Source organism: Kitasatospora sp. NPDC048545, assembly GCF_040651155.1.
Taxonomy (GTDB): Bacteria; Actinomycetota; Actinomycetes; order Streptomycetales; family Streptomycetaceae; genus Kitasatospora.
On sequence record NZ_JBEZIQ010000029.1, the window covers coordinates 1 to 53,960 of the forward strand.

A 53,960-nucleotide genomic window follows, 5' to 3' on the forward strand; every position below is an offset into this window, starting at 1 on the left:
GACTTCGCCGGGGACTCCGACACCGCGATCGCGATCCGGACGGCGGTGCTGCGCGAGGGCACGGCGGCGCCGCGCGGGGCCCGCGGCGCCGTGCCGCCGTGGTGCGGCGGGTGTGCCGCCGGCCGTCGCACCGGTCCGTCAGGTTCCCGGTCATGAGCGGCGGAAATCGAGGGGATCGACGACGAACCGCACGAGGGGCGCGTACCCTCGGGCTCCCGCCATGGTGCAGGGTGGGGTCATGCTTGCTGATCATCACGAGTACGACGTGGTCGTCACCGCCGTGACCCCGACGGGGATCACCGTCCACGCGGACGGGAACGACGGCTTCCTCGACCGGACGAAGCACCCCTCATGGTGGTCGGACACTCCCCCCGCCGCGGTCGGCGACCGGATGCGCGCGGTGGTCCTGGACGCCGGCAGGACGCCGCCGCGGTTCAGCGCCCTCCCGACCGACATCCGGACGGCCCGGAGCCTGCGCCACACCGAACCGCTGGAACGCCTCTGCCCGCCGCCCGCCTGCGGCCGCGGCGACGTGGAGTGGGCCACCGTGGAGGAGGCGCTGGGCACCGCCCTGCCCGCCGACTACAAGCGGCTCGTCCGGACGTACGGCGGCGGCCTCTTCGGGGGGACGCTCTGGCTGTTGGAACCGGACTGCCCGGAGGCGATGTACGACCTGGTCGCGCAGACCGCGGAACGCGCGGAGATCCTCGCCGAACTCTGGGAAGCGGGCGAGGAGGAGCCGTCGGAACTCGGTGAGGGCGACGTCAGGCTGGTGCCCTGGGGGTACGTGGAAGGCGCGGGACACGTCCTGTACTGGCTGGTCCGGCCCGGTGTCGAGCCGGAGGAATGGACCGTCATCCTCAACGAGGGCCGCGGCCCCTTCTGGGAGGCCCACCCGGTCTCGTGCAGCCGGTTCCTCCTCGACGTGGTGGCCGGCACGTCGACGTCGTTCTACTTCACCGACCTCGACGACATCGTCGACCCGGAGGACAGGACGCGCTTCACACCCACCGCGCGGGTCCTCGGCACGTAGCAACCGGCCGCGGCGGCGTCCGACGGCACCCGGACGCCTCCCGGAAGGGCCCTGCGCGGATCCGCGGCGCACCGACCACGGAAGTTGGGCCGTCTCCACATTGCGGCTCGGCCGTGACGTGCGTCCAGCTCGCGCTCAACCACTGGAACTCCAACCGCGGCCCCGGCCTGCCCCACCCTGAGATGGCCCTGGACGTGGACGGGCAGTTCGGTGGCGAGACCCTGCGGGTGCTGAAGGCCTACCAGAGCGCCCAGAACCTCGACGCCGACGGCGTCGTCGGTCCCCAGACCGGCGACCTGCTCTACTGGGCCCACCTCCACCAGAGCGACCCGTACTGCCACTCGGTCCTCCCGACCAAGTCCTGACCCGGTCCCGGACCGGGACCTGACCCGGACCGGGAACCGCACCGACCACCGGCGGGCGGCCGGCGTCGACGACCCGGGCGGATGCGATCCGACGGCGCCGCACCTCACGGGACTTCGCGGCGCTGCGGATGACGTCCGGGTGCCGGCCGCGCCCGTCGGCATCCGGTGCCGCAGCGGGGCGTTCAGGTCCGGACGTGGTGTTCGATGTCCTCGTTGAAGCTGGTCAGGGCCTGCGCGGTGAGGGTGGGGCGGGTGCCGGAGATCGCCGCGAGGAAGTCGTCGGTGCCGGCGGGGACCCCGGCACGGTGGGTGATCTCGTTCTCGAAGGCCTGCTGGGAGCCCTTGCGGGCGGCGTACTCGATGTCGGCGGGGGTGAACATCTCACTGGCGGTGACCAGCCTGCCGATGTCGACGTGCTGCGCGGCGGGACCGAGGTAGCGGCGCCAGATCGCCTCGCGCGCGACGGCGTCGGGCGGACCGACGGGGATTACGTAGTCGAAGCGGCCCGGGCGCAGGAAAGCCGAGTCGAGGGTGCGCAGCGAGTTGGTGGCGCAGATGAGCAGCCGGTCGTCGTGATCGCGGAACGCCGGGATGAGCTTGAGGAGTTCGTTGGTGACGCCGTGGCCCGGGTCGACCGCAGTGCCGGAGCGGGCGGCGGCGATCTCCTCGACCTCGTCGATGAACAGCAGCACGCTGTCGAGCTCGGCCAGGTCGGCGAAGGCCTCGCGCAGCGAGGCGGCGAGCGCCCCGTCGGCGTCGGCGGCCAGGCGCGAGGGGAAGAGTTCCACGAACGGCCAGCCCAGTCGGGAGGCGACCGCCTTGGCGAAGGTGGTCTTCCCGGTGCCGGGCGGACCGAAGAGGATCACCGCTTTCGGCTGGCGGACTCCGTAGCGTTCGGCCAACTCCGGTTCGGCGAGGGGGAGTACGACCCGCTTCTCGATGGTGTCCTTGGCCGCGTGCATGCCCGCAAGCTGTTCCCACAGGCCGTGCGGCATGACCCGGCCGCCGAGTTGGGCGAGCAGCCCCGCGTCGCCCGCGCCCCGGTGTTCCAGCTTCTCGTAGTAGACCAGGCCCTCCACGTGGCGGTAGCCGGAGTTCTCCAGAGCGCCCGTCCCGGTCGAGCCGGGGGTGAGGACCGCGCTGATCCGCCGCACCCCCTTGGCCCGCAGACGCTGTTCGATCTGCGTGATCAGCGCGCTGCCCAGGCCGCGGTTGCGCCACGCGCCGGACAGGGCCACGATCATGATCCAGCCGCGTTCGCCCTCGGCCCGCGCCACTGCCATGCCGACCAGCTCGTCCCCGACCCGGGCGACCACCGCCGGCTGGCCCCCGCGGGCCGCGGCGACGACGTCGGAGACCGGGAACACCGGAAGGGACAGGTCGGCTTGCCGGCCCTGGTCCCACAGCTGGATCGCCTGGTCCAGGTCGTCGTCGTGGAAGTCCCGTAGGTGCCACACCGGCACGGCTGCCTCCTTGACCGTTCCTGGGCCCATTGTCCGCGCGGCCGTCACGGCGGGCGAGTCGCCGACTCACGGCGGACTGGTTGCCGACCCGTCCCGCCGGGCGAGTCGCCGACCCGTCCCGCCGGTGGTCGGAACAGCTAGCCGTCCGTTCGCTTGATCCACTCGTTGATGCCGAGCGGGTAGTCGAAGCCGGGGCGCTTGACGTTGGCGCTGGTGCGGAAGGGGAGGCCCTTGCTGTCGACGCGGACGGTGCCGCGGCGGCTGCCGCTGGACCAGTCCAGCGTGAGGTCCCAGCGCACGTCGTGTGCCTTGGTGTGCGCGGTGACGTAGAAGACCTCCGGGTCGGACGCGCTGACCTTGTACGGGAAGTCGCGCTGGCCGCCCTTGACGGTGATCGTGGGGCTTCCCCGGTCGAGGTCGATGTCGAAGGACTTGGTCTCGACCTCGCCGCCGCAGCCGACCCCCATCGCATAGTCGTTCCAGGCGAGCGGTGCGCCCTTGGCGGTGATCCGCACGTGCAGGGCCTCCAGGACGACGGTCTCCGCTCCGGTGCCCTGGACGGTGAGGGCGACCTGCTGTTCGTCGGAGGAGACCGCGCCGTAGGCGGCGGCCCAGCGCGGGGCGTCGCGTTCGCCTGCGGGCGGCCCGACCTGGGCGGGCGCGCTGTTGACGAGGAAGTGCTGGCTGCACGGGTCGGCGTAGACGTACGGGCGGGTGCCGACGGCGAGCGGCGCGGGTGCGTCGTCCGGCGGGGTGGGCGTGGCGGTCGGGCTCGTGGCCGCGGTGGTGGCGGTGGTGCCCGTCGCGGTCCCGGTGGGGGGCGGCTCCGGCAGAGCCGTGGTGCCCGTACCCGTGTCCGTACCCGTGTCCGTTCCCGTTCCCGCCGCCGTCGCCGTTGTCCCGGCGCCGGCCGCCCGGCTGCCGTCGCCGCCCCAGAGCACGGGCCGTACGACGATCACCGCGGTGGTCAGTACGGCGAGGGCCGCGGCGGAGGCGATCAGCGCGGTGCGGCGACGCCGCGGCGGGGCGGGCGGTGCCACCGCCTCGACGACCGGAGTTCCGGCGGCCTCCCCCTCGGGGGGTTCCGTCGCGGCGGCGGGTCCGGTCCGGGCGGCCGGGGCGAACGCGGCAGCCGGATCGGGCGGCCCGGTCAGCGCGTCCGGCGGCGGAGCCGGCGTCGGCGTGGGAACGGAAGGCGCATTCGGCACCGACGCATTCGGCACCGGCGTGCCCGCCGTCGGCGGTTCGCCGGCCCGGTCCGTCCGGCGCGACCGGGCCGCGTCCGCCAGGATCCAGGCCCGGTGCAGCTCCACCAGCTCGTCCGGCGTGGCCCGGCACAGCCGTGCGATGCGCTCGGCCGACGCGTACTCGTTGGGCAGCGCGGTGCCGCTGCAGTAGCGGTGCAGCGTCGACGTGCTCGTGTGCAGCCGCTTGGCCAACGTTCCGTAACTCAGGCCCGAGCGGGTCTTGAGATCGTGCAGCAGCCGCGCGAACTCAAGCGTTTCCGCGGCCCCAGTGCCCTCCGACACCTGTCCCCTCCGATCCCCCGGCGTCCCGTTCCGGCGTTCCAGGCCCGTTCCACCTCTGCTGGTCAGGGCCCGATTCGCCGTTCCACCCTACCCATCGTGCCGTCAGACGTTGTGGCCGGGACGGATCGCTCCGCAAGCTTCGGTCATCCGATCGACCCACCACCCGAGACCTGCCGAAAGGGGCACGACCACATGTCCGTCCGCACCTCCCGCACCCGCCTGATCACCGCCGCCGCGAGCGTCGCACTCGCCGCCTTCACGATGACCGCGTGCGGCGACAACGGGGAGATCAAGTCGGCGGGCCCCGCGCCGTCGGTCAGGTTCACCAGCTTCGCCGGGGCGCCCACCTCGCCGGCGGCCGACCCGGCGGCACCCCCGGCGTCCGCCGCCCCCGGCTCCACCGCCCCCGGCTCCACCGCTTCCAAGCCCGCTGCGAACGCCCCCGCGAACGCCTCGCCGAACGCCCCCGCGAACACCTCCGCGCCGAAGGCCCCCGCCGCTCCCGCCGCCACCAAGCCGACCACCTGCGAGGGCTCCAACACCAAGACCATTGCCGCCCCGCTGAACCGCCCCGTGAACCACATGCTGCTCACGGTCACCAACACCGGCTCCGGCATCTGCTACCTGCACGGCTACCCGGCCGTCCGCTTCGGCGAGGCCCAGGCCGTGCCCCCGGTGATCACCGACTCGAAGCCGCAGGCAGTCGTCACGCTCAAGCCGGGCGAGTCCGGCTACGCCTCCGTGAACCTGTCCTCCACGGACGGCACCGACGGCTCCAACGGCCACACCGTGACGTCCCTGGCCGTCTACTTCCATGGCCCCTCCGGCAACGAGAGCGTCGGCGCGGGCGCGAACCCGGCGCTGCCCCCGAAGGGCGTCTACGTGGACGACTCCCTCAAGGTCACCTACTGGCAGCAGTCGATGGACGACGCCGTCTCCTGGTGACACCGGCGGCACCCGAACAGCCACCAGCACCCGACCCGAAAGCAGGCACCACCATGCGCAGCACCCCTCGCAGGATCGCCCGGCACCTGGTCGTCTACGTCGGCACGGCCTTCCGGATCCTCGTCCTCGGCCGTCCGGACGACCCGGACCTCTCCCGGCAGGCCGGCCTCTCCTGGCGCTGAGGCCCGGCGCCCCGCCCCACGACACCGACCCCGGCGGCTGCCCGGCTGTTCGCCGACCCGCACCGCGCACCTTGGAGTCCGCATGGCACTACGGATGGCAGTCACAGCCGAGCCGATACCGTCGCACGTGTCCGCGCTCGACTACGTCACCGTCCCGGCCGTGGAGCAGGGCCACGAGGTCACGCTCTACGCCCCCCACATGTTCCGCCTCGAAGCCCGGCGGCGAGGGGTGGCGTTCCACGGGGCGGGAACGGACTGGACCTGTGCTTCCGCCGTCCAGCGGTCGGCGAGCGGGATCTGGCGGGATCGCGGGAACGTCGCCTTCAACCGCTACTCCTTCGGCCGGCTCTGGCCGGACAACGGCGGACGGAAGGCCCGTGACCTGATCACCGCGTGGACCCGCACGCGGCCCGATCTGGTGATCGCCGAGTGCGGCGACTTCGGCGCGCACCTGGCGGCGAAGGTCCTTGACCTGCCCGTGTTCGCGGCCGACAACGGTCTCGGCCCGGTGCTCCTGGACCTCTGGGACACCGACATCGCGCCCGCGCTGACCCCCCTCCACCAGCAGTACGGGCAGGACACGCCCGTACTGCCCCCGATGCTCGTCCCTGCGCCGGTTCCGTGGTTCCACGAGACGCCCCCGCCCTCGGCGCACGCCGTCGCACGCACCGTCGCCGCGTTCCGGTCGACCCTCCCCGAGCGGCTGGACCGTTCCTCCTCCCGCCCGCTGGTCTACGTGAGCCTCGGCACCCTGGCCACCACGATGACCGGCCTGCGTACCGTGGTCGGGAACGTCTACCGGGAGATCATGGCCGCGATCTCCGGAACCGGCTGCGACGCGATCGTGTCCGCGGGAGACGTCGCCGGGGAACTGCGCAGCGCGGACCCCCGCATCACGGTCGTCGGGCACGCCCCGCAGCCCGCCCACCTGCACCGCGCCGACCTGTTCGTGACGCACGGCGGACGGGCGTCCCTGCTCGACGCGGTGCAGGCCGCGACACCCGTCCTGGGCATGGGCGTTCTCGCCGACCAGCCCGACAACACCGCCGCGTTCGCCCGGCGCGGCCTCGGCCGCGCGCTGCACCTCACGGCCACGCGCGGCGAGATCGCCGACGCCATGACGGCCGTCCTCGGAGATTCCCGCTACGCCGCCGCCATGAGCGCCGCCGCCGAGCCGGCACAGCTGCCGCCGCTGGACATCACGGCCCTGTACGACGGGCGGGTGCGGTGCCGACCGGGTGGGACCCGACGTCGGGCGTCCGCCGACGCGGCACGGTCGTGGCCGGACGGCGCCGGCTGCCTCTGACAGCGCACGACCCGACGGCGCGCGGCGCGACTGCGCACGACCCGACGGCGCGCGGCGTGGGCCTGCCGGTACGAGGACGGCGGGGAGAGGGGTACTCCCGTCGATCCGGTCCGTCCGGTGAGCCGCGCCGGCGTCCATCGGGCCCGCCCGGCACCGATCCCCACCGGGAACGTCGGCGAGAACGCCGCCGGGGCGCCGAAACCGGACCGCCCGGGTGCCGACTCCGTGAGTGGGCACCCGGGCGGTCCGGGAGCCTCCGGGATGCCCGGAGGTGGGTGTCGCGCGGTCAGACGGTGACCCGTTCGGTCCGCTCCGCCTGGAGACCGGCGGGCTGCTCGGGGGCGGTGGCGGAGGTGCCCTCCCGGGGCGCGGGGAGCACGGCCATGATCGCGCCGGAGATCACGATGGTCGCCGCCCAGGCGAGCCCGTACCTGCCGACGGGGGTGTCGGAGAGCGGGCCGGCGAACCAGTCGCACTTGGTGAAGGCGAGCCCCATCAGCAGCGCGAGCACCCAGGACACCATCGCCTGCCAGCAGAAGCCGCCCACGTACCAGTACCGGCTGTTCCGGGTGGTGTCCATCAGCGCGTCGGCGTCGTAGCGCACCGCACGCGAGCGGCGACGGAACATGTCCACCGCGTAGACGCCGATCCAGGCCGAGAAGGAGACGGCGAGCAGGATCAGGAAGGTGATGAAGGAGCCGAGGAAGCTCTTGGCGACCAGCATCAGCAGCAGGCCGCCGACCAGCGAGATCACGGCGTTGATGCTGACGGCCATGGCGCGCGGCAGCCTGACGCCCATGGTCTGCGCGGTGAAGCCGGCCGAGTACATGGAGAGGCTGTTGATCAGCAGCATGCCCACGATCGCGGTCAGCAGGTAGGGCACGGCCAGCCAGGTCGGCAGCAGGTCACCGAGGAAGGAGACCGGGTCCGCGGCCTGCGCCAGGCCGGGCGAGGCCACCGCCATCACGGCACCCATCAGCACCATCGGCACCATCACCAGGCCGGCGCCGGAGACCGTCACGCCGACGATCTTCTTGCCGGAGGCGGCGTGCGGCAGGTAGCGGGCGAAGTCCGGGCCGGTGGGGACCCAGCTGATGCCACCGGCGGCGATGGTCCCGATGCCGGCGATCATCATCGCGGTGGTGCCCGCGGGCTTGGCGAAGACCTCGCTCCAGCGCATGGTCGCGACCAGGTAGCCCAGCACGAGGACGCTGAAGACGCCGAAGAGGTACGTCGACCAGGTGTTGCACACGTTCAGGGCCTTCCGGCCCATGCCGGAGACCAGGAAGGTGCAGGCGACGAAGAGGAAGAGCGTGATGACGATCAGCGCGGTGTTGCTCTTGATGCCGAAGAGCAGGTCGAGAACGGTCAGCACGGCGTAGGCGCCGGTGACGGCGTTGATCGTCTCCCAGCCGAACCGGGCGATCCAGAGGATCGCGCCGGGGAAGAGGTTCCCGCGCACACCGAAGGTGGCCCGGGAGAGCGTGGCACCCGGGGCCCCGCCCCACTTGCCGGAGACCGACAGCACGCCGACCATGCCGAAGGAGGCGAGCGCGGCGCACGCGGCGACGATCAGGACCTGCCAGAAGTTCAGCTGGTTGAACACCACCAGGGCCGCACCCATGGTGAGCAGCAGCACACTGATGTTCGCCGCGACCCAGGTCGGGAAGAGCTCGCGGACTCTGCCCCGGCGTTCGTGGTCCGGGACGGGTTCGATACCGCGGGTCTCTATCGCACCGTCGACGTCGGCGGTGGACTGGTTGTCCATGAGGGTGGCTCCGTGCGTGTGAAGCGGGAGATGAATAGGGCAAATGGGACATTTATGGAACTCTCCGCGCGTAGCGCGGGAGTTGAGTCATCCTACTTTGTTGCAGATGTGACCTGATTGATGCGGTTGCCTGCTAAAGGCGCCAGAGGGTCGGACGGGCGTGCGGCCGGGTGGCCCTCCGGTGCGCCCCGCCGGCCCTCGGCCGGTACACCGCACGCCCCTTGGGGCCCGGGCGGGAGCGCCTGTTGCGGCATGCTCGCCATGGCTGGCGGTGCCCGTGTCCACCGGGTGGAGCGCGAAGACCGCCACCCCTCGCGTGTGACCGTCGTCACCTGCGATCGGGCTCCGCGCCGCCGTCCCGCTGTCCGCCGAGGATCGGCCTCGGCTGCCGCGCGGAGACTGGTGCGTGAAGGCCGCCGGCGAGGGTCGCCGCGCGGAGGTCGGCGATCAGACGGCCGCCGACCTGCCGCTTCGGCGGATCGGCATCCGGATCCCCCGGATCCCCCGATCCCCGACCGGGCGTCTCGGCCGCCCGGGAAAGCCGGCGGATCGATCCGCTTGACCTCAAGTCGACTTCACCTACAAGACTGGCGGCATGCCGAACGACGACACCGCAGCCATCCGCCAATCCGCTCCCACCGCATCGAACATGACCGATCGTCATCTGACCGAATCCCTCCCGCTGGCCGACACCGTGCTCGACGAGATCGCCGGACAGCTGGCCGTCGGGGCGGCGGTGGTCGGCATCGGGGAGTCCACGCGCTTCTCCCGGGAGACCTTCGGGGTGCGGGACCAACTGTTCCGCCGACTGGTCCGGGACCACGGCTTCCGCGCGCTGGCCGTCCAGGACGACGCGGGTGCCGCCGCCGCCCTCGACGCGTACGTGCGCGGTGGCCGGGGTTCGGCCGCGTCCGCGCTGGCCGACGCCTGGAAGCCCTGGCGCACCGCCGAGACGGTCACGGCCCTGGAGTGGATCCGGACGTTCAACCGGGACCACGCGGACGACCCGGTCCGGATCTTCGGCGTGAAACCGGCCCAGGCGGGGCCCGCGGACTACGACGCCGTCCTGGAACACGTCCGCGCGTCGGCGCCCGAGCGGCTCGCGCAGGTGACGGCCCACCTGGAACCCATCCGCACCGCCCACGAGACCGACGAGCACGTCCAGCGGGCGCGGGGAATCCACCCGGGCCGGCCGTTCGCCGAACACGCCCGCGACGCCCTCGCGCTGGTCGAATCCCTCCCCGGCGCTGACGACCGAGCGGACGGCGCAGTCGCCCGGATGCGCCTGATCGCGCGCTTCCACGAGCACAGCGTCGCCGGGCGCGGCACCTACGCGGGCGAGGCCGAGACCTGGGCCGACGCCGTCGCCGACTTCCGACACCGGACCGGCCTGCGCACCGTCTACTGGGACGGCATCGCGCACACGTCGGCGGCCGACACGGTGCTGGGCCTGGCCCCCGAACGCGGTCCGCAGGCCACCGTCGGCAGCCTGCTGCGCAAGCGCTACGGCGCGCAGTACGTCTCCGCGGCGATCGGCTTCCACCACGGAGACCTCGGTGTCGCCGTCGTCCCGGACCCGGCCGCGGACCTCGTCGACGCGAGGCTCGGCGGCACGGACCTGCCCGCCCGCTGGCTGGACCTGCGCCACGACGACGTCCGCAGCCAGTGGGACGGACCTGCGAAGGCCCGCGTCATCAGCGGCGTCTACACCCCGGCCCGCGACGCCGCCGAACACCTGGCCGTCGCCTCCCTGGCCGACGCCTTCGACGTCCTCATCCACATCCGCCAGGCCTCCCCGGTACGCCGACTGCCCTGACCCCGGCGGGAACGACCGACCGACCCCGACGAGTCCGGACGAGTCCAGACGATCCCGGACGATCCCGGACGAGGCCTGGGCGGACGATCCGAGGTGCTGTGCCCGATTCGACCGTCGGCCCGGCTCAGGAGGAGGGGGCGGCCGGGGAGTCCGGCTGGGGCCGCATCAGGAGCAGGTCCTCGCCCCAGGCGTCCAGCACCGCTGCGTGGCCGGCGGCCCGGGCATCCGCCTCGACCCGGGCGAAGAGCTGCTGTTGCTGTGTCACTTCGCCGGTCGCGGTGATCCGGGCGACGGTGTCCAACAGCGCGGCGCTCTCCCAGCCGGGCAACGGGAAGCGGTCCAGCTCCCAGGCCAGGTACTTGTTGTAGGGGCGGGGCCTGCGGTCCAGGGCGAAGAGCAGGTCGAGCAGGAATCCGACACCGGCGGCCGCGTCGAGGCGGCCGGCGAGCGGGTTGCCGTCGCGGTGGTTCTTGACCGAGCGGTAGAGCGAGTTGGTGTAGGCGTCCAGCAGGGCGGCGCAGGACCGGAAGGCCTCCTCGGCGCCGAGCCGTCCCATCGCGGCGACGATCCGGGTGACCTCCCCGTCGCGGCGGTCGATCAGCACCCGGGAGCGGGCGATGGCGTACCGCTCCCAGTCGGCGGGCCGGCGGAACCGGTCGAGGGTGGTGACGACCAGGTCGAGCTGCGCGGAGCGGTAGCCGTCGAGCGCAGCCAGTTCGCTCGCCGTGTCGTCGGCGAGGACGACGTAGAGGTCGTGGTCGGAGTGACGGGTGGTCATGCCGTCGTGGGCCCGGGAACCCTTGAGGACGAGCCCGACGACGGCCGGGTCGGCCGTCGCGGCGGCGACGAACGCCGCGAAGTCCGGTGTCACGTCAGGTCCTTGCGCATCAGGGCGCACATCGTCTCGTACCGCCGGAGCGAGCCGTCCTCGGTCTCGACATCCCAGGAGTCGAGCGCGCGGCCGAAGGCCCGGTACCCCAGGCGTTCGTACAGGGCGCGGGCGCGCGGATTGCCCTCCTCGACGCCGAGTTCGGCGCGGGTCAGGCCCCGGGCGGTGATCCGCTGCTCGGCGGAGTGGATCAGCAGGGTGCCGATCCCGCAGGACTGCAGGGCCGGGTGGACGCCGAGCTGCCAGAGCGTTCCGGCGCCGGGCGTGACCGTGTAGTCGATCCCGCCGACCGCCACCGGGAACCCGACCGGTGTGCAGACCGCCAGGTAGTCGATCTCGCCCGCCTCGGCACGGCGGATCTGGTGGACGAGCTCGCGCACGTGCTTCGGGGAGCCGGCCCAGCCGCAGGACGGCAGGTCCGCATCGGTGAGGTCGCGCACCGACAGGCGCAGCCCGATCCCGGTCATCGCCGTGCCCCTTTCGATTCCGACAGCGGCCGTCTCCCATTCCAGCAAGCCGATCCCCCTGCTGTCCAAGGCATTTCGGACCGGCCCAGGCATCAGCCGGAAGGGCCTGCGCTCGGACCGGGGCAGTGCGTCGGCGGGTTCGGGGCGTCCGGGGCAGCACGGTGGCGCCCGTGGGCGGGGCGCCGACCCGATCCGACCGTCGGCCCCGGGCAGGTGGGCCGGTGGGCCGGTGGTGCGGAGTTGCCCGGACGGTGCCGGGCAGTTGAAGGTCGTACGCCTCACCCGCGACTGCCATCGCCATGCGTGCGCGCGATGGTCACGCTGACCGTTCCGGGAGCCGGGCCGAGAACGGTGTCGCGTGCGGTGTCGTACCGCGCGTCGGCCGTCCGGGTCGGGCGCGGTCCGGCACGATCGAACCGGTGGAGCTGCCGAACCGGTGGAGATGGCTGCCGGCACACGCTCCCCGGTTCCCTGCGGCCGTGGAGCACGAGCGGGGCGGCTCGTCGACACTCCGGAAGGTGGTCCGGTCATGGACGTTCGGACTTGGCCTCACCGCCCAACGGGCGACACCCCGGTAGAGGTCGTACGGCCCGGGAGGATGGCGTACGAGCCGTGGCCCGTCGTCGATCTTGTGGGTGGTAGACGTCTTTCTGGCCTGGGTAGCGGTGATCACGCCGGACGGCCCTGCCGTGCTGATGTGGTTCAACTCGGGCTGAACCCGCCGACCGGCCGTCCGCCCTGCGTCAGGGGCTCAGGGGCTCAGGGGATCGGAGGAGGCCGGCGGCAGGTCCGAAATCCAGGGATGCCCCGGGTGCACGCGGGCGAGTAGCCCGCTCAGGGTCGCGCGCTGAGCCGGGGTCAGGTGCGGGACGGTCGCGTCGAAGTCCGTCTGATCCTTCGGACGGACGTGCTTGGCCTTGAAGAGCAGGACCAGTTCGGGTGCCAGGTACGGGATGCCGTCCGCAGTGTGGTGGACGATGTCGCCGTAGGGGAGTCGGATCGTCCCGTCGCGTCGGCAGATCCAGGTGTCGCCGTCGTGCGGTTCGCGGAACACGTCGAGCAGGTAGTTTCCGGTGGCCGGATCGCGGAGCCAGGTCTGGTGTACGGCGGCCAGCACCTCCGGTGCGGCGTCCTCCCAGATCCGGCCGCTGCCTGCCGCGTCGAAGACGAATCCGGGGAAGCGGTTGCGGACTTCGGGAAACGTCGCTGCCGGAATCGCGATCTCGAGGTCTCCGTGAGCGCGTGTCCGCCTGCCGAGGAACAGATCGAGTGCCCAGCCCGCGGCCACGTACCAGGGGGTGTCGATCCCGGCCAGCTGCCGCGCGACCTCACTCGGGGTCCAGCAGAACGACCACCTGGTGTGGAGGGCTTCGATCTCGTCGGGCGACAGTTCGATGCCGCCGCTGGGCAGTTGCTCGCTCATCGCGGGAATCTATCAGCGAACTCGAAGGCCACCGGCCTTGTCGAGGACGGAGATCAGCGGGGCGTGGAGCCGTACGTCGCCGGTGGCCGTACAAGGTCACCAGCCGGCCGGCCGGGAGGGTCAGCGTTTCGCGTCGTCCTGGGCGGCGAGGGCGCAGGGGGCCGCCCACAGGGGGACGACCCGGACGGGGGCGGCGCCGCCGTGGGTGCGGGGCTCGGTGGTCCGGTGGGGCCCGGTGGTCGGCCGGGTCGTCCTCATGCGGGTGGCGGTGGTGTGTGCGGGGGTCATGGTAGGAAACCTAGCGGCCGGCACTGACAGTCCTCGGGGGCCGACGGCGAGGGGGTGGGTCCGGCGGCAGTCGTCGCGCGCACTGCCCGCGAACGCGGACGAGGTCCGGTACCTGGGTGGGTACCGGACCTCGTCCGAACTGTGGAGCGCCAGGCCCGGGTTGCACGGACTCTTCCTACTGAAAGTAGGACGTGCTCTGGTAGCACCGCTGACGCCTGGCGAGGAATCGTTCTCCCTCGCAACAAGAAGAACACTAGCAGGTCAGCGGCCCGGCTCCGACATCGACCCGTCCCCCGACAGCGGCACCGCGGTGCAACCCGTCCTGACCGACGAGGCGATCCTGGCGGCCGGGCACCTGTCGAACGTCACGCTCCCGGCTTCCCTGCTCGACCTCCTGCGCGCGGCCGGCAGGCGGGGCAGGGGCGGGCGGGGCCGGTTCGCGTCACGGAACCGGCCCCGCCGTGGACGGGTACGGCGGGCTCCGTCGAGCGGCGATCCGGATGCCTGGCACACCCGCACGGGCCGGTCGTCAGCCGGCCGTCACAGGATTTCGATGGACCGGACCAGCGGCGGACGGTTGGGGAACGAGATGTCGGTCCAGCGCGGGATCTTGACCGAGTCGCCGTTGGCGTCGTAGTAGATCAGGTCGTTGTTCCCGGTGGAGATCCGGTCGACCCACCAGTCGCCGAAGGAGGTCCGGCCGGCGTTCGCGTAGCAGTCCACGCTCTGGCTGCCGCCGTTGTGCGACCAGATCTTCAGGAAGTTCTCCCCGCCCCTGCACTCGATGTGGTCGATGGCGAAGGCGTTACCGGACGGGACGGCCACGGTGAACGCGGCCGCCGCGGCGAACGCGGCGGTCACGGTCCTCACGATCTCGTTCCGGCGAAGTCAGCGGTCGAGGGCCTGCAGATCGTCATCGCACATGCCGGTCCTGCAGCACACGGGCAACCATGCGGCCGCGGTCTCCCGAACGCGTTGCAGGCGAGCCCTGTCGGGCTCCACCACCGTGAGGATCTCGAAGGCGGTGCCGGCCCGCGGCGGCCGACCGGACATCACCTCCCCGTAGAGCAGCCGGAGACCCTGCACGGCAAGGTCTCGGCACAGCTCCGGTAGGTCGAGTCCCCGTCGAGCGGGCTCCCAGGCCGTGCCCTCGCCTGCCACCATGCACTGGAGGAGGTCGAGGAACCACGCGCGAGCCGTTGGCGCAATGTCGTCCGCCAAGGCCGCCAGCGCAACGGACGTCACAGCAGGAGCCGGCTCCCACAGGACTGTCGGAGACCAGACGTGCTCCTCGAGGCTGACATGGCAGGGTCTCTGCAGGGGGCCCCTGCCCGCGAGCTGCAGCAGATCCCGGGCCAGGTGCTCTGCCGAGCCGCCGCACCCGCACAGCATGCCCTTCCAGTCCTGCCGGGCTATCTCCATCTCGACCAGTCGCATAGCTCCCACACTCTAGACAGCGCTTGACCACGCTCATCCGCGCCGACGCCGGCGACATGCGGGTCGCCGGCCGGGACGTGGTCCGGGGACCGGCCGCGGTCCGTGCCGCTGTCGGCGGCACCGGTCACGGCAACAGCGCGACCCTGACCATCGGTTGGTGCACCCTGATCGCCTCGGGCGGCTACCTGTGGGCCAGGAAGCGCTACAACCGCGAGCCCAGCAGGTGAGCGGTTCCGCAGTGTCGCGTGATCGTCCTTGACCCCCGGGACCCCTCCACCGCGGGACGTTCACACGCCGGGCCCGGGATGCGGTGGGTGGTGGTGCGCCGTGGCGTCCGCCACGATCGCGCGACGGGTGTCGAGAGCAGCGGCCAGCAGGCGTTCGTCGAGTTCCGTCTCGGCGTCCCGGGTGGAGTCGTTGACGGGGATCCGGTCACGGCGGTCGATCAGTGCCGTCACGGCCGGCAGGGCGGGCCGTGCATGGCGCCCCATCGCCGCGAGGCACCCGAGGTAGTGCTCGCCGACCGTGTACTCGCCCACGTGCGGCGTGACGAGGGCGAGCAGTCGCGGCAGTGCGGACGGGCCTGCGTGCCGCAGCCACAGCGGGGCGCACACGGCCTGCGTACGTCCCGGCCACCGGAACGTGAGGTTGTACAGCTGGGCCGCCTGCCGGAAGGTCAACGGGCCCGCGTCCAGCAGGGCGCCGAAGACCGCGGGGGCGTGGGCGAGGCGGCCCACCCCGACCGGTTTGGCCGCCAGGAGCGCGGCCGCGGATGCGCCGTCGTACGACGGCGTGGAGTCGGGGCAGGGGCGACGCGCCTTCGGGTACGGCGTGAACGGGACGGTGGCCGCCAGAGCGCCGTGCGCATGCATCGCCGCTCGTGAGATCGAAGCCGTGCGGAGGGCCTTCGCCATGGCGGGGCTCGCCCCTTGCCCGCAGTGGCGGACGAGCAGGGGCAGCAACTCGACCGGGCCCGCCCGCCAGTCGTGACACGCCTCGCGGGCGAGATCCGCGCCGACGTCCCGCGTGGCGGGCTCGGCGAGCAGTCGAGCCGTCACCGTGTACGTGTGCTGCTCGCGCCCCAGCCGGTACAGCGCCGACCCCCAGTCCCGTCCGACGCCCTCCAGGTGGAGCGAGGCCTCCCGGGCGTCGGCATGCAGGGCCGCGTCCAGGGTCGGCCACCGCACGGGGGACGACACCCGCAGGGTCTCCAGGTGCGCGAGGAAGCGGACGGACGCCAGGGGGTCGGCTCGCAGGTGCGCGATGCGGGCGCCGAGCCCGTCGGCGAGGACGGTGCGCACGCCCGGGTCGGTGAGTTCGCCGAGGGCGGTGAGCGCGAGGTCGTGGGCCCCCGCGTGCACCACGAGCCTTGCGGCCCGGCGCCGCACCTCCTCGTCGGGGTCCGTGAGCCGTTCCAGTGCGGCGTTCGCGGCCTCGGGCCAGGGGACGCCGGACGCGAGGCCGTCGAGGAGATCCAGTACCTCACCGCGCACGACGGGATCGTCGGAGCGGACGAGGTGCAGGAGCCGGGCGGCGACGGGCCCGGAACGGTCGGCGCGCACGGCGTCGAAGATCGCGCTACGGGAAGGGTCGGCAGGCGTCGTGGCGGCTCCGGTGGCCACGGCCTCGTCCAGCCACTTCACCGGACGGGGCGGTGGCCGCCGTTCCGTGCAAGGGATTCGATCATGCGGCCGATCATGTCATGTGCGGCGGCGGCCCGGCCACGGATTCTCGGCGGACCGGCCACGGTCCTCGGTGGAACGGCAGGCCATTTCGGTGGGACGGCATGCCTTTCCGCAGGACAGGACGCCGGTTGATCCGTCGGCCGAGTCCTTCGAGGAACTCCTGCACGGTGGCCGCGGAGACGTCGAAGTCGTCGGACCGACCGGGACGCCGTGGTGGACTTCCGGACCCGTCCGTTGTCCCCGGTCGCGAACGGGCGGCCACCGCCGTCACTGGCGAACACCAGGACGGTGCGGAGACGTCCGGCGATTCCGTCCGGCGAACCGGTCCGGCGAACCCGTTCGGTTCGGCGAGGCACGTCGGAGCCGCACGTCCTCGGCGGGAAGATGCGTCCATGGTGGAGAGAACCGACGCATCGGAAGGCCCGTCCGGGTTGGGCGGTGCCGCGGGACTGGTCCTGGTGACGCTGGCCGCGGGGCAGTTCGTGATGGCGCTCGACAGTTCCGTGATGAACGTGTCGATCGCGACGGTGGCGCAGGACGTGGGCACCTCGGTGACCGGGATCCAGGGCGCGATCACCGCGTACACGCTGGTGATGGCCGTGCTCATGATCCCGGGCAGCAAGGTCGGGGCGATCATCGGCCGCAGGCGCGCGTTCATGATCGGCTGCGTGGTCTACGGCTGCGGTTCGCTGACCACGGCGGTCGCGCCGAACCTGCCGGTGCTCCTGCTGGGCTGGTCGTTCCTGGAGGGGGTCGGCGCCGCGTTGATCCTCCCGGCGATCGTGGCACTGGTCGCCGGGAACTTCGCCGAGCGCCAACGCCCGGCCGCCTACGGGCTGGTGGCGGCTGCGGGGGCGATCGCGATCGCGCTCGGGCCGCTCATCGGAGGCGTCGCGACGACGTACTTCTCCTGGCGCTGGGTGTTCGTGGGGGAGGTGGTGGTGATCCTCGGCATCCTCGTGCTCGCACGGCGGGTGGCCGACGCGTCGCCGGCCCGGCGCCCCCGGGTGGACGTGGTCGGGGCGGTCCTGTCGGCGCTCGGGCTGGGCGTCTTCGTCTTCGGGGTGCTCCGTACGGACGAATGGGGCTGGTTCGTCCCGAAGCCGGGGGCACCGTCCTGGTTCGGACTCTCGCCGTGCGTCTGGCTGATGCTCGCGGGCGTGCTGGTGGTGTGGTTGTTCTTCCGCTGGGAGGAGTACCTGATGCGGCGGGAACGGGAGCCGCTCGTCGACCTGACGATGCTGCGCAACCGGCAGCTCTCGGGCGGTCTGACGATGTTCTTCTTCCAGTACCTCATCCAGATGGGCGTGTTCTTCGTCGTACCGCTCTATCTGTCGGTCGCGCTCGGCCTCTCCGCGCTGGAGACGGGCGTGCGGATCATGCCGCTGTCGCTCACCCTGCTCGCGGCGGCGGTCGGGATCCCGCGTTTCCTCCCGGCGGTGTCCCCGCGGCTCGTGGTCCGGCTCGGTCTGCTGGCGATGATCGCCGGTGCCGTGGTCCTGATGGCGGCCCTGGACATCGATACGGGTGCGGAGGTCACCACCGTTCCGCTGCTGCTGGTCGGCCTGGGCATGGGCGCCCTCGCGTCCCAGCTCGGCGCGGTCACCGTGTCGGCGGTTCCGGACGATCAGAGCGCCGACGTCGGGGGCGTCCAGAACACCGTCACCAACCTCGGCGCGTCGATCGGTACGGCGCTCGCCGGGTCGATCATGATCGCGGTGCTCACCACGTCCTTCCTGAACAGCGTGGACCGGAACCCGGCGATCCCCGACGAGGTCAAGAACCAGGCCACGGTACGGCTCTCCGGCGGCGTCCCGTTCATGTCGGACGACCAGCTCCGGGCCGCCCTCGACCAGGCCGGGACGAGTACGGAGGTGGCCCAGGCGGCGCTCGACGCCAACGCGCGCGCCCGGATCGACGGCCTCAAGGTGGCCCTGGCGATCCTCGCCCTCACCGGGCTCGTCGGGCTGTTCTTCGTGCAACGCATCCCGGTCACGCAGCCCGGTTCGGTCCGCGGCTCCGGCTCCGGCTCCGGCACCTGATCCTGGCCTGCCGAGCTGCTGGCCTTCCGACCTGCCGCTCGGCCGGCCTGTCTGCGGCGTGAGGCCTGCGGCTTGCGGTCGCCGCGTCGTTCGTCCACCCGGTCACCGCCGCCCGGTGCGCACCGGGCGGCGGGTGTTCACCGGACACCACACAGGTGCCGGCTCGGGGATGGCAGCGCGCGGAGCGACACCTTCCGGATGGCATGTTCGCGGCCGGAAAATCCCAGGTCAAAGCCCTGTACGGCACACGGACCGGGGTCTAGCATTCCGGACACGGCGACCCCACCGCAGTCGGGCCGCCGAGCAGAGCAGCCGCGCCTTCCGTCGGCGCGGCTGGCCTCCCCCACGGCCGGGGCTCGCGGACCACCCCCCTACTCCGCGAGCCCCCGGCCGTCTCCGCCCGTGCGGCCGGATCGGCCCCGAACCACCTTCGGGGGACGGTCTTGCGGCACAGTACGGCGCGGCACCGGCAGGGCACGGGTGCCGTCGGGAACGGTCGGCCTGCGCGGGATGGCAGACTGCGGGCCATGAGTGATGATCAGTCCAGCCGTCCGGCCCGACTCCCGCTGACCCAGCCGTTCTCCCACCGTGACGCTGCGGTCGACCAGCCGTACGGCGAGCGCCTGGTGCCGGTTCAGCACCTGGACTCGCCCTTCGCCACCCCGGCCGTCGACGACGTGCAGACCGCGAGCGTCGGGCCGCAGGGCCGCCGCACCCCGGAACCCGAGACCCTCGACGCCCGGACGACCGCCTGATCCCGCCACGCCCGCCGCCCCGGCGCCGGACCGGTCCGGTATCCGGTCCGGCTGCCGGAGCGGGGCGGCGACGAGGTGTCGGCTGGGTGTCGGCGGTCGGCGCTACGGTCCCCTGCCATGGACGCTGCCGATCTCGACCACCAGGCCCGGACACGGTCCGACTGCATCCCGCCGGAGCTGGTCGCGCGGCTGCTCGAACGCGGCCACGCCGCCGTGGTGGAGCAGCAGGCCGGGCGCGGGGAGTGGTTCTGCGCCCGGGAGTGGGCGCGGCTGTCGGGTGAGCGGGGCCGGCAGGCCGAGGCACTTGACGTGCTGGCGCCGTACCTGGCGACCGGCTGGTGGACGGCCACCGTGGCCGCGGCCGAGCTGCTGGAGGGCTGGGGCCGCGCCGAGGAGGCGATCGAGCTGACCCGCGCCCGGATGGCGACCGGGCACCCGACGGCCCTGGAGACCTACACGCGCCTGCTCGCCAGGAACGGCCGCGCCCCGGAGGCGTTCGCCCTGCTGGTGCCCCACGTCGACGACCCGGAGCTCGCCGCCGCCCTGGTCGACGTCGCCGGCGCCGCAGGCCGGGACGAGGAGGCGGCGGCGCTGCTCGTCGCCCGGCTCCGGGCCGGCCGCCGCTGCTCCGACTTCCCGTGGTGCTGCCGCGGCTTCCACCCCGACACCGCGCTCGGCCTGCTCGCGACGATCCGCGAGCGGCAGGGCCGGACCGACCAGGCGATCGCCCTCCTCCGCCGCCGGGAGAGCCCGCTCCACGAGGACGGCCGGCTCGCCGACCTGCTGGCCCGGCACGGCCGGATCGAGGAACTGCGCGCCCACGCGGCAGTCGACGGACACGACCGTGCCGCCCGGCGGTTGGCGGAACTGCTGGAGGAACGCGGCGACGTGGCGGGCGCGATCGCGGTGTACGGCCGGGCCGACGGACCCGCGGCCCGGCACCCGGGCCCGGCTTTCGACCTCGCGTTGCTCCTGGCCCGGCACGGCCAGGGCGGCGAGGCGATCGCCGTGCTGCGCACCCGGGCCGACGCCCACCCCGGCGACGAATGTGCCCTGCACGCCCTGTCCGACCTGTGCCTCCGGCACGGCCGCCCCGAGGACGGCCTGGCGCACCTCGACGCCCTCGCCACCGCCCGCGGGGGCGAGGAGGAGTGGGACCTGCACCGGATACGGCTGCCGCTGCTCGCCGCCCGCGACGGCGTCGACGAAGCGGTCGCGCGGGCCCGTACCCACCCCGAGGGCGACACCCCGTACGCGGCACGGGACATCGCCGAGCTGCTCGCAGGCGCCGGACGCGTCGAGGAGGCCGTCGCCGCCCTCGCCCCGCACGCCGCCGAGAACCGGCATGACCTGGCCGGTCACCTCGTCGACCTCGGCCGCGTCGAGGAGGCGCTGGCCCTCGTGCAGCACACCAGGCCCCGACCGCCGGTCGTACCGACCATCCACCTGTGGTCGGACGAGCCGCGGTTCCGACGCTCCGCTCGGTTGGGGGCCGACCAGCGGCTATAGGGTGGGCGCGAACCCGGGGGAGAGATGGGTGGGTGTGCCGATGCGCATCGTCAACGTGGAGCCGCCGGCCTGGTTGTGGGACACGCCGGGCCGGTCGCTCGCCCGGGCCCTGGCAGTGCCACGCATCAACTTCGGCGATCTCCTCCGCCGTCACCTCCGCGAGGGCACCGAGCTGGGCCGCCGGGCCGCCGAGACCATGGAGTCCGGCGGCCTGCCCCCGGACGAACTCATGACCGCCGTCGTCCGCGACCACCTGCGCCGGGAGGCCCCTGCCGCCTTCCTCCTCGACCACCACCCGCTCAACGCCGCGGGCCTGCTGCGGTGGCTGCCGGTCCGGGGGAGGACGGACGGTCTGACGGCGGCGGGGTTCGCAGGCGTGCGCGGGGGTTCGAAGGCTGCGCTGGTGGTGGCCGTCGTCGAACCGCACCTCGCGGGGGTGACTCGACACCGACCGGCAGGGCCGCCTGCGGCGGGTGGTGCACGCCCACCCCGGGCGGGAGGCGACACCCCTGCACCGGGCCGCGCGGACAGCGCTCGGCCGGGACCTGTCCCGGGCCGACGCCGCGACCACTCCGCCCGTGCGGCGGGCCCGCGAGGAGATCCGCGCCGACCTGGTCCGGCGCGGCCTGCGCTGCGGCCCGGCCCGGCTGGCGATGTCGAGCCTGCTGGCCGCGGCCACCAGCGTCACGGCTGTGCTCGCCGCCACGCCGGTGGCCCGGTGGGTGGGCCTGCCCGTGGCCGCGCTCTCGCTGGTGCTGCTCTGCGCGCCGGCCCGCACCCTGGCCGGGCACCGGCTGCTGCGCGAGCTGCGCGGCCGGCACCCCCTGCCCCGGGCGGCGTCGTCCGGTGCCACGGCGTCGGGGGCCGAGGAGGCGGGACTGCTGACCGCGCTGTACGGCCGCCGCGCGCTGCGCCTGCTGCTGCCGGACTTCGCCGCCCGGGCCGCGCTGCTCGGCGGCCGGGTGGCGCGGGAGAGCGTGCCCGCACCGGCGGCGGCCCGTACGAGGGATCCGGCGCCGCCACGGCCTACAGCGGCGACCTCTGACGTCCCGGCGACGTCCGTCCCCGCCCCGTCTGGGGTGGCGGCGTCAGCGGGGGGCCGGTGCGGGGGCGAAAGGCCCGTCCAGGGCGGCCCATTGCAGGAGCAGGATGGTCTTGCCATCCGTGATGCGTCCGTCGCGGGTCATGGCGAGGGCGTCGGTGAAGGGCAGTTCGAGCACCTGGATGTCCTCGCCGTCCGCTTCGAGCCCGCCGCCGGTTCCGGTGCGGTCGGCCGGGGTGTAGGGGGCGGCGTAGAAGTGCAGGCGTTCGGTGACGGAGCCGGGGCTCATGTAGGCGTCGAGGACGTGGGTGAGCGGGCCGAGGGTGACGCCGAGTTCCTCGGCGGCCTCGCGCCGGATGGCGGCGGGCGGGTCGTCGCCGTCGAGCAGTCCGGCCGCGGCCTCGACGAGCATGCCGTCCGGGTGGTCGTTGACGTAGGCCGGGTAGCGGAACTGGCGGGTGAGCAGCACGAGGCCGCGGTCGGTGTCGTGGGGGAGGACGACGGCGCCGTTGCCGCGGTCGTAGGTTTCGCGCTGCTGGGTGGTCCAGTGCCCGTCGCGGCGCCGGTAGTCGAAGGTGGTGCGGCGCAGGACGTGCCAGCCCTGGGAGGTGAGTTCCACCTCGCGGACCTTGACGTCGGGGTTGCGGTCCAGGCCCCGGCCGGCCTCTTCGAGGCCGGTGCGGCCGCGGTGGTCGGGGGTGTCGACGCCGGGTCGGGTGTTCACGCGCTCTCCTGCGGGGTGCGGCGGGGGATCTCGTTGGTGTCGTGGTAGACCGGCAAGCCGCGGCGGCGGGCGGTGGCGACGTCCTGGTCGGCTCCGGTGGAGGCGCCGGGGAGCCGGAGGACGGCGTCGCAGTGGGCGAGCAGGCGGTCGGCGGTCGGGTAGAGGACCTGTTCGGCGAGGGGGTCGGTGGGGCCCGCGCCGGCCGAGCGCAGGACGGGCAGGGCGATCCACTCCCCGATCACGGGGACGTGGCCGGCGGCGAACACCGGCCAGGCCGCGGCTTCGAGGCGGGCGAGGTTGGCGGCCATGGCCTGCGGGTCGCCGCCGGTTCCGGAGCGGTAGGGGCCGGCGATGAGGATGAGCATGGGCTTGTCGGTCATGGCGCGCTACGATACACGCAGAAACGTGCAAGAACAGGAGAAAATACGGATGCTGGCTGCCGAGAGGCGTGACCACCTGCTGGGCCTGCTCACCCGAGAAGGCAAGATCGTCGCCAAACAGGTCGCCGCCGACCTCGGGATCTCCGAGGACAGCGTGCGCCGCGACCTGCGCGACCTGGCCGCCGAAGGACTGTGCCAGCGCGTCTACGGCGGCGCCCTGCCCGTCTCCCCGGCCATCGCGGACTACGCCGCCCGCCAGACCGTCACCCCGGACGGCAAGCAGCGGGTCGCCGCCGTCGCCGCCGCGCTCGTACGGCCCGGCAGCGCTCTGATCCTGGACGGCGGCACCACCGCTCTCGCCGTCGCCCGCACCCTCCCGCCCGACCTCGCCTGCACCGTGATCACCCACAGCCCGACGATCGCGGCCGCACTGCTCGACCACCCCCTGGCCGAGGTCTTCCTCCTCGGCGGCCGCCTCTTCAAGCACTCGGCGGTCACCTGCGGGGCCGCCGCGGTCGAGGCCGCCCAGAACGTCTCCGCCGACCTGTGCCTCCTTGGCGTCACCGGCGTCCACCCCGACGCCGGACTGACCACCGGCGACGCCGAGGAGGCCGCGATGAAGCGCGCCCTGGCCGCACGCGCCGCGGACACCTACATCCTCGCCTCGTCCGAGAAGATCGGCACCGCCTCCCGGTTCCGCGTCCTGCCCTGGGAGGGCATCAGCGGACTGATCACCGACGCCGACCCCCACCACCCGGTCCTCGACCGCCTCACCGCGCACGGCGTGGCGATCCTGACGGCCGACTGACGGGTGACGGCTCCCACCGACGGCCCCGGCGTGGACGCCGTGCGTGCCTGCGGACGTCCGCCGGGAGTCCCCCGCCCGCGACTCCCGGGGGCTGGGGCGGGGGCGGCCGTGCGGGGGCCTCCGTACCGCCGGGCGGTCGGTGGGCTTGCGGCGTGGCATGCTGCCCCGCATGATCGACGCTCCCGATTTCGGCTCTTCGGACGGGACCTGGTCGTTCGCCACCGCGCGCGAGCCGGCCGAGTTCCCCGCAGCCCAGGTCATGGGCGTTCCCGGCGTCCAGCACGCCGGAGGCACGGGTTCGACCCTCTGCGGGATCCGCGGCCGCTACCTGCAGCTGTTCCTGCATCTCTTCGAGCCGCAGTCCCTCGCCTCGTGCCGCACGTGCCGGGCGCTCGCCGAAGCCGCGCCGTCCCGGCCGTGCGGGCAGGAACGCCTGCACGACCTGCTCCTCCAGGTGGCCGACGACGGGCCGCTGCGCACCGACCTGCTCACCGCGCTGAGCCGGGGTGCGCGGATCGCCATCTGGATCACCGGCCCCGCGAAGAGCCTCACCCGCTTCCACTCGCGGATCGACCGGATGACCGAGGAGGCCGGCCCGGCCGCCGAGGCGCTCGCGGCGGGGGGCCTCTCCGCCACGCTCGCCCGCGTCGAGGACGCCGACCGGCAGTACCTCGTGGTCCTGCCGCCCGGCGGGCGCGCCCGCATCGCGCGCGGACCGGTGACTGCTGCTTCTTCTGCGGCTTCGCCCGGCCCTCGTGCTCCGGCCTCGCCGGTCGCGCCGGGGGCTGTTCCGCTGTCCGGGCCGTGCGGCGATGACGGACGTCCCGGAGTGCTCGACACGTACTGACGACTTCCTTGTCAGTGGGACCGGCTAGGTTCTCCACCTGACGGCAACGGAGTTGGGGAGACCACGATGAACAATCTCGACCAGCAGGTGCGGACCGCGGTAGCCGACGCTTGGAAGCGAATCGAGGACTGGTTGGCCGAACACGCGCCCGCGAGCCTCGCAGCCCTGGCAGGCCCTGCGACAACCGAGGAGATCGCCGCCGTCGAGCGGGCGTTGGGCTCTGCGTTGCCCGCCGAGTTCGTTGCCTCCCTCGCGATCCACCGCGCGGTCGACCTCAACGGCGCCCTGGTCGACGTCGAGCACCCCGAGCTCTCCGAACTGCCGGGGCTCCGCGACCAGGAGGTGGCGGACTTCATGTGGTCCGTCGACGAGGTGCACGAGCAGATCCGACTCGGCGACTGCTGGCGCAGCGGCTGGATCCCGCTGGGGCGGGAGGGCGACGGTTCGCTGTTCGTCCTCGACCTGGACCCCGCTCCGGCCGGCACGCACGGTCAGGTGCTCTATTCCGACCAGGGCCTCGTTCCCGACACCGTCCGGTACTCGGGCTGGCTGGACGCCATCCGCGCCGCCGCCACCGAGTTGGCGTCCGGGCACTACCACGGGGTGGACGGACTCATCGAGTACCGCGACTGAGGCCGGCCGTGACGGGCAGCTCCGGTCGTGAGGGGCAGCTCCGTCGTGACCGGGAGCTTCGGCAACTTCCGTAGCTCCGGCAGCTTCCGCAGCTCCGGCCTACCTGGCGGACCGGGCGATCCCGCCGTGACGCAGCGACATCGTCCCGCCGTGGAAGGCTCGTTGAACTCGTTCCCCGACGCGTCTCATCCGGCGCCTTCCGGAGTGGCGGCCGGCGCGGACAGCACGTCGAGCTGGTGGACGATCGCCTCGCGCAGGGAGTCGTGCTCCGGCCCCAGCGCGAGCGCAGGATCGCGCCAGTTCTCCACGGGGTACAGCCACACCGGGCGGCCGACGAGATCCGGACGCTCCCACTCGAACCGGGGCCACACGTGCGCGTGCAGGAAGTCGTCGGTGTTGCCGAGGATCTCCAGGTTCACACGCCGGAACTGCGGGTCGAGGCTCCTGCAGGCCCGCTCCACGGCCTCGCCCAGTCGGTCCATGTCCGACAGGAACGTCATCCGTTTGGTCCGCGGAAGATCGGACAGGCGCCGCACACCGGGCTCGTCCACCAGCAGGACCGAATAGCCCGGCAGGAACTGCACGTCGCCGACCACCGCGAAGCCGGCGTCAAGCCGCCGGAGCACAGTGGGGTTCACGCCCTTCAGAGCGCTGCCGATCCTGTCGTCCCGCCAGTCGTCACCCATGACAGTGCACCCTATCCACGCGCGCCGTCGGAGCGGGTCACATACGGCACGTCACCTGCTCCACGCGCGGTGCCCCGCCCGCCGAACCGGGGTTGTCGGTGGCGGTTCGTAGGCTGCCCGCGTGAACATCGACGATCTTTCCCACCAGGCGCGCACCCACGGCGGCGTCTACCCCTGGATGGCGCAAAGCCTCCTCGAAATGGGGCAGTTGGAGCTGCTGATCCGGGCGGCGCAGGAGCGCGGGGACTGGAACTGCGCGGAGGCGGCGGCGCGGGAGTTGTCCGCGGCCGGGGAGTTCGAGCGGGCGCTGGCGCTGATGGACCCGTTCACGGACATCGGCTGGAGGGCCGCCGAGTGGGTCACCGCCGAGATCATGATCCGGCGCGGCGAGGGCGACGAGGCGCTCGCGATGGTGCGCCCGGACGCGACCGAGCTGGGCGACGGCCATGTGTGCGCGCGCTACGCCGAGCTGTCGGCGAAGGCCGGGCGGGTCGACGAAGCCATCGACGTGCTCACGCCCCATCTCGGTGAGTTCTGGCTCCGGTCGCGCCTGGTCGACGTGACCGAGGGGCAGGGTCGCGACGACCGGGTCCTGGAGGTGCTCACACAGGTGGCGGAGCGCATGGAGCGCATGGAGCGCATGGAGCGCGCGGAGCACACGGAGCGCGCGGGGTGCGAGCACTGCGGTCAATCGTGCGGGACGGCCCGCACGGACCGGTGGGACGTGCTGCTCCTGATCTCCCGGGTCCTGGAACGTGCCGGGCGTACGGACGAGGCCGTCGCGGTCCTGCGCGCCGAGACGGCCTCGGGCCGACGTCATCCCGTCAACTTCCCGGAGTACTACGCGGCACTCCTCGCCCGGCAGGGCCTGATCGACGAGCTGGGAGCCCTCGCCGCGGAAGATCACCGCTCCGCCTTCGACGTGTACGCGACGGCGCTGGAGGACGCGGGGCGGGCACCCGAAGCGGAGGCCCTGCTGCGCAAGGGGATCGAGGCCCACGACCACCCGAAGGACCGTGTGGCGCTGATGCACCTCCTCGTCCGTCAGGGAAGGATCGACGAAGCCGTCGAGACCGGCCGGCCCACCTACGCCTACTACGACTGCTGGAACCTCCTCCACTGGGCGCTGGAACTGCTCGTCGACGACGGCCGCCCCGGTCCGGCGCTCGAACTCCTGGAGGGCCTCACCGGCGCGTACGTCGAGGGGCACCCGGACCAGGTCCTGCGCCTGCGGCTCTGGCTGCTGCGCGAGGCGGGCCGCTGCGCGGAGGGGATCGCGGAGGCCACCGCCCTCAACGAGCGGGAGCCCGGCGAGTGGGATACCGCGCTGGCGCGGCTGCTGGAGCGGGACGGCCGCTCGGAGGAGGCACTGGCGCTTCTCCGCTCGTCCACCCACGACTCGGCTCACTTCGACCTGGCGGAGATGCTGATCAGGCAGGGCCGCCCGGCCGAGGCCCTCGCCGCCGTTCCGACGATCGCCGAGGGCCGCGCGGCCGCCGAGCGGCGCGAGCGGGAGGCGGCGGAGCGGCGGGAACAGGAGGACCCCTGGGCCGGGGCGGGCGAGTTCGTCCAGGAGCCGCCGTTCTGACCCTGCGGCGGTAGCGGGGTCCGCCGCCGGTGCGACCACGTCGAGCGGCGTTCGTTCGGGGCCTGCCCCCGGTGCCGCGATTCAGACCACGGACGCCCGCCCGGGATCGACCGGGTCGATTTCCAGATCCTCGAATCGACTCTCCAGCGCTTCCAGCCCGGCCTCCCGTCGGAAGTCCTTCTCCGCCTCGGTGATCGGCAGCAGCCACAGGATCCGGGCGTGGGCGTCGTCGCCCCACGTGCAGATCTCGAAGTCGGGCCCGAACGGATAGGGCAGACTCACCAGGTAGTGGTCACAGTCCGAGTCGTCGAGCCAGGGCCTGCCGATCGGCACGGTGTGTCCGACATCGAGCCGTTGGTGAGCCGGCCCGCAGTGGTAGAAGGCGTTCATCGTGACGCTCTCCAGGTTGAGCCACTCGTCGCGCGGCGCCGCGAGGAAGAACTCGATCCCGTGGCCGTCGTGTTGGGTCGAGTCCCAGCATCCGGACGTCACGTACAGCCACCAGTCGCCGGGATGAGCGGGGTGAACCCTGAACACCCGGAATCCGGGCACGCGTTCCTCGATCGGCCCCTCGACCCCCGGGACCTCGTCGATGACACGGCCGGGGAACGTCGTGCGGAGATGATCGAGCAGAGCGGTGCGAGCAGTGATGTTCGGCATCCGGCCATCATCTCCCCGGCGTCGCCGCTTCGTGCGGGGGGGGGGGGTAGCAACATGCGCTGATGTGCCGCGGACCGACCACGGCCACAGCCACGGGTGGGAACCGCGAAGTCCTGCCTCTGAAAAGGAGTTCGTTGACGGAACACTGCGCCATCGTCAGGGTCACGCGACCTTCGCCGGTCGTCCGCCTCCGGCACAGGGCCTTCTGCCGCGGGGGCGGGCTCGCCTGCGGCGCCCTTCTCGCGGAGGATGACGCCCCACGGGGTGTCGTCGCGACGCAGCGGCAGCCGTGGGAGTACCGGACGCCGTGGGCGCGGCGGTAGGTCGCGGGGTGCCGCTCCGGGTGTCCGGGCTCGGCCCGGGACGACCCGGCGGTAGGGCGGACGTCACCGCACCTCCGACCGCCACGACCACCGTCGGGACCATCGCCGGGACCGCCGTCGGGACCGCCGTCGCGCCGAACCGTCCCGGCCGGACAGGGGCCTAGACTCGGCCGACACCATCCGTCCCTTCGAGCCCGAGACGAGAACGACCCGGATGAACGAGCAGTCGGCCTGCACCGTGGCGGCACTGTCCACCGCCGAATACGCGGACGTCGCCGCCTTGGAGCACGAGATCGGCCTGCGGGTGTCCGCAGGTGACGTCGACTGGGTCGTGGGTGTCGGCGGGGACATCGCCGGGCAGGCCGCAGCGGAGGGAGGTCCTTCCGCGAACCACGAAGCGGTGCTGGGCCATCTGCTCCGGAGCCTGGCCGGTCACGCGGCACCGGAGAGCCTGCGCGCTCTGCTCCAGACCCCTCTGTCGCTCTCCTCGAACGGCCTGCGGCGTCAGCGGACGGAGCGGGCGCTGGCGGCGACGGTCGCCCGCGGCCAGCGCGCCGAGGACATCGAGCAGGTGGTGTACGGCGAGCAGCCGGACGCGGTGCACCCCCGGGAGTTCCGGGCCTGTCTGCTGCAGGAGTTGGTGCTCGCCGGCGTTCCGGTCGAGGACTCTCCCGCTCTCCTCGCCTTCGCTCGCACGCCTGCCTTCCTGGAGCATCCGCTCGCCGGACTGCCGCTGCACCTGCTGCCGGAGGAGCGGGGGCTGATCCGTCCGGAGGACGCGGCACCCGACTGGACCCGGACCGTGGGGCTCCTCGGCCCGACGGGCCGTGACGCCGTCGAACTCCACGCCACGGAAGCGATGCGGGAACGCACCGCGGACGTCGAGATGACCGAGATCAGCGTCCCTGGGACGGCGGAGCTGATGGGCGCGGTCGTCCGGCACTGGTGCACGGACTCGAACGGCCGGATCGCCGCCCAGGACTTCTGGTCACCCGACCCGGTCCGGCCGGAGGACTTCCCGGCCGTGTTCGCGCGGCTGCCGCTGACCGCGTGGGAGGAGGACGAGCCCGGGCTCATCCCGTCCACCCCGGAGGAGGTGTTCCGGACCCTTTTCACCGCGGCCGTACGGATGTCCGCGTACGGTCCGGGCGAGTGCGGCGCCCACGGGAGGCTGGCCGCTTGGCGCTCGCTCGCCGGGCTGACCGGGGCTCCGGCGGACGCCCCGGTCGAGCAGGTCGCCGAGTCGGCCCGGCGGACCCACTGGTTCCGCCCCGCTTCCGGCTCCGCCTGGTTCCACGACATCGCCTGGGACCTGGGCGTGGCGGCGCTGCGGCCGGGCGGCCACGAGATCGCCGTGCTGGCCGCCACCGACACTGACTGACTGACTGACGGCCGGCTGACTGACGGCCGCCCCGACGCCGTTCGCCGCCGCCGGGAACCCCGGGAACTTCCCGGTCCCGGACGGTTCCCGGCGGCGGTCAGGCGGTCAGGCGGTCTGGCGATCAGGCGATCAGCGCACCGGCAGCGTCAGGCCGGCCGGGTCGGCCGTGGTCGAGCCGAAGGTCACCCTGGAGCCGAGCGGAGTCTCCCCGCCGTACAGGGCGTCCCGGGTGCCGAGCACCAGGGCGAGGCGGTGGCCGGCCGGCAGGTCGTAGGCGGTGGCGAAGAGCGGGACGTCCAGGGGGAACGGCTGCCCGGGTGTCCGCCCGGACCAGCTCTGCGGCGCGTGGGAGATCAGCCGGCCGAGGCCGAGCGCGTCCACGTCGTAGAGGTAGGCGACGACCGTGCCTTGCGGGGCGGTCGCGGTGACCGTGGTGTGCACCCGGGCGACGCCGCGCAGCGACAGGCCCTGCGGGTAGGGCTCGGACTGCCGGACGAGGGCGGCCGAGCGGGCCAGCAGGGGGACGGCCACGGTCGGCGGCTGGTGCAGGGTCTGGTCGACGAGCCCGGAGAGCAGGGCGACGCCGCCGCTCGCGCCGGAGGGGATGCCGCCGAGCACGGTGGTCTGCCACCCTGTCGAGGCCGGGCCGCCGGGAGTACCCGCGCCCGGAGTCCCGGTGCCCGGGGCATCGGGGCCGAGGGCGTCGGCGCCGATCGTGAGGTGCTCGGTGCGGGAGCTGACGGACCGCCAGTCGGCGTGGCTCTCGGACGTGCCGGAGGGGCGCACTTCGAGGTGGACCGGCTGCGTGCCAGGGTCCGGGGCCGGGGCAGAGGCTCCCTTGACGTACCGGTCGAGCCACGAACGGGCGCTGTTCCAGGTGGCGTTGTCCAGTCCGAGCAGTCCGCTGAACTCCTGGCTCGCGTGGTCGCCGGGGCGCAGTTCGAGGCTCTTGGGCACGGTCAGCCGCTGGTAGAAGTCGGTGACCTGGCTGGGGTTGAAGAAGCTGTCGCCCCAGGCGTTGGCCATCAGGACGGCGGTGCCGTTCGCGTTGATCCGGTCCAGGTAGCGCGCCGGGGAGCGGGTGTCCGCCCACCTGATGACGTCAGGCAGGTCACGGTCGGCGAAGAGGTCGTCCAGCACGCGCGCGAACTCGGGGCTCTTGCGGCCGGTCGGGGCCTGGATGCCGGCGAGCACGGCCGCGGCCTGCAGGTGCCGGGTCTGCCCGCTGTAGAGCGAGTCGGTGAGGTCGGCCCAGCCGCTGAGCGAGGCGACGGCCTTGATCCGCGGATCGAAGGCGGCTCCGAGCAGGGTCAGACCGCCGCCCAGCGAGAGCCCCACCATGCCGATCCGGGCCGGGTCGGCCGGGGTGTGCGCGAGCGCCCAGTCGATCACCGTGGAGATGTCCGCGACATCCTTGGGCCCGGCGACGTCGACCTGCCCGCCGGATCCCCAGAAGCCCCGCACGGTGTAGGTGACGGCGACGTACCCGTCGGCGGCGAGGGCCCGGCCCTGGGCGACGTACTCCAGGTCGTTCTGGCCCCAGCTGGCCGGCTGCACCAGCAGCGGGTAGCGCCCCTGCGGGTCGGCCCCGGGCGTCCCGGGGGCGGGCGTGAACACGTCGGCCTTGAGGACGACGCCGTCCTTCATCGGGACGTCGGCCAGGCGGAACGACCCGACGCCCGCCGCGTCCGCGGCCTGCGAGTCCGCGACGGCCGGCCGTGCGACGGCAGGTTGTGCGACGGCGGCCCCGCCGAGGGCGAGTGCCGCCGCGAGGACGGCACTTGCCGTCCGGCGTCCACGGCTGGGGGTGGGTCGTTCCATCACGTGCTCCATCTGTGCTCGAACCGCTCGACTGCCGGAGCGTAGCGATCTGACGAAGACTCAGGGGAGATGATGATCAGCCAAATTACTGGCCAGTAACCAACCGGTGGCGGCCGATCGCGCGTCGTCGAGCACCCACCCGCGCCGAACGGCTCTCCAGGCCGGGCGTCCGGACCTTGAGGACCGTGCGGACCATGGCGGGTCGGCGGGTGGATTTCCTCCTCCGTCGCCGGGGGCTACAGCTGTTCGAAGTGGAACGAGCGGATGAAGCAGTCCCGTGGCTGACCGATCGCGAAGAGGACGCAGTCGAGGACGGACCGGGCCGTCAGCGGGTCGTCCGCGGTCCGGGAGGCCCGGTCCCAGGTGGGGTCGAGCGGGTCGCCGTCCGTGAAGTCCGGCGGGTAGAGCGAGATGACGCGGATGCCCTCGGGGCGGAGCCGGTGGGAGAGGACGTCGGCGAAGCCGGCCTGGGCGGCCTTGGCCGCGTAGAACGCGGGATGCGCCTGGGACCGGTGGTTCCGGGCCTCCGCGGTCGAAGAGACCAGGTTGACCACGTCTGCGCCCTCGGAAGCGCGCAGTAGCGGCAGGAAGTGCTTGACCGTCAACAGGGTGCCGGTGGCGCCGGAGGCGACGGTGTCGGTGATCGCCTCGTCGTCGGCGTCCCACAGGTCGGGGCCCGCCAGGTACCGGGCGCCGTTGTTGATCAGCACGTCCACCCGGTCGGTGCGGGCGGCGACGCCCGCCGCGAAAGCCCGCACGGTGGCCGGGTCGGCCAGATCGCAGACGAACGCGTCCGCCCGCGCACCGCTGTCGGCCGCCACCTCCTCGGCCGTCCTCCGGGCGGCAGCCAGGGTGCGGGCGGAAAGGAACACGCGCGCGCCCGCCCGGCCCGCGTGCAGCGCGAACGCCCTGCCGAACCCACGCCCGGCCCCGGTGACCACCACGGTCCTCCCGGCGAGATCCATCCGTGCACCTCCGTCGAGCTTCTCCTGTTGATCACGGTCAGCGTAACCGTGTGTCGAGGTCCAAGACCCCGGCAGGGTAAGGCCGGTGGACGGCGGACGGTCCTCCCGACGAAGGCCGGCCGGGCCGGGATGTCGCCGCCGGCTGGCACCATTGCGGGCATGGTGACGACACTGCGCATCGAGGGCTTCTCCGCGGCCGGCCGGCCGATCTCCACGCCGATCACCAAGTTCGGCGGCCAACCCGTGTGGCGCACGGGCCCGGAGTGGCCGATCAGCGCGGCGTGGGACCGGCCGATGCGGTTCGTCGGCCAGATCGAGTTGGGCCCGGTCCTCGGAGCGGCCGGCCACGGGAGGACGGCCTACCTCTTCGTGACCCATGCCGATCACGAGGAGGACTTCTTCGATCCCGACGTCATCGACCCCGACGGCGGCGAGAACGCGGTGATCGTCCAGCCGGGCGGCCACTACACCGGCCCGGTGCGCCCGTTGGCGACCGGACCCGGGATCTACGCGGGCGACGGGTCCGCGGTGGAGTTCACCGTCGGCCTTCGCTCCGTCGAGGAGCCCGATGCCCTGACGGACGAGGAACGCGCAGCGCTGCCGGCTGCCGACCGGGACCGCCGCGTCGAGCGGATCGGCGGCGTCGGGATCGACGGCGACAAGATCGGCGGGACACCGGTGTTCTTCCAGGGCGAGGAGTGGCCGGACGGCGGGCCTTGGCGGCTTCTCCTGCAGCTGGACTCGAACTGGGTCCCGTTCCGCCTCGTCCTCGGTGCGTCGCCGAGGCTGTTCGCCTTCGTGTCCGAGGACGGCGACCGGGGGAAGCTGCTCGTCCAGGACTCCTGAGCGGGGGCGGCCTCGGGAGCGTCCGCGTGCGACCTCAGAGGGCCGGGCCGGCGGCCACGGCGGGTTCCACGGCCACGGACGGGTCCACGTGCACGTTCAGATCCACGTCCACGTTCAGATCCACGTCCAGGTGCCCGGAGAGCGCGCGCAGGAAGTCGACCGCGTCGAAGGCCTCGCCCGCGGAGGCGACCCCGACCGTCCGGGTCCGCCCGGTGAGGATGCGGTGCACCGCTTCCACCGCCAGCGGCGCGGAGACGGCGTAGATGTCCCGGCCCCGGGCCACCGCCCGACGCTGCTCGCCGCCGTTCCGCACCACCACGTCGACCAGGAAGGTCTGGTCGGAGCGGCCCCGCTCGTCGGCCGCGACCGGTGCGGGCGTCTGTGGTGCGGCAAGGTCCTGGACGGCCTCGACGGTCATGTAGCTGTGCAGGTCGGTGACGGCCAGGTGGCTCGGCACGGTCACGATGTCCGCCATGGCGAACTCGCCGATGACCGGGCGGGTGCCCAGCGGCTCGGGGAAGGCCCACTCCAGGGCCGGCAGCTCGTCCTGGTGGTGCGTCAGCCGGCCGCCGGTGTGGCGCAGCCGGCGGTCACCGCGCCGCTCCCGCGAGACGGTGCCCGACAGCCGGGTGCCCGGGGTGGGGTGCCAGCTGTTCAGCCCGTAGGCGATGTGCACCTCGTCGGCCGCTGTCCAGTCGCCCATCACGGCGGTGGCCAGCAGGTCGCCGAGGCCGCCGTAGAAGGCCATCGCGGGGACCACCACGGTGCCCGCGGCCCGGGTGCGTTCGGCGAACCGGTCGAAGGTGTCCAGGTTGGCCTCGATCTCCGCGGCCACGTCCACGTAGGGGATTCCGGCGCGCAGGGCCGCCTCGACCACCGGGGCGACGGTGTCGGCGAACGGCCCCGCGCAGTTGATCACCGCGTCGGTGCCGGCCAGCGCGCGGTCCAGCGAGTCCACGTCCTCGACCGAGGCCGGCCGCGCCTCGCTGCCGGGGTGCTCGGCCGCCAGTGCCGCCAGCTTGCCGGCGTCCCGGCCGACCAGCATCGGGTGGAAGCCCCGCTCCCGCAGCTCCGCCACCACGAACCGCCCGGTGTGACCGTACGCCCCGAACACCGCGACCGACTGCCCCATGGTCCTGCCTCTTTCCTGTGCGTTTCCCGTTGTTGCCATCCTGCTCGTGCGGCCCGCCGGGCGGTGAGTGTCCGGAACGACACGGCTCGTACAATTCCGGACATGGCTTCCGTCGCCCTGGCCGTCACCGACGGCATGCTGCACTTCGAACTCGCCCTGGCGCACGAGGTGTTCGGCTCGCGCCCGGCGGCCCTCACCGGCCCCTGGTACGACCTGGCGGTCTGCGGCCCGGGCCCGGTCCGGGTCGAACGGTTCCGCCTGGAGCCCGACCACGGGCTCGACCGGCTGGCGGCCGCCGACACCGTGATCGTCCCGGGCTGGGCCGACGTGGACGAGGACCCGCCCGCCGACCTGGTCGACGCCGTGCGCGCGGCCCACCAGGCGGGCGCGCGGGTGGCCTCGCTCTGCACCGGCGCGTTCGTGCTGGCCGCCGCCGGACTGCTCGACGGCTGGCGGGCCACCACGCACTGGGCCCACACCGACGTGCTGGCCACCCGCTACCCGCAGGTGACGGTGGACCCGGACGTGCTCTACGTGGACAACGGCAGCGTGCTCACCTCCGCGGGCAAGGCCGCCGCCATGGACCTGTGCCTGCACCTGGTCCGCCTCGACCACGGCGCGGCGGTCGCCAACACCGTGGCCCGCCGCCTGGTCGTGCCGCCGCACCGGGACGGCGGCCAGTCCCAGTTCGTCACCACTCCGGTGCCCGCCCCGGAGAACCACCCGCTCGCCGACCTCTTCCCGTGGGTGCTGGAGCGGCTCGACCAGCCGCTGACCGTGGAGGACCTCGCCCGTCAGGCCCGGATGAGCTCGCGCCACCTGGGCCGGCACTTCCGGGCGGTCACCGGCACCACGCCACTGCAGTGGTTGCTCATCCAACGCATCCGCCACGCACAGGAGTTGCTGGAAACCACCAACGACGGGATCGAGCGGATCGCCGGTGCCACCGGCATGGGCACCGCCACCACGCTGCGCCGCCACTTCCACCGCACGGTCGGCGTGCCGCCGGACACCTACCGCCGCACGTTCCGCTCCTGACGCTGGTGTCGACGACGGCCGGAGCGCCTTCGGCCGCCATCGTGGCCGCCTTGTTGAGCGCCTCGCCGAGGCGGCCGCAGCCGCCGTCGGAGGCCACCCCAGTCGGCCCGACCCCGAGCGAGCCCACTGCCGAACCCGGTCGGCCCCGGCCCCGGCCCCGGCCCCGGCCCCTGACCCGGCCCCTGACCGTCCGAGCCCCACCCCTGACCGACCGTCCGACTGCCACCCGGCTCCACCGACCGAAAGTGCTGCTGACATGCGAACCCCCGCCCTCTTCACCGTCGACCTCCCCGGCCCGGGCCGACTGAGCACCATGGCCCGACCGCGCGGCAACGACTGGCTCGAAGACGAGATGGCCGCGCTCAGGAACTGTGGCGTCGACGTCCTGGTCTGCGCGCTCACCCGCCCCGAACTCGACGAACTCGGCCTCACGGACGAACCCCGGATCGCCGCCGCGGCCGGGCTGCGGTTCGTCGCGATACCCATCCCCGACCGCACCGTCCCCGACCGCACCGCGATCCTGCCCACCCTGCACGGGTTGGCCGAACGGCTGCGCGACGGTGCCCACGTCGTCACCCACTGCCGGGCCGGCACCGGACGCTCGTCCCTCCTCGCGGCCGCACTCCTCATCCTCAACGGCGTCGACCCCGACACCGCCTGGGACCGGATCGAACGGGCCCGCGGGCTCGCCGTGCCGGACACCGCAGAGCAGCGCGAATGGACGGTGGATCTGTTCAAGCCGGCCTGACAATCTGCCGCCCGCTGCGCCCGGCCGCCTGCCCCGCCCGGCCGGGACCAGACGGCGGGTCAAGCCGCCTGACCAGCGGCTGTTCGACCGCGCCGACGTCGCCCCGCCCCGCCCCGCGACGCCCGGAGGTCACGCAAAATCGCGTGACAGCCGCGGCGGGCTTCGTGACCATGGCCCGATGCCCTTGGAACCTGACCTTCTCCGCCTGAACATCGTGTGCCCACCGTCCGGTGAGGGCATCCTGGAGGTCCGCCCGATCATCGGTGGCCGGGACCTCGTGGCCGACGCGGCCCCCCGCGACGGGGGAGGTCGCCGGTACGTGGGGGCAGGGCCCCGGTACCTGTTGGACCGGGGCGGGCCGTTGCGTGCCACGACGACGCCCCACGAGGTGCGTCTCGCGTGGGCCGGCTGCGGTGTGGGCGCCGAGCCGGGAGGGACGAGGTCGGGCCGCTCCTGCCCTCGGGCACCCACCGGATCCGGGATGGGCAGTATCATCCCAGGTCACGACGGTGTGCGAGGTATCCGGACGGGAAGGGCGGGCCCATGACGGTCGATGCGTGGCCGGCGCTCCTGCGCTCCGAGCAGTTGACCGCGCTCTACACCGAAGTGCCGCCCCTGGAGGGCCTGGTGCTGCGGTCGGTGCACCTGGATCCGCGCGGCGCCGGGGTGACGTTGCGGGTCGAGTTCCCGTCCTTTCCCGACCTCGCCCCGCAGGCCTGGGCGGACGCGGGCTGTGACCGGTTCGAGGCGCAGATCGGGTTCACGGCGGTGGAGGAGGACCTGCGGATGCGGGGCGTTCCCGGTGCCACCGTGGTCGATGTCGAGGTGAGCCGCTATCTGCGGGACCGGGAGCGGCGGATCGAGGTCGGGGTGCGCGGCCGGGGGTTCTCGCTGGACTTCACCGCGTACGCCGAGGTCACGGCGAAGCACCTCAACGCCTACGCCACCCGCCCCGGCGACGCCGGACCGTACGCGGCCGAGCGGTGGTTCGTGAGCCCGATCGACCGGCGCCTGTTCGGCAGCGTGCTGCCGCCCACGACCGCGAAGGTGTTCCATGGGTGACCACGACTGGTCCGCCGAGCTGGTGAACCCCGGGACGGTCCGCGAGGTGCTGGGCTCCCCGCCGCCCCCGCTGAGCGACTACGGCCTGGACTCCGTCCTGGTCGACGAACGCGAAGCGTCCGTGACCTTGCGGTTCTCCGCACGGGCCGTTCCGGCCGGTGCCGCGGACCGGTGGCGGGAGCGCGGCCACAACGCGGTCGAGTTCGTGCTGGTCTGCGTCGGCGTGACGGACTTCGAGGTGGACGCCTGGTCGGGCTGGCCCACGACCGACGCCACGCTCACGGGTAGGAGGGTCGTGCTCGCCGGGCGGGGCAAGCACGTGTCCTTCGTGGCGGCCGGGATCCGCGCAGAGCCGCCGGTCGGACGGCTCTGGGGCGCCGAGTGACGCACGGCCGTGGGCCGAGGGGGGAAGCCCCACGGCCCACGGCCCACGGCCCCCGGCCCCGGCCCGCGCTTCTCGCGGTACGTCACCCGGCGCGGGCGCTCAGTGCCAGTTGCTGATCTTGACGTCGCGCGGTGCGGGCGCACCCGTACCGGTTTCCAGCACGGCCTTGAGGCTCATCAGGAACGTGGCCCACTTGGTGCTGCAGTGGTACATGAACTCGACCGGCTCCCTCCAGTCCTCGTGCCGGAACAGCACGATGGTGAAGTCGTCCTCCTGCTTGAGGTCGAAGCGGATCCGGGTGCCGATCCACTCCTCGGGGCCGTCGATGACCTCCCAGAGCACCCGCCGGCCGGGCTCGGTCTCCAGGACCTTCATGTCGAAGCCGCCGGGGCCGAAGCGGAACCGGACCACTCCGCCGACGCCGGGGTCGCCGTCCGTCTCCTCGGTCCACCAGCTCGCCAGTCCGTCGACCGTGGTCAGGGCGGCGTGGACGGCCTCCGGGGGTGCCGTGACACCGATCCGGTGCAGGATGTCCGCCATGGCGGTACCTCTCTCTCGTGCGGGCGCCCACGATCGGGCGCGCTCGTGTGGTGGGGTCTGTGCGCTCAGTTCTCCTGGCTGCGTTGGATGGCCTCGGCGATCCGCTTGATGCGGTGCAGGCGGGCGTCCCAGGCGGCGCCGACCGACGACAACTGGGCGACGGCGCGGGCGAGTTGCGCCTCGTCGACTTCGTAGCGGCGTTCGCGTCCGGAGGGCGTGTCGTGGACGAGGCCGACCCGGCCGAGAACGCCGAGGTGCTTGGCGACCGCCTGGCGGGTGACCGGCAGTTGTTCGCTGAGGGTGGTCGCCGTGCCGCCGTCGTCGGTCAGGAGCAGGTCGAGCATCCGGCGCCGGATGGGGTCTCCCACCGCGGACCAGAGCTCGTCGTCGACGGCGACGCCCGCGGCCGCGTTCACCGTCGCGCTCACGGGTGCGCCACCACCCGGGCGGCGTACGTGACGAGGCGTGGCAGGAAGTGGTCCCAGCCGTTGGCGTGGTCGCGGTAGGTCTCCTCCAGGACGGCCGCCTCCCAGCCCTTCTCCCGGAATCCCGTCTCGGTGAAGCGCAGCAGCGTGCCGCCGTCCGACGGGACCAGGTCGAAGGTGACCAGGAGGGAATTGCCGGGCTTCGCGGTCTCGCCCTGGTCGTAGGCCCAGCGGAAGCTGAACCGCCGGGGCGGGTCGGCCTCCACCACCGTGAGCGGTGCGACCTGCACGTCCGGTGTCCCCACGCCGAACGAGATGACCCCGGTGGTTCCCGGGGCCGGCTTGAGGTCGGCTTCGTCCGGCCACCACTCCCGCAGGTGTTCGGGGGTGCTGATGACCTCGTAGACGATCTCGGGCGTGGCCTCGACGTGGATCTCCCGCGCGATGCTGCCGTACTCCATCCCGCTCTCCTCCTTCGGGTATTCGCAACCTTTGGTTGCATATAACGGTAGACCGCTCCACCGAGATGTGCAACCTTTGGTTGCTCTAGGAGGGTGTTCGGCGCGGCAGGGGCCGGGCATCGGTCGCCCGGGCATCGGTCGGCCGGGCATCGGTCGCCCGGGCCCCGGCCGGGCACGGACCCTGCCGTGACGAACCGGAGGGGCCGGGTGCGCACCCGGCTCGGAGCCCGGCCGGGTTCCCCGAACCGGCGGGCCGGCGATCAGAACGGAACCGGCAGTCCCGCCCCGCGCAGCTTGGACAGGGCACCCGACATGCACTGCTGCACGGTGCGCCCGTCAGCGCGCAGCCCGTGCTCCAGGGGACCCCCACTGGCGGCGAACGTCCAGGCCGGAGCGTTGTCGGCCACCCGCGCGGCATCCACCCTGATCATGGCATTCACGCCCTGCTCACCCAGCCACTCCAGGATGAGCAGAGTCACGTCCTCGACGCCACGATCCTCGTCGATCTTCGGCCGACGGCCCCGGTTCTCAGTCACTGTCCGGACTCTACCCAGGGCCCCGCACCGATCGGCGCGTCGAGGGACAGCCGGACCGATCAGTGCCCGGTCCTCCAGTCCGCCGAGGCGTTGTTGCCGCGGGGCCGGCCCGCAGAGCGAGGCCCCACCGGACGTCGTCGTGGTGTCGGTCACCCCAGGCTCTCGGCGACGTGGACGAGTTCCTCGTCCGAGAGCCTCGGTGGGGCGCCAGTGGCGACAACGAAGGTGTAGGTCCCGTCCGACCATGTCAGCGAATGGGGATCGTTCTTGGAGTCCGGGTTCGTGATGGTTGTGGCGGGGCGTGTGCGAAGTCAAGCCGAGTCAGGAAGCGGGCCCGCCGGGCAGTTCGGGCAGAGGCGCTCCACCGGCCCCGGCCGGGCGAGGCGGATTGTCAGTCCCGGTCGGCAGGATGGCGGATGACGCAGCAGCCCGTACCGAGGAGCGCATCGTGACCGCCGCCACCGACACCGAGCCGACCCACCACCCCGTCTTCCAGACCCTCTGGTGCGCCACCGACCTCGGCCCGCACCGCCCGTGCGGCGGCACGTACCAGTGGTACGACGCGGACACGCTGCCGCCACTGGACCCGGCCCGCTTCGACGGCGGATTCGGGTGGCTCGGCGGCACCGGCCCGCTGGTGCCGGAGCCGGCCCGGCACCTCAACGCCGTCGCCGCCGAGCTCGCGGACGCCGGGATCGTGCTGCCCGCCGAATTCATCGCGTTCCAGACCGGCGCTGACAGCGCCCGTGCATTGGACGCGGTGTCGGCCACGGCCTGCTGGACGGACGTCTCCTCGCCGATACCGAGCCCGGTCGAGCCCGGTGCCTTCCTGGTCCGCTTCCTGCGGGACCAGCAGGACTGCGTGCACTGGTACCTCTACCTCCGCCCCACCGGCGACGCCTTCGTGGTGGCCTCCCCGCTGGACCTCGAAGACGCGCCCGGCTGGGACGAACCGGCCACTCCGGTGGACTGGTTCGGATCCATTGCCCGGTGCGCCTCCTCCTTCGAGGAGTTCGCGTACCGCTTCTGGGTGGAGAACCGCCTGTGGTGCGCCCTGCACGGCTACGGCGACGAAACCGTGGACGGCGAACTCGCCCTATACCTCGCGCACTACGAGCAGGCCTGACCGCCGGGGAGGGCGGCGCGGCGGGCGGCACCCGTCCGGGTACGGGCCGCCCGGCTCGGCGCCGCCCGATGCCGACCGCGGCCATCGGGCCGGGGGCGACGAAGAACCTCGCGGCGGCGTCGGCGGCAGGAACGGGCTCAACGGCACCGGTCAGAGCGTGCACAAGCAGCGGATCCGGGCTCGCTGCCCGCAGGCTCACCGGCTACCGCCGGATCGTCCGCCGCTACGAACGCGACCGCCCGCTCTGCCCGGCCAAGGGCAGGGCCTGACCCATCGCGGTGACGAGGGTGGAGGAGATGTGGCGCAGGGCGGGGTCCGCAGTGATGAAGACCGTTTCGATTCCGGCCAGTTCGTAGTTCATTCGGGCCATCGGCATTTCGTGGTCCAGGTCGTGGACGTCGCGGACTCCGCGGATGACGACGTCGATTCCGACACGGTGGCAGTAGTCGACCAGCAGGCCGCCGGTGTGGGAGTCGACCGTGACGTTGCTCAGGTCGGTGGCTGCCGTGCGGAGCCGGTCAAGCCGTTCGGTGACGGGGAAGCGGCCGGTCTTGTTCGCATTGAACATCACGCAGACGACGACCTCGTCGAACAGGAGGGCGGCGCGGTGGAGAACGTCCTGGTGCCCTGGAGTGACCGGGTCGAAGGATCCCGGGAAGAGGGCTCGCACGATCGAAAAGGTCAACAAGCGGGCCCCGCGCAGCCGTTGCGGATCCCGGGTGGCGGCTTCTTCTGAGGTCGGTCAGCTTTGCGGGCGGGGTGCGGCCACCGGCTCGGCCGCCCTGCGTTCCCCGGGTTCGCGTCGTTGCCGTGAGCGGGCCGGCTCGGGTGTCACCCGAAGGTGCAGTGCGGCGAGCAGGAGGCAGAACGCGGCCATGGCCGACCACAGTGCGGTCGTCCCCGCGTGGGCGAGCAGTTGGGTTCCGAGGACGGGTGCGAGGGTCGCGGCGACGCCCCAGCTGGTGCCGAAGACGGCCAGGTAGCGTCCGGTTCCGCCGGGTGGCGCGAGGTCGGTGGCGAGCGCGTAGACACGACCCATGACCAGCAGATCGCCGAGGCTCGTCACGGCGGCTGAGGTGAGCAGCGCCGGCAGTGTGCGGCTGAGGGCGTAGCCGGTCAGTCCTGCGGCCAGGAGGAGGTGGGCGAGGGCGAGTGTGACGGGCGTGGTGAGCCTGGTCGCGCAGGGGAGTCGGATCAGTGGTTGGGCGAGTACGGTGGTGGCCGCGGCTGCGGTGAACAGCAGCCCGGCGTCGGCGGCGGGCAGGCCCTGCCGTGCGAGTGCGAGCGGCAGGGTGATCACGGCCTGTTGGTTGATCAGGGCGTAGGCGGTTCCGGTGGCCAGGACGCTCAGCAGGGCTCGGTCACGCAGCGGCCGTACGGCGGTGGCGTCCTGGTCCGCTCCGGGTGGTGCGGGGCGGTCGCGGGGCAGGGCCAGGCGGATGAGCAGCGCGCAGGCCAGGCAGGTGGCGGCGTCGGTGACGAAGAGCCAGCGCAGGTCCCAGCGGCCGAGGAGCGCGGCGAGGAGTCCGGCGCCCATGGCGCCTGCCGCGAGCGCGGCGCTGAACAGGCTGAACGCGCGCACCCGGTGCTGCTCCGGCACGGACTCGCCGATGATCGCCTGGCTCGGGGGCTCGTAGAGCTCGAAGGCCAGTCCGAGCAGCACCGCCCCGGCGACTGCCCAGGTGAGCGAGGCGGAGGCAGCGATCGCCAGCTGTGCGGCGGCGCATCCGCCCAGGCCGAGCACGATGGTCGTGCGCCGGCCGATCCGGTCGGCCAGGTGCCCTCCGGCCAGCCGTGAGGGGATCGTCGCGAGTCCGAAGGCGGCGCTGACCAGCCCGGCGGTGGTCAGGCTCGCGCCGTGGTCGGCGCTGATCAGCGCGGTGAGGAAGGGCAGTGAGAAGGCCCCGAGTCGGTTGACGACCCGGGCGAGTAACAGCAGGCGGACGGTGCGGGGCAGTGGTTCGGAGCGCGGCACGGCGCCTCCTGTTCTCGTGAATCGCCAATGTCGGTCGGTGATCAGCGGGGGTGTGGCGGGTGCGCCGGTGTCCGCCTCGTCTTCGTGTGGCCTGCGAGCCCTTCCCGACGCCGGCTGCGTCGGTCGTGGCAGCGGTCCGTGCTGCCGGGCCGGTGATCCACCGTCAGGTCGAGTCAGGTCAGGTCGGGTCGGGTCGGGTCAGGTCGGGTCGACGTCGCGGGCGAAGTGCGGCAGCACCATCGCGACCAAGGCGTCGACATCGGCATCGACCATGGGTTCGCCGGTCATGCCCATCCGGTGGAGCAGAGTGCCGACGACGACGTCGATGAAGAACAGGACCCTGTTCTCCGGTTCGTCGAGAGCGTCCTGGAGGGCGAGGCGGTAGGGGTCCTGCAACCGTGCGGAGAGGATCTCGCGCAGGGCCGGGTCGCTGACGGCGTCGCTGAACACGCCCGCGAACGCGTCGCCCACTCCGGGCTCGGCGATCGTCGCGGCGATCCAGCGGATGGTCGAGGACATGAGTTCGGCCTGGTCTGCGCCCTCTCTCAGCGGAGCCGGGCCGAACGCGTCGAGGAGGCAGTCCACGATCAGCGCGCCCTTCGACGGCCAGCGGCGGTAGATCGTCGTCTTCGCGATGCCGGTCGCGGTGGCGATGCGTTCGACCGTGGCGCGCGCGTAGCCGATCTCGTGGACCGTGCTCAGGGTGGCGGTGAAGACCTCGGCGTCGAGGCCGGCGCGCGGGCGTCCGGGCGGTCGGGCGGGCGGAGTTGTCGCAGTCATTCCCTCACCATAGTCAGTTACGCTACCTTAGGTATCGATACCTAAGGTAGCGTAATCATGCGGGAGGGAGAAGGCATGAACGGGGACAACAGTGCGCGCCGGCCGTCGGCGACCGGCAACGGGTTGCGGCAGCAGGCACTGGGGGGCGAGCCGGACTGGGCGGCGATGACCGACGAGGAACTGGCCGCCTACCGCGAGGCGGAGAACCGCAGGCGGGCGTCGCCCGAGATGCGGGCGATCACCGGGATGCCGGACCCCGGTGCCGCGATCGACTGGCAGTCGCTGGAGCTGTCCGGCCGTCGCCTGCCCGTGCGGGTCCACCGGCCGGTGGGCGAACGCGGCGCCGGCTCCACCGACCGGGCGGCGGCCCTGCCCCTCGTGCTCCACGTCCACGGCGGCGGGTTCGTCGGCACGGCGGTGCAGAGCGACTGGATCAACAGCCATCTCGCCGCCCGGTTGCCGGCCCTCGTCGTCTCGGTCGAGCACCACCTCCTCGCCCCGGACACTCCGCTGTCGGCCGCCGCAGGCGACGGCTGGGACGCGCTCGACCACCTGGTGAGGCACGCCGCCGACTGGGGCGTCGACCCGGCGCGCATCGCCGTGTTCGGCGAGAGCTGCGGCGCACTGATCACCGCCCTGGTCGCCATCCGCGCCGGGCAGGCCGGCCTGCCACTGCGGGCACAGGTGTTGGTCAACCCCGTCGCGGACGTGACCGGGACCATGCTCGACCACCCCTCCGTCGCCGAGCACGCCCACAGCCCGACCCTGACCGTTCCCCAACTGCGGCTGTTGCACCGGCTCGCCGTCCCCTCGGGAACCGATCCCCGGGCCTTGTCTCCGCTGCACGCCGACAGTCTCACCGGGCTCGCCCCGGCGCTGGTGGTGGTGCCGACCCATGACCCGCTGGCCGACCACGGCCGCCGCTACGCCGAGCGCCTGCGCGCGGCCGGGACGCCCGCGCGGCTGAGCGAGTTCCCCGGGGCGACGCACGCCTTCGTCAGCATGCCGGCCGTCGTGCCGCAGGCCGAGGCGGCACGGGCGGAGATCACCGAGTTCCTCCGCGACGCCCTCGGCCGCCCCGACGGCCGCTGACCGAGCGAGTCCGACGGGCGGGCCGGGGGAGGGGGAGGTCACGGCAGGCCACGGCCTGTCGTGCCCACTCCTCCCGATCGGCCCTTGCTCCATGCCCGTTGACTCATGCCCGTTGCTCCATTCCCGGTGCTCCGGACCGTCCGGCAGCTCGACTGTCTCCGAGCGCGAGCGGCGGAGGAAGTCGGCCGCCGGCCACAAGGCCGAGTGCCGGGTGCGGGTCGCCGAGTCGGGTACCGCGGGCCCGGCGGATCGGAGGTTCACCGGCGGTCCGGCGTCCTTCACCCCTGAACGTCCCCCGCCACCTGTGGCCCGGACGATCGGCCGGCCGGGCTCGGCGGGCGGCTCAGACGAGGGCGGCGACCAGCAGGGTGAAGGCGGCGACGATGACGGCGACGCGGGCGTAGTGGAAGCGGTTCCAGCGGTTCATCTGCTCCTTCCAGTCCTCGGGCCTGTTCTCGGGGGTCCAGGTCTTGCCCCGGTTGTTGATCGGGACGAGCAGCAGGACCGACATGATCACGCTGAGGATCAGCAGCGCGCCGGCGGTGACGACGAGGCCGGTGCCGTGGCGGTGCCATCCGGCGACGGCCCAGACGGCGCTCAGGACGAGCGAGCCGATGTACCAGAACGGCATCAGGGCTCCGAGCATCCGGCCCCCGTGGGCGCGGGCGAGTTGGTCGCTGTCCTCGGGGAGTTTGCTGAAGATCGGGTTCATGACGAAGGCGACGGAGAACTCCACCCCCACCATCAGGCCGACGAGCACGGTGGTGACGACCTCTAATGCGTCGAGCATGATGATCCCTCCTGGGATCTAGCGCCGCTAGATGATGAGATGACGCTAGCGCTGCTGCCGCTTGATTGTCTAGCGGTGCTAGGATCGAATCATGTCGGTACAGGAACGCAAGCAGCGCGAGCGGGCGAGCCGCGAACGCCTCATCGTGGCGACGGCCCGCGAACTCGCCGAGCAGCAGGGCTGGGACGCGGTCACCACCCGTCGGCTCGCCGAGCGCATCGAGTACAGCCAGCCCGTCCTCTACAGCCACTTCCGCGGCAAGCGCGAGATCATCGGCGCCGTCGCCCTGGAGGGTGCCGCCGAGATGGCCGTGGCGCTGAGGGCCGCAGCCTCCGCCGCGGACGGCCCCCGCGCCCGGGTCGCCGCCCTCGCCCGCACCTACCTCGACTTCGCCGAACGCAACCCGGCGGTCTACGACGCCATGTTCCGGCTGGACGGCGGCCTCGCGTTCGCCCGGGAGGACACCCCCGAGCCCCTGAAGGACGCCTTCGCCGCCCTGCTGGAGAGCCTCGGCGAGGTCGCCGGGGACGGTGTCCACACGGGACTGTTCACCGAGACGTTCTGGGCGGCCCTGCACGGGCTGGCCACCCTGACCCGGGCGGGACGGCTGCCTCCGGAGCACACCGAATGGAGGGTGGAACTGCTGGTGGACCGGCTCGCCGTGGTCTGACGCACCGCCCGGACGGGCACGCGGCACCCCTGTCGTCCGGAGTCGGAAGCGTCCGGCGAACGTCCGGTCAACGTCGTGGCCGCCCGACACGTCCCGCGGGGACGATGGAGGCCTAACCGGCCCGTCCGACCGAAGGGGTAGACATGCAGTTCAAGCTGGGGCGCCGACTCGCCTCCCTCACCGCGGTGACCGCACTGACCGTCACCGGTGTGACGCTCGCGTCGGGAAGCGCGTCCGCCGCAACCGGATCCGACTCCAACTCCGCGCACGGCGTGGAGATCACGGGCTGGCACACGGTGGACGAGAACCCGTGGGTGTCCGCCCAGTTGTGCAACCACCAGAGCTCGGCGAACAGCTTCTACTTCTGGATCAAGGACACGGCGGGCGACAACGTCACCAGCCCGGGGCACGTCACCCCCGTCCTCGCGCCCGGCCAGTGCGACTACATCTCCGGCGAGGACTACGGCAGCACCCCGATCCAGGTCTACGCGAGGTCCGGAAACGCGTGGACCTTCGGCACCGACCCGATCAGCCTCGGCTGAAAGCCGCTGCGCCCAAAGCCGCTGCGCCCGCACCCGCTGCGCTGCGCCCGCCTCCGCTGATCACCAACCCGGGTGCACCGCCGCCGGGCGGCAGCGCACCCGGGTCCGTGCGGGGTCCCGGCCGACGCGGCAGGCACCCCGGCGACCTCACGGGACCACGGCAGCACGCCCCCGGCGCCACCTTCCCGAGGACGGACGACCACGGCAGAATGCCAGTCGTGAGCGATCCTTTGAGTGAGGCGTGGGACTTCCAGATCCGGGCAGCAGCGGACCAGGACGACTCCTGCCGGATTCCCGGCCGGTCATGGGTTCCGCCGATCCTGCACGACCTGGTCCTGGCCGCGAGGCGCACGTCGCTGAGCCGCTACTACCCGTTCACGAGTCATGCGACGCTCCGGTTCAGCACCGGGCCCCAGTGGTGGGCCGGCAACGGGGACGTCCTCACCGTCGCCGTCGCGCTCGTGCCCGAGGGGCGCTACCTGGTCTGCACCCTGCCGACGGCCGACGGGGTGTCCTCGGTGGAGGAGCTCGAAACAGCCAGTGCCGACGAAGCCGTCGCCAGGGTCGAACAACTGGTGCACGCGGCCGGCTGAGCCCGGGTGCGCCGTGATGTCCTGGGGCGGCGGCCCCTGGCCATCGAGGCGGTCCAAGGTGCGGGCCGGCGTCGGGAGTCGTGGCGGTCCGCCCCGGCCAGGTCACGGCCGAGCGGGATTCCGTGGCGACGGGGTCAGGCCTCGATCGTGACGTGGACGGGCGTCAGGTCGGCGCGGTACTGGACGGCCGGCCAGTAGCCGTCCATGAAGTAGCGGTTCCCGGGCTCCTCGAAGTGGACCTCGAAGTCTCCCGAGCGGTAGACGACCAGCGTGTGCGGCGTCATCACCTCGGGGAAGCGGGCCTTCTCCTCCTCGGTCTCGTCGCCCTCCGCGAACGCGGTCCAGATGAACGCGGTGCCGTCGCGGCGGATGCGGTCGAACTCGGCCACGAGCCGGCGTGCGTGGGGCAGCAGTTCGGCGGTCTTCTCCGGTCCGGCGCTGTCGAACCACATCTCCAGCCGCCGTCCCGGGACCGCCGCCGCGGTCCCGGCGGTCCGGCCCTCCGGTCGGGGCTCGGCCGGCTCCGGGGCGGTGCACACGTGGAGGATGCGGGTCGGCAGCAGGCTTTCGGGGCGCAGGCCCGTCGCCAGAAAGGCCTCTTCGACGTGCTGCTCGTACCAGGGGTTGTGCTCCTCGGCGATCACCTTGTAGCCGGTGCTGAACTGCCGTGGCGTGCCGGTGACGGACCGTCCGTCGGCGCTGGTCAGGGTGAAGCGTTCGCTGTCGTGACCGATCCGTCGTACCCGGAACGACCTGGGCAGCCGGACGAAGGCGGTGCTGCCGGGAAGGTCGACCGTTGCCGTCTGTGCGCCGTCGGCGGCGGTCCGGACCACGAACACGCTCGACAGCTCGGGTGCGACGCACATGAGGCCTCCCGTTCCGACGGCCCGTCTCAGCTCCTCCGCGTCGCCGTTCAGCGCCGATGCGATGATCCGACTGTTGGGCATGACGCGCCTCCCCCGAACCGCTCCGACAGGACGGCGCCACGGTACTCCCCTGCCGATCCCCGACCGACCGGGCGCTGACTCCCGATGAACTCGCAACCCGGCCGCATCGACGGTCACCTGGGACACCCGGAGTGTCAGAGCCAGGGGCTACGGTGCCGCCGTGGACGTTGCCGATCTCGACTACCGGGTCCGGACGCCCGCGCTGTTGTGACTCCCTGTCGTCCGCAGCTCCCGGCCGCCCGCGCCGACGACCGGCCCCCGGGACGACGAGCCCCCGTTCTGAGTCCTGCCCGGCAGGGTCCGAACTCCCTTGGCCCGTAACGCTGGACCGTGCACCACCCGGGCTCGACGGCACCACCGTCCGCAACGGCAAGGGGCCTGTCTTCCCAGGGGTGGCGATGATCACTAAGGTGTGGAAGTTGTGAGTATGCGTGAATCCGGTGACGACCTGTGGGAAGAGTTCGTCAAGGAGTTCGAGAAGACCAACGCGGCACCGGAACCGAGTGCCGCCGAACGGGCGAACCAACCCGCGCGCCGAGACCGGCGCCGTCGGTTGCTGCTTCCGGCGGCCGCTGCGCTGCTGGCGGCAGCAGGAGCGGTGGTGTACCTGCTCCGGCCGTCGGCCCCGGCCCCGGCCGCCGCCGTGGCTTCCGCGTCGGCCACGTCTGCTGTGCCGGCCGACCCGGCCGCACTGACCTCGTCCGCTCCCGCGCTGCACGCGGTGACCCCGCCGGCCGACGCCCCGCTGACGGCAGCCGACGCTCCGGTCTCGGCGATCCCGCTGTCCGTCTTTCCGGCGCAGGTGCAGGGGTACACGCTGGTGGCCGACGTGGCGAACCCGGTGTGCACCGGCCCGGACACCGTGGCGCCGACGCTCGCCGGGTTGATCACGCATGGCCACGGCTGTCTCGGCGTCGACCTGGCGCTGTACAAGGACGCCGAGGGCAACCAGTACAACCTGGCGCTGTTCACGATGAACGACCCGGTCGAGGCCCTGCACCTGGTGACCTTCCTGGCCTCCCACCCCGGCGACTACGAGGTCGCCGTCCAGGTCCCGCCCAAGGACTCGGGTCTGCGCCAGTTGCCGGCCGACAGCGGCCTCGTGCAGAACTTCGCGGTCCACGGGCACGGCATGCTCGTCGGTACGGCCCAGTGGTCCGACGGTCGGACCGCGGACTTCGACAAGCTGGTGAAACAGCTCTCTCCGTTGACCGGGGCCGTCGGGATCAACATTCCCGCCTGACGGACCGGCGGCTCCCCAGGAGGCCGAGGGCGGCAGTGTGCGGGCGGGAACCGTACGGGCCGCCCCCGGTCGCCCCCGGTCGGTCCCGGCGGTCGCCCCCGGAGCCGGGCCTCCCGGGACCGCATGTCGGAGCCACGGTCTACGCTCCCCACCACCTACGAGTTTCGGGGAAGACGGATGTCCTACGACGATGACGAGTACCTGCCCGCACTGATCACCGCCCTGGCCGATCCGTCCGCGCAGACGTGGACGATCGACGGCTGGCGGATCGAACGGGTCGGCCTGGTCCAGGGGTCCGACGACCACTGCACGATGTACGACCCGCTGGGGCCGGAGGGCGCGAGCGCTCCGATGCGGCCCGGCGGCACGCCGGTCTACCTGGTCTCCCGCGCGGACGCGCCGGGCTCCCCGGTGGCCGCTCTGGTGCACCCCTGCGAGACCGTCCCGGTGCGGATGCAGGACTGGGGCGACCGCCTGGCGACCCCGTCCGGCCTGGCCGTGCTGCACGCGAACCCCGGCACCGGGTGGGTCGAACCGGCCGTCCCGATGCTCAAGCGGACCTGGGCCGTCCTGCACGCGCGCGCCGCCGGCAGCTCCGACTGGAGGCTGGAGAACTTCCGCGACATGCTCCGGAGGGCTTCGGTGGATCCGGCGGACTGGCCGGTGGAGCCGGTCGAGGGCGACTTCGCGAACGACTGGCTGATGATCCCGGACGAGGCCGGCACCGGCACCGTGCTGGGCATCCTGGTGGACCCGGACGGGTCCGACGCGACCGAGTGCCTGGACGCCGAGGGCAACACGGTGGCGACCCTGCTCACCTTCGGCTAGCGATCCGCCGGCGGCATCCCGGTCCATCCTCCGTGCCGTCCGAGGCCTGATGGTGCCGGTCGTCGTCACTACCCCGACCGAGTAGGTGGCGGCGGAGGCGGGCACCGTCGAGGGCCCGTTTGCGAAGTCCGTCGCCGACGCGGTCACCGTCCAGGAGGCCGAGAGGAGGGCGCGGTCGTCGGTGACGCTCACGGCGCCGATCGGCGCGCTGATCGTGGTGCCGGGCGCTCCCGAGCCGAGGGCGGCGCTGACCGGCACCGACATCGACAGCGCGCCGGACGTGATGGAGAACGAGACCGTGGTACTGGGGTCGGCCGCTGCTCCGGCGAGGCCCGGCTGGACCATGACGAGGACGACGGATGCGGCCGCGGTGGGTAGGATTCGCATACGCACAGCTGCTTCTGGAGTAGCCACCCGCGAGCGGGCATGCCGATTGACGCAATGTCGGACAATCGGGCGCAACTTCTTCACGCAAGCCGAAGCCGGTCACGCTCCGCCACAGGAATGACCACATTTCAGTCGGATGGAAGCCCGGCCCGCCCAGCCCGGCGCCGCCGTGCCGCCCGCGCTCACCCACGAGGAGGCGGAAGCCCTCCTCACCAGAGCCGGCCTGTAGGCCGACGGCGATCTCGCGCACCTGTGGTTGCCGTGTGTGACCGACCGGATGTGCCACGTGAGGCCAGGCCCCTGGGCCCGCGCGACGCCGACCGTTCGACACCAGCGGCTTGACACCAGGCGCTCGACACCGACCGCTCGGACGCGACGGCAGGGCCCCGTCGCCGCGCCGGAACGAGGGCAGCAGTGGGAGGGTGGACACAGGGACCCCAGCTGATCGCGGATCCGGGTGATCATCGCCGGGAGGACGCACCATGAGGACGCACGACGCCCCGGGCACGTCAGGAGACGGGCACGCGGCACCCGCGGGAGCCGCGCCAGGTACCCGGCAGCCGGGCGGGACGGCCCGGCCGGCGAGGCCGCCCGGCGCAGACGGCTCCTGCGCGCCGTCTCCGCCGGTCTGCTCCCGCTCGGCATGCCGGCCGTCCTCCGTCGCATGTCGCTGTTTGTCATGCCGTTCCTCAAGGCGATCGGGAGCCGTGATCATCGTGGGTGCGGTCTCCGCCATCACGGGGGACGCGACCGACCCGTCCTGGCCCGCCCCGGCCGGAACGCCGAGGCGGGCGTCATGACCCCGCACGGCGGAGCGACCCCTCAGGAACAGGGGGGAGCCCGTCCCTCCTCCCGGAGGGTCGTCTGGACCGCGCTGCGCGTGCTGGGGTCGGTCGTCGCACTGGTGACCGTGTACTACCTGCTGCCCCTGGACCGCTTCTCCACGTCGGCCGCCGTCACCGTGCTCCTGCTCGGTCTGGTCGGCTTCGTCGCCCTGATCGCCGTCCAGGTCCGCTCGATCCTTCGCTCGCGGCACCCGGGGCTGCGGGCCGTCGAGGCGCTGGCCACCAGCATCCCGTTCTTCCTGCTGCTGTTCGCAGCCTCCTACGTCACGATGGCCGCGCAGTCCCCGGACAGCTTCGGTCGGCACCTCTCCCACACCCAGGGGCTGTACTTCACCGTCACCGTGTTCTCCACCGTCGGGTTCGGCGACATCACGGCCAAGACCGACACGGCGCAGCTGGTGGTCACCGTGCAGATGCTCACCGACCTGATCGTCTTCGGACTGGCCCTCAAGGTCATCGTCGGTGCGGTCCGCCGCAGCCGGGAACGCAGGAACGCCGGGGCGAACACCCGCGCCGGGACGGACGGCGGTGGGTGAGGCGGGCGGAACGCCGTGATCAGGCCCGTTGCGGTGTGCCGGCTGGTCGTCGGGGTTGGCACCCCTGGTTAAACGCCGACGCCGACGCCGACGCCGGCGCTGACACTGGTGCCGACACCGGTGCCGGCGTACGCGCTGCGCCAGGCGGCCGGGGGTGTGGCGGTCTGGCGGCGGAAGAAGGTGGTGAAGTTGCCGGGGTCCCGGAAGCCGAGGCGCCGTGCGCAGCCGGCGATCGGGAGGTCGGTGTGGGCGAGCAGGCGCTTGGCTTCGAGCAGGATCCGTTGGTCGAGGAAGGTCTTGGCGCCGGTGCCGGTGGCGGCACGGGTGGCCCGGGTGAGGGTGCGCACGTCGTAGCCGAGGGCGTGCGCGTAGTCGGCGACGTGGTGCCAGTCGGCGAAGTGTTCTTCGACGGCGCTGCGGTAGGCGCGGAAAACGGTCGTGTCGGGGCCGCCGGAGTGGGTCGGCCGGGTCGCTTCCGGGGTGTGGGGGAGGGCGCGCAGCATGAGTGCCGCCAGGAGGTGGGTGAGCAGTGCGGCGTTCGCCAGGTGGGGTGTGCGTGCTGCGGTGTCGTGTTCGCGGCGGAGGTGGTCGGCTGCGAGGAGGGCGAGGTCGAGGCGAGGGCGGTCGAGGTGCCAGCCGGCCGGGGCGGTGGTCTCGGCTGCGGTGAAGCCGGGGAGGAACCTCCGCGCCCACCCGCCGCCGACGCGACCGGCCACCCGACCGTACGTCGGGCCCGGCCGGCGGAGGGCGCCGGTCGGGATCCTCGCGGCGCGTGACACCGGTCGGCGTGGCACCACCGGGCGGCCCTCCCCGCCGCCGCGCCCCCGGGCGCGGGGCCACGCCTCGGTCCCCGGGCGCCGGGCCCGCCCGCTCCGACCGTCAGGGGCTTGATGACCGCCCGGAGCGGGCCGTAGCGTGGCCGGTATGGACGCTCAACGGAGCGGCACACCCCTGGACCGGCTGCGCGGGCGGCTCGGCGCGGAACTGTTCGCGCGCGTCGCGGGCCCCGACGGGCGTGCCGTGCGACGCCGCATCCACGACACGCCCGGGCCGCGCTGGTTCGGCCCGGACCGGCCCGTCCGGGTCGTGCACGGCGACGCGTCGATGTTCGTGGGCGGGCTGTCGGCGCTGCTGGTGCAGTCCCTGCACCCGCTGGCGATGGCGGCCGTCGCCGCTCATTCCGGCTACCGCAGTGACCCCTGGGGCCGACTGCAGAGGACCAGCACCTTCCTGGCCGTCACCACCTTCGGCACCGCCGAGGACGCCGATGCCGCCGTGGAACGGGTCCGCGCCGTCCACGCGGGCATCCGCGGGACGATGGCCGACGGCCGCACGTACTGGGCGGGCGACCCCCACCTCCTGGGCTGGGTCCACGCCGCCGAGGCCGACAGCTTCCTGCGCGCCCACCAGGCCTACGGCGCGCACCCGCTGGACGCCGACGGCTGCGACGGCTACGTCGCCGACATGGCCCGGGTGGCCGAGGCCCTGGGCGTCGAGGACCCTCCGCGCGACCGGAAGGCGCTCGACGAGCGCCTGCGCGCCTACGGCCCGGAACTGGAGGACACCCCGCAGGCCCGGGCCGTGGCGCGCTTCCTCCTCCTGCACCCCCCGGTGCCGCTCCCGGCCCGCCCGGCCTACGGCGCCCTGGCCGCCGCCGCGGTCGCCCTCATGCC

At 73.0% G+C, this 53,960-nt stretch carries 58 protein-coding genes (1 of these 58 running past the window's edge); 31 read left to right on the forward strand and 27 right to left on the reverse strand.

What is annotated here, in order from left to right; all coding sequences use genetic code 11:
• The first annotated feature begins 238 nt into the window (after window positions 1–238).
• Window positions 239–1,033 (forward strand): SMI1/KNR4 family protein, encoded by a 795-nt coding sequence (locus tag AB0D10_RS25675; RefSeq protein ID WP_360260505.1) that lies wholly within the window; start codon window positions 239–241, stop codon window positions 1,031–1,033.
• Between the two features lie 113 nt (window positions 1,034–1,146).
• Entirely contained in the window at window positions 1,147–1,398 is a 252-nt protein-coding gene (locus AB0D10_RS25680; RefSeq protein WP_360260508.1) for a peptidoglycan-binding domain-containing protein, read from the forward strand.
• Window positions 1,399–1,580: 182 nt separating this feature from the next.
• Here the strand turns inward: AB0D10_RS25680 and AB0D10_RS25685 are convergent, their stop codons facing one another.
• Both AB0D10_RS25685 and AB0D10_RS25690 read right to left on the reverse strand, forming a co-directional pair.
• A complete protein-coding gene (locus AB0D10_RS25685; RefSeq protein ID WP_360260510.1) occupies window positions 1,581–2,891 on the reverse strand; it encodes a GNAT family N-acetyltransferase in 1,311 nt (436 codons plus the stop codon).
• 107 nt (window positions 2,892–2,998) lie between these two features.
• Window positions 2,999–4,390 carry a helix-turn-helix transcriptional regulator gene (locus AB0D10_RS25690; protein ID WP_360260512.1) on the reverse strand — a complete coding sequence of 464 codons (1,392 nt, stop codon included), beginning with the start codon at window positions 4,388–4,390 and terminating at the stop codon, window positions 2,999–3,001.
• Between the two features lie 192 nt (window positions 4,391–4,582).
• Here AB0D10_RS25690 and AB0D10_RS25695 point away from each other — a divergent pair, with 192 nt between their 5' ends.
• The 3 genes from AB0D10_RS25695 to AB0D10_RS25705 all read left to right on the forward strand — a co-directional run bounded on the left by AB0D10_RS25695 (window position 4,583) and on the right by AB0D10_RS25705 (window position 6,823).
• Complete coding sequence (locus AB0D10_RS25695) at window positions 4,583–5,335, forward strand: DUF4232 domain-containing protein (protein WP_360260514.1); 753 nt, start codon at window positions 4,583–4,585, stop codon at window positions 5,333–5,335.
• Between the two features lie 53 nt (window positions 5,336–5,388).
• Window positions 5,389–5,517 carry a hypothetical protein gene (locus tag AB0D10_RS25700; protein WP_360260516.1) on the forward strand — a complete coding sequence of 43 codons (129 nt, stop codon included), beginning with the start codon at window positions 5,389–5,391 and terminating at the stop codon, window positions 5,515–5,517.
• Window positions 5,518–5,611: 94 nt separating this feature from the next.
• The gene (locus AB0D10_RS25705) at window positions 5,612–6,823 is read left to right on the forward strand and encodes a glycosyltransferase (RefSeq protein WP_360260519.1); all 1,212 of its coding nucleotides are present in this window, start codon (window positions 5,612–5,614) and stop codon (window positions 6,821–6,823) included.
• Window positions 6,824–7,109: 286 nt separating this feature from the next.
• Here the strand turns inward: AB0D10_RS25705 and AB0D10_RS25710 are convergent, their stop codons facing one another.
• Window positions 7,110–8,591: a cytosine permease gene (locus tag AB0D10_RS25710; protein ID WP_360260521.1), complete on the reverse strand. Its 1,482-nt coding sequence runs from the start codon at window positions 8,589–8,591 to the stop codon at window positions 7,110–7,112.
• A gap of 649 nt (window positions 8,592–9,240) precedes the next feature.
• Between AB0D10_RS25710 and AB0D10_RS25715 the strand changes: the two genes are divergently transcribed.
• Complete coding sequence (locus AB0D10_RS25715; RefSeq protein WP_360260522.1) at window positions 9,241–10,407, forward strand: erythromycin esterase family protein; 1,167 nt, start codon at window positions 9,241–9,243, stop codon at window positions 10,405–10,407.
• 124 nt (window positions 10,408–10,531) lie between these two features.
• On the opposite strand, the gene AB0D10_RS25720 is transcribed toward AB0D10_RS25715, so the two are convergent.
• From AB0D10_RS25720 to AB0D10_RS25745, 6 genes are all read right to left on the reverse strand, one after another.
• A complete protein-coding gene (locus AB0D10_RS25720) occupies window positions 10,532–11,278 on the reverse strand; it encodes a hypothetical protein (RefSeq protein ID WP_360260524.1) in 747 nt (248 codons plus the stop codon).
• Window positions 11,275–11,763 (reverse strand): GNAT family N-acetyltransferase, encoded by a 489-nt coding sequence (locus tag AB0D10_RS25725; RefSeq protein ID WP_360260527.1) that lies wholly within the window; start codon window positions 11,761–11,763, stop codon window positions 11,275–11,277. Before AB0D10_RS25725 ends, AB0D10_RS25720 begins: the two co-directional genes overlap by 4 nt.
• Before the next feature lie 751 nt (window positions 11,764–12,514).
• Window positions 12,515–13,186 carry a hypothetical protein gene (locus tag AB0D10_RS25730; RefSeq protein ID WP_360260530.1) on the reverse strand — a complete coding sequence of 224 codons (672 nt, stop codon included), beginning with the start codon at window positions 13,184–13,186 and terminating at the stop codon, window positions 12,515–12,517.
• Window positions 13,187–13,306: 120 nt separating this feature from the next.
• Window positions 13,307–13,474, reverse strand: coding sequence for a hypothetical protein (locus AB0D10_RS25735; protein WP_360260533.1), 168 nt, complete (start codon window positions 13,472–13,474; stop codon window positions 13,307–13,309).
• A gap of 540 nt (window positions 13,475–14,014) precedes the next feature.
• Window positions 14,015–14,344, reverse strand: a complete 330-nt coding sequence (locus tag AB0D10_RS25740; RefSeq protein ID WP_360260536.1) for a beta/gamma crystallin domain-containing protein — start codon at window positions 14,342–14,344, stop codon at window positions 14,015–14,017.
• Between the two features lie 18 nt (window positions 14,345–14,362).
• Complete coding sequence (locus tag AB0D10_RS25745) at window positions 14,363–14,911, reverse strand: hypothetical protein (protein ID WP_360260538.1); 549 nt, start codon at window positions 14,909–14,911, stop codon at window positions 14,363–14,365.
• Between the two features lie 23 nt (window positions 14,912–14,934).
• Between AB0D10_RS25745 and AB0D10_RS25750 the strand changes: the two genes are divergently transcribed.
• On the forward strand, window positions 14,935–15,138 hold the full coding sequence (locus AB0D10_RS25750) for a hypothetical protein (protein ID WP_360260540.1): 204 nt from the start codon (window positions 14,935–14,937) through the stop codon (window positions 15,136–15,138).
• Between the two features lie 60 nt (window positions 15,139–15,198).
• On the opposite strand, the gene AB0D10_RS25755 is transcribed toward AB0D10_RS25750, so the two are convergent.
• Window positions 15,199–16,533: a hypothetical protein gene (locus AB0D10_RS25755; protein ID WP_360260542.1), complete on the reverse strand. Its 1,335-nt coding sequence runs from the start codon at window positions 16,531–16,533 to the stop codon at window positions 15,199–15,201.
• A 455-nt stretch (window positions 16,534–16,988) separates the two neighbouring features.
• On the opposite strand from AB0D10_RS25755, the gene AB0D10_RS25760 reads away from it, so the two are divergent.
• From AB0D10_RS25760 to AB0D10_RS25775, 4 genes are all read left to right on the forward strand, one after another.
• Window positions 16,989–18,638, forward strand: a complete 1,650-nt coding sequence (locus tag AB0D10_RS25760; protein WP_360260544.1) for an MFS transporter — start codon at window positions 16,989–16,991, stop codon at window positions 18,636–18,638.
• A 527-nt stretch (window positions 18,639–19,165) separates the two neighbouring features.
• Complete coding sequence (locus AB0D10_RS25765; protein ID WP_360260547.1) at window positions 19,166–19,393, forward strand: hypothetical protein; 228 nt, start codon at window positions 19,166–19,168, stop codon at window positions 19,391–19,393.
• A 117-nt stretch (window positions 19,394–19,510) separates the two neighbouring features.
• Window positions 19,511–20,902 (forward strand): hypothetical protein, encoded by a 1,392-nt coding sequence (locus AB0D10_RS25770; RefSeq protein WP_360260549.1) that lies wholly within the window; start codon window positions 19,511–19,513, stop codon window positions 20,900–20,902.
• 40 nt (window positions 20,903–20,942) lie between these two features.
• A complete protein-coding gene (locus AB0D10_RS25775; protein WP_360260820.1) occupies window positions 20,943–21,947 on the forward strand; it encodes a nucleoside monophosphate kinase in 1,005 nt (334 codons plus the stop codon).
• Window positions 21,948–21,990: 43 nt separating this feature from the next.
• Here AB0D10_RS25775 and AB0D10_RS25780 read toward each other — a convergent pair whose 3' ends face one another.
• Together AB0D10_RS25780 and AB0D10_RS25785 are read right to left on the reverse strand one after the other, a co-directional pair.
• Complete coding sequence (locus AB0D10_RS25780) at window positions 21,991–22,668, reverse strand: NUDIX domain-containing protein (protein WP_360260552.1); 678 nt, start codon at window positions 22,666–22,668, stop codon at window positions 21,991–21,993.
• Window positions 22,665–23,048, reverse strand: a complete 384-nt coding sequence (locus AB0D10_RS25785) for a DUF4406 domain-containing protein (RefSeq protein WP_360260555.1) — start codon at window positions 23,046–23,048, stop codon at window positions 22,665–22,667. Before AB0D10_RS25785 ends, AB0D10_RS25780 begins: the two co-directional genes overlap by 4 nt.
• 49 nt (window positions 23,049–23,097) lie before the next feature.
• On the opposite strand from AB0D10_RS25785, the gene AB0D10_RS25790 reads away from it, so the two are divergent.
• The 3 genes from AB0D10_RS25790 (at window position 23,098) to AB0D10_RS25800 (ending at window position 25,336) form a co-directional block, all read left to right on the forward strand.
• Complete coding sequence (locus tag AB0D10_RS25790) at window positions 23,098–23,856, forward strand: DeoR/GlpR family DNA-binding transcription regulator (RefSeq protein ID WP_360260558.1); 759 nt, start codon at window positions 23,098–23,100, stop codon at window positions 23,854–23,856.
• Window positions 23,857–24,025: 169 nt separating this feature from the next.
• On the forward strand, window positions 24,026–24,703 hold the full coding sequence (locus AB0D10_RS25795; protein WP_360260561.1) for a hypothetical protein: 678 nt from the start codon (window positions 24,026–24,028) through the stop codon (window positions 24,701–24,703).
• Window positions 24,704–24,769: 66 nt separating this feature from the next.
• Window positions 24,770–25,336: an SMI1/KNR4 family protein gene (locus AB0D10_RS25800; RefSeq protein WP_360260564.1), complete on the forward strand. Its 567-nt coding sequence runs from the start codon at window positions 24,770–24,772 to the stop codon at window positions 25,334–25,336.
• A 185-nt stretch (window positions 25,337–25,521) separates the two neighbouring features.
• Here AB0D10_RS25800 and AB0D10_RS25805 read toward each other — a convergent pair whose 3' ends face one another.
• Complete coding sequence (locus AB0D10_RS25805) at window positions 25,522–26,022, reverse strand: diadenosine tetraphosphate hydrolase (RefSeq protein ID WP_360260566.1); 501 nt, start codon at window positions 26,020–26,022, stop codon at window positions 25,522–25,524.
• A gap of 121 nt (window positions 26,023–26,143) precedes the next feature.
• Here AB0D10_RS25805 and AB0D10_RS25810 point away from each other — a divergent pair, with 121 nt between their 5' ends.
• Complete coding sequence (locus AB0D10_RS25810; RefSeq protein ID WP_360260568.1) at window positions 26,144–27,610, forward strand: hypothetical protein; 1,467 nt, start codon at window positions 26,144–26,146, stop codon at window positions 27,608–27,610.
• An 81-nt stretch (window positions 27,611–27,691) separates the two neighbouring features.
• On the opposite strand, the gene AB0D10_RS25815 is transcribed toward AB0D10_RS25810, so the two are convergent.
• Entirely contained in the window at window positions 27,692–28,270 is a 579-nt protein-coding gene (locus AB0D10_RS25815; RefSeq protein ID WP_360260570.1) for a suppressor of fused domain protein, read from the reverse strand.
• 537 nt (window positions 28,271–28,807) lie between these two features.
• Here AB0D10_RS25815 and AB0D10_RS25820 point away from each other — a divergent pair.
• Entirely contained in the window at window positions 28,808–29,974 is a 1,167-nt protein-coding gene (locus AB0D10_RS25820; protein WP_360260572.1) for a DUF6183 family protein, read from the forward strand.
• A 129-nt stretch (window positions 29,975–30,103) separates the two neighbouring features.
• Here AB0D10_RS25820 and AB0D10_RS25825 read toward each other — a convergent pair whose 3' ends face one another.
• Together AB0D10_RS25825 and AB0D10_RS25830 are read right to left on the reverse strand one after the other, a co-directional pair.
• Complete coding sequence (locus tag AB0D10_RS25825; protein WP_360260574.1) at window positions 30,104–31,795, reverse strand: CocE/NonD family hydrolase; 1,692 nt, start codon at window positions 31,793–31,795, stop codon at window positions 30,104–30,106.
• Window positions 31,796–32,031: 236 nt separating this feature from the next.
• Window positions 32,032–32,760 (reverse strand): SDR family NAD(P)-dependent oxidoreductase, encoded by a 729-nt coding sequence (locus AB0D10_RS25830; protein WP_360260576.1) that lies wholly within the window; start codon window positions 32,758–32,760, stop codon window positions 32,032–32,034.
• Between the two features lie 159 nt (window positions 32,761–32,919).
• Here AB0D10_RS25830 and AB0D10_RS25835 point away from each other — a divergent pair, with 159 nt between their 5' ends.
• Window positions 32,920–33,606: a hypothetical protein gene (locus AB0D10_RS25835; RefSeq protein WP_360260579.1), complete on the forward strand. Its 687-nt coding sequence runs from the start codon at window positions 32,920–32,922 to the stop codon at window positions 33,604–33,606.
• 34 nt (window positions 33,607–33,640) lie between these two features.
• Here the strand turns inward: AB0D10_RS25835 and AB0D10_RS25840 are convergent, their stop codons facing one another.
• The gene (locus AB0D10_RS25840; protein WP_360260582.1) at window positions 33,641–34,738 is read right to left on the reverse strand and encodes a saccharopine dehydrogenase NADP-binding domain-containing protein; all 1,098 of its coding nucleotides are present in this window, start codon (window positions 34,736–34,738) and stop codon (window positions 33,641–33,643) included.
• A gap of 102 nt (window positions 34,739–34,840) precedes the next feature.
• Here AB0D10_RS25840 and AB0D10_RS25845 point away from each other — a divergent pair, with 102 nt between their 5' ends.
• The 4 genes from AB0D10_RS25845 (at window position 34,841) to AB0D10_RS25860 (ending at window position 37,971) form a co-directional block, all read left to right on the forward strand.
• The gene (locus AB0D10_RS25845; RefSeq protein ID WP_360260584.1) at window positions 34,841–35,776 is read left to right on the forward strand and encodes a helix-turn-helix domain-containing protein; all 936 of its coding nucleotides are present in this window, start codon (window positions 34,841–34,843) and stop codon (window positions 35,774–35,776) included.
• A gap of 256 nt (window positions 35,777–36,032) precedes the next feature.
• Window positions 36,033–36,524: a tyrosine protein phosphatase gene (locus AB0D10_RS25850; protein WP_360260586.1), complete on the forward strand. Its 492-nt coding sequence runs from the start codon at window positions 36,033–36,035 to the stop codon at window positions 36,522–36,524.
• Between the two features lie 543 nt (window positions 36,525–37,067).
• Window positions 37,068–37,586, forward strand: a complete 519-nt coding sequence (locus AB0D10_RS25855) for an Imm50 family immunity protein (protein ID WP_360260589.1) — start codon at window positions 37,068–37,070, stop codon at window positions 37,584–37,586.
• Entirely contained in the window at window positions 37,579–37,971 is a 393-nt protein-coding gene (locus tag AB0D10_RS25860; protein WP_360260591.1) for an Imm50 family immunity protein, read from the forward strand. Before AB0D10_RS25855 ends, AB0D10_RS25860 begins: the two co-directional genes overlap by 8 nt.
• Before the next feature lie 99 nt (window positions 37,972–38,070).
• Here the strand turns inward: AB0D10_RS25860 and AB0D10_RS25865 are convergent, their stop codons facing one another.
• The 4 genes from AB0D10_RS25865 to AB0D10_RS25880 form a co-directional block, all read right to left on the reverse strand.
• Entirely contained in the window at window positions 38,071–38,511 is a 441-nt protein-coding gene (locus AB0D10_RS25865) for an SRPBCC domain-containing protein (RefSeq protein ID WP_360260594.1), read from the reverse strand.
• 65 nt (window positions 38,512–38,576) lie between these two features.
• On the reverse strand, window positions 38,577–38,939 hold the full coding sequence (locus AB0D10_RS25870) for a helix-turn-helix domain-containing protein (RefSeq protein WP_360260597.1): 363 nt from the start codon (window positions 38,937–38,939) through the stop codon (window positions 38,577–38,579).
• Window positions 38,936–39,397 carry an SRPBCC family protein gene (locus AB0D10_RS25875; protein ID WP_360260600.1) on the reverse strand — a complete coding sequence of 154 codons (462 nt, stop codon included), beginning with the start codon at window positions 39,395–39,397 and terminating at the stop codon, window positions 38,936–38,938. Before AB0D10_RS25875 ends, AB0D10_RS25870 begins: the two co-directional genes overlap by 4 nt.
• A 260-nt stretch (window positions 39,398–39,657) precedes the next feature.
• Window positions 39,658–39,933 carry a hypothetical protein gene (locus AB0D10_RS25880; RefSeq protein WP_360260603.1) on the reverse strand — a complete coding sequence of 92 codons (276 nt, stop codon included), beginning with the start codon at window positions 39,931–39,933 and terminating at the stop codon, window positions 39,658–39,660.
• A 448-nt stretch (window positions 39,934–40,381) separates the two neighbouring features.
• Here AB0D10_RS25880 and AB0D10_RS25885 point away from each other — a divergent pair, with 448 nt between their 5' ends.
• The gene (locus tag AB0D10_RS25885; protein WP_360260606.1) at window positions 40,382–41,059 is read left to right on the forward strand and encodes a hypothetical protein; all 678 of its coding nucleotides are present in this window, start codon (window positions 40,382–40,384) and stop codon (window positions 41,057–41,059) included.
• Window positions 41,060–41,282: 223 nt separating this feature from the next.
• Here the strand turns inward: AB0D10_RS25885 and coaD are convergent, their stop codons facing one another.
• The 3 genes from coaD to AB0D10_RS25900 form a co-directional block, all read right to left on the reverse strand.
• Window positions 41,283–41,729, reverse strand: coding sequence for a pantetheine-phosphate adenylyltransferase (coaD, locus tag AB0D10_RS25890; RefSeq protein WP_360260609.1), 447 nt, complete (start codon window positions 41,727–41,729; stop codon window positions 41,283–41,285).
• Between the two features lie 72 nt (window positions 41,730–41,801).
• Window positions 41,802–43,034, reverse strand: a complete 1,233-nt coding sequence (locus tag AB0D10_RS25895) for an MFS transporter (RefSeq protein ID WP_360260612.1) — start codon at window positions 43,032–43,034, stop codon at window positions 41,802–41,804.
• Between the two features lie 198 nt (window positions 43,035–43,232).
• Window positions 43,233–43,814 carry a TetR/AcrR family transcriptional regulator gene (locus AB0D10_RS25900; protein ID WP_360260615.1) on the reverse strand — a complete coding sequence of 194 codons (582 nt, stop codon included), beginning with the start codon at window positions 43,812–43,814 and terminating at the stop codon, window positions 43,233–43,235.
• 75 nt (window positions 43,815–43,889) lie between these two features.
• Here AB0D10_RS25900 and AB0D10_RS25905 point away from each other — a divergent pair, with 75 nt between their 5' ends.
• The gene (locus AB0D10_RS25905; protein ID WP_360260617.1) at window positions 43,890–44,906 is read left to right on the forward strand and encodes an alpha/beta hydrolase; all 1,017 of its coding nucleotides are present in this window, start codon (window positions 43,890–43,892) and stop codon (window positions 44,904–44,906) included.
• Window positions 44,907–45,249: 343 nt separating this feature from the next.
• Here AB0D10_RS25905 and AB0D10_RS25910 read toward each other — a convergent pair whose 3' ends face one another.
• On the reverse strand, window positions 45,250–45,696 hold the full coding sequence (locus AB0D10_RS25910; protein WP_360260620.1) for a DUF1772 domain-containing protein: 447 nt from the start codon (window positions 45,694–45,696) through the stop codon (window positions 45,250–45,252).
• Window positions 45,697–45,787: 91 nt separating this feature from the next.
• Here AB0D10_RS25910 and AB0D10_RS25915 point away from each other — a divergent pair, with 91 nt between their 5' ends.
• The 3 genes from AB0D10_RS25915 to AB0D10_RS25925 all read left to right on the forward strand — a co-directional run bounded on the left by AB0D10_RS25915 (window position 45,788) and on the right by AB0D10_RS25925 (window position 47,501).
• Complete coding sequence (locus AB0D10_RS25915; protein ID WP_360260622.1) at window positions 45,788–46,366, forward strand: TetR/AcrR family transcriptional regulator; 579 nt, start codon at window positions 45,788–45,790, stop codon at window positions 46,364–46,366.
• A gap of 143 nt (window positions 46,367–46,509) precedes the next feature.
• Complete coding sequence (locus tag AB0D10_RS25920) at window positions 46,510–46,908, forward strand: hypothetical protein (protein ID WP_360260624.1); 399 nt, start codon at window positions 46,510–46,512, stop codon at window positions 46,906–46,908.
• Between the two features lie 218 nt (window positions 46,909–47,126).
• Window positions 47,127–47,501, forward strand: coding sequence for a DUF6193 family natural product biosynthesis protein (locus AB0D10_RS25925; RefSeq protein ID WP_360260626.1), 375 nt, complete (start codon window positions 47,127–47,129; stop codon window positions 47,499–47,501).
• 134 nt (window positions 47,502–47,635) lie between these two features.
• Here AB0D10_RS25925 and AB0D10_RS25930 read toward each other — a convergent pair whose 3' ends face one another.
• A complete protein-coding gene (locus AB0D10_RS25930; RefSeq protein ID WP_360260629.1) occupies window positions 47,636–48,448 on the reverse strand; it encodes a hypothetical protein in 813 nt (270 codons plus the stop codon).
• Window positions 48,449–48,869: 421 nt separating this feature from the next.
• Between AB0D10_RS25930 and AB0D10_RS25935 the strand changes: the two genes are divergently transcribed.
• The 4 genes from AB0D10_RS25935 (at window position 48,870) to AB0D10_RS25950 (ending at window position 52,287) form a co-directional block, all read left to right on the forward strand.
• On the forward strand, window positions 48,870–49,691 hold the full coding sequence (locus tag AB0D10_RS25935; RefSeq protein ID WP_360260631.1) for a hypothetical protein: 822 nt from the start codon (window positions 48,870–48,872) through the stop codon (window positions 49,689–49,691).
• Between the two features lie 177 nt (window positions 49,692–49,868).
• Window positions 49,869–50,519, forward strand: coding sequence for a hypothetical protein (locus AB0D10_RS25940; RefSeq protein ID WP_360260634.1), 651 nt, complete (start codon window positions 49,869–49,871; stop codon window positions 50,517–50,519).
• A gap of 85 nt (window positions 50,520–50,604) precedes the next feature.
• Window positions 50,605–51,027 carry a hypothetical protein gene (locus tag AB0D10_RS25945; RefSeq protein WP_360260636.1) on the forward strand — a complete coding sequence of 141 codons (423 nt, stop codon included), beginning with the start codon at window positions 50,605–50,607 and terminating at the stop codon, window positions 51,025–51,027.
• Window positions 51,028–51,702: 675 nt separating this feature from the next.
• Window positions 51,703–52,287 (forward strand): potassium channel family protein, encoded by a 585-nt coding sequence (locus AB0D10_RS25950; RefSeq protein WP_360260638.1) that lies wholly within the window; start codon window positions 51,703–51,705, stop codon window positions 52,285–52,287.
• A gap of 68 nt (window positions 52,288–52,355) precedes the next feature.
• Here AB0D10_RS25950 and AB0D10_RS25955 read toward each other — a convergent pair whose 3' ends face one another.
• Window positions 52,356–53,003: an AraC family transcriptional regulator gene (locus AB0D10_RS25955; protein ID WP_360260640.1), complete on the reverse strand. Its 648-nt coding sequence runs from the start codon at window positions 53,001–53,003 to the stop codon at window positions 52,356–52,358.
• Window positions 53,004–53,211: 208 nt separating this feature from the next.
• Here AB0D10_RS25955 and AB0D10_RS25960 point away from each other — a divergent pair, with 208 nt between their 5' ends.
• On the forward strand, window positions 53,212–53,960 hold the 5' portion of the coding sequence (locus AB0D10_RS25960; protein WP_360260643.1) for an oxygenase MpaB family protein. It continues 130 nt past the right edge of the window; only the first 749 of its 879 coding nucleotides appear in the window; it begins with the start codon at window positions 53,212–53,214; the stop codon falls past the right edge of the window.

Excerpts from the sequence above, each read along its gene's own strand:
- AB0D10_RS25830 (WP_360260576.1), bottom strand. The coding sequence starts at position 32,760 with ATGGATCTCGCCGGGAGGACCGTGGTGGTCACCGGGGCCGGGCGTGGG.
- AB0D10_RS25940 (WP_360260634.1), top strand. The coding sequence starts at position 49,869 with ATGTCCTACGACGATGACGAGTACCTGCCCGCACTGATCACCGCCCTG.
- AB0D10_RS25910 (WP_360260620.1), bottom strand. The coding sequence starts at position 45,696 with ATGCTCGACGCATTAGAGGTCGTCACCACCGTGCTCGTCGGCCTGATG.
- AB0D10_RS25920 (WP_360260624.1), top strand. The coding sequence starts at position 46,510 with ATGCAGTTCAAGCTGGGGCGCCGACTCGCCTCCCTCACCGCGGTGACC.
- AB0D10_RS25855 (WP_360260589.1), top strand. The coding sequence starts at position 37,068 with ATGACGGTCGATGCGTGGCCGGCGCTCCTGCGCTCCGAGCAGTTGACC.
- AB0D10_RS25900 (WP_360260615.1), bottom strand. The coding sequence starts at position 43,814 with ATGACTGCGACAACTCCGCCCGCCCGACCGCCCGGACGCCCGCGCGCC.
- AB0D10_RS25715 (WP_360260522.1), top strand. The coding sequence starts at position 9,241 with ATGACCGATCGTCATCTGACCGAATCCCTCCCGCTGGCCGACACCGTG.
- AB0D10_RS25865 (WP_360260594.1), bottom strand. The coding sequence starts at position 38,511 with ATGGCGGACATCCTGCACCGGATCGGTGTCACGGCACCCCCGGAGGCC.
- AB0D10_RS25765 (WP_360260547.1), top strand. The coding sequence starts at position 19,166 with ATGAGTGATGATCAGTCCAGCCGTCCGGCCCGACTCCCGCTGACCCAG.
- AB0D10_RS25760 (WP_360260544.1), top strand. The coding sequence starts at position 16,989 with ATGGTGGAGAGAACCGACGCATCGGAAGGCCCGTCCGGGTTGGGCGGT.
- AB0D10_RS25850 (WP_360260586.1), top strand. The coding sequence starts at position 36,033 with ATGCGAACCCCCGCCCTCTTCACCGTCGACCTCCCCGGCCCGGGCCGA.
- AB0D10_RS25845 (WP_360260584.1), top strand. The coding sequence starts at position 34,841 with ATGGCTTCCGTCGCCCTGGCCGTCACCGACGGCATGCTGCACTTCGAA.
- AB0D10_RS25705 (WP_360260519.1), top strand. The coding sequence starts at position 5,612 with ATGGCAGTCACAGCCGAGCCGATACCGTCGCACGTGTCCGCGCTCGAC.
- AB0D10_RS25700 (WP_360260516.1), top strand. The coding sequence starts at position 5,389 with ATGCGCAGCACCCCTCGCAGGATCGCCCGGCACCTGGTCGTCTACGTC.
- AB0D10_RS25820 (WP_360260572.1), top strand. The coding sequence starts at position 28,808 with ATGAACGAGCAGTCGGCCTGCACCGTGGCGGCACTGTCCACCGCCGAA.
- AB0D10_RS25825 (WP_360260574.1), bottom strand. The coding sequence starts at position 31,795 with ATGGAACGACCCACCCCCAGCCGTGGACGCCGGACGGCAAGTGCCGTC.
- AB0D10_RS25785 (WP_360260555.1), bottom strand. The coding sequence starts at position 23,048 with ATGACCGACAAGCCCATGCTCATCCTCATCGCCGGCCCCTACCGCTCC.
- AB0D10_RS25710 (WP_360260521.1), bottom strand. The coding sequence starts at position 8,591 with ATGGACAACCAGTCCACCGCCGACGTCGACGGTGCGATAGAGACCCGC.
- AB0D10_RS25905 (WP_360260617.1), top strand. The coding sequence starts at position 43,890 with ATGAACGGGGACAACAGTGCGCGCCGGCCGTCGGCGACCGGCAACGGG.
- AB0D10_RS25745 (WP_360260538.1), bottom strand. The coding sequence starts at position 14,911 with ATGCGACTGGTCGAGATGGAGATAGCCCGGCAGGACTGGAAGGGCATG.
- AB0D10_RS25860 (WP_360260591.1), top strand. The coding sequence starts at position 37,579 with ATGGGTGACCACGACTGGTCCGCCGAGCTGGTGAACCCCGGGACGGTC.
- AB0D10_RS25770 (WP_360260549.1), top strand. The coding sequence starts at position 19,511 with ATGGACGCTGCCGATCTCGACCACCAGGCCCGGACACGGTCCGACTGC.
- AB0D10_RS25775 (WP_360260820.1), top strand. The coding sequence starts at position 20,943 with ATGCGCATCGTCAACGTGGAGCCGCCGGCCTGGTTGTGGGACACGCCG.
- AB0D10_RS25915 (WP_360260622.1), top strand. The coding sequence starts at position 45,788 with ATGTCGGTACAGGAACGCAAGCAGCGCGAGCGGGCGAGCCGCGAACGC.
- AB0D10_RS25875 (WP_360260600.1), bottom strand. The coding sequence starts at position 39,397 with ATGGAGTACGGCAGCATCGCGCGGGAGATCCACGTCGAGGCCACGCCC.
- AB0D10_RS25930 (WP_360260629.1), bottom strand. The coding sequence starts at position 48,448 with ATGCCCAACAGTCGGATCATCGCATCGGCGCTGAACGGCGACGCGGAG.
- AB0D10_RS25735 (WP_360260533.1), bottom strand. The coding sequence starts at position 13,474 with ATGACCCCCGCACACACCACCGCCACCCGCATGAGGACGACCCGGCCG.
- AB0D10_RS25835 (WP_360260579.1), top strand. The coding sequence starts at position 32,920 with ATGGTGACGACACTGCGCATCGAGGGCTTCTCCGCGGCCGGCCGGCCG.
- AB0D10_RS25815 (WP_360260570.1), bottom strand. The coding sequence starts at position 28,270 with ATGCCGAACATCACTGCTCGCACCGCTCTGCTCGATCATCTCCGCACG.
- AB0D10_RS25695 (WP_360260514.1), top strand. The coding sequence starts at position 4,583 with ATGTCCGTCCGCACCTCCCGCACCCGCCTGATCACCGCCGCCGCGAGC.
- AB0D10_RS25730 (WP_360260530.1), bottom strand. The coding sequence starts at position 13,186 with ATGAGCGAGCAACTGCCCAGCGGCGGCATCGAACTGTCGCCCGACGAG.
- AB0D10_RS25725 (WP_360260527.1), bottom strand. The coding sequence starts at position 11,763 with ATGACCGGGATCGGGCTGCGCCTGTCGGTGCGCGACCTCACCGATGCG.
- AB0D10_RS25675 (WP_360260505.1), top strand. The coding sequence starts at position 239 with ATGCTTGCTGATCATCACGAGTACGACGTGGTCGTCACCGCCGTGACC.
- AB0D10_RS25950 (WP_360260638.1), top strand. The coding sequence starts at position 51,703 with ATGACCCCGCACGGCGGAGCGACCCCTCAGGAACAGGGGGGAGCCCGT.
- AB0D10_RS25840 (WP_360260582.1), bottom strand. The coding sequence starts at position 34,738 with ATGGGGCAGTCGGTCGCGGTGTTCGGGGCGTACGGTCACACCGGGCGG.
- AB0D10_RS25795 (WP_360260561.1), top strand. The coding sequence starts at position 24,026 with ATGATCGACGCTCCCGATTTCGGCTCTTCGGACGGGACCTGGTCGTTC.
- AB0D10_RS25790 (WP_360260558.1), top strand. The coding sequence starts at position 23,098 with ATGCTGGCTGCCGAGAGGCGTGACCACCTGCTGGGCCTGCTCACCCGA.
- AB0D10_RS25800 (WP_360260564.1), top strand. The coding sequence starts at position 24,770 with ATGAACAATCTCGACCAGCAGGTGCGGACCGCGGTAGCCGACGCTTGG.
- AB0D10_RS25685 (WP_360260510.1), bottom strand. The coding sequence starts at position 2,891 with ATGGGCCCAGGAACGGTCAAGGAGGCAGCCGTGCCGGTGTGGCACCTA.
- AB0D10_RS25805 (WP_360260566.1), bottom strand. The coding sequence starts at position 26,022 with ATGGGTGACGACTGGCGGGACGACAGGATCGGCAGCGCTCTGAAGGGC.